This window comes from Pseudomonas sp. BN102 (genome assembly GCF_029871245.1).
Taxonomy (GTDB): domain Bacteria; phylum Pseudomonadota; class Gammaproteobacteria; order Pseudomonadales; family Pseudomonadaceae; genus Metapseudomonas.
The window spans coordinates 55747-110116 of sequence record NZ_SSON01000078.1 but is presented as its reverse complement, the minus strand read 5'-3'; the positions used below and the strand labels follow the sequence as shown (position 1 = coordinate 110116).

Sequence of the window (54370 nt, the reverse complement as noted above, 5' to 3'; positions counted from 1 at the left end):
CGGCGTGCTCATGGTCAACGCCCTGGCCGCCAGCCAGCAGCTGGTCATCCCGGTGCAGACCGAGTTCCTCGCGGTGAAGGGCCTGGAACGCATGGTCAGCACCCTGGCCATGGTCAACCGTTCGCGCAAGCAGGCGCTGCCCTACAGCATCGTGCCGACCCTCTTCGACCGGCGCACCCAGGCTTCGCTCAATACCCTCAAGGTGCTGCGCAATAACTACCCGGAGCATCTCTGGCAAGCCTATATCCCGGTGGATACCCGCCTGCGCGATGCCAGCCGTGCCGGCGTCACGCCGTCCCAGTACGATGCCAACAGCCGCGGCGTGATCGCCTACCGCGCCCTGCTCAAGCACCTGCTCGGCCAGCAGCTGGCTGCCCAGGTGGCTTGAGGTGAGTCGTCTCGCCGATCGCCGGGGCTCAAGTGAAGGGCGTCGGCTGCCGATAGGCTGTACAGATCAATCCCGTGGGTTCCCAACATGAGTCGTCCCCTCGCTACCGCCACCCGCCCGCAACTGGCCCTGCAGTCGTACCTGGATGCGTTGCTGCAGGAGGCTTCGGTCGAGCTGGCCGAAAGCATCAGCCGGGAAGAGTTCGAAGCCGCGGTGCTGGAGGAGCAGGTGCGCGACGCGCGCCTGACCCGCGTGCTCGCCGAGACGCCCCTGGCGGCGCCCGAGCTGACCGTTGCGCCGGTGATCGCGCCGGTCGACGTGGAGTTCGAGCCGGAGCCCGAGTGGGAACCGGAGTTCCTGGTGCCCGCCGTTTCGGTGGCCGAACCTGTGCAGGCTCGTGTCGAGCCGCTGGTGGAGCTCAGCGCGCCGGGTTCCCAGTCGCTGGATATCCCGGCGCTGGCAGGTGGCCGTCCGGCCTGGGGTGAGGAACCCTTCGAGTGCCTGCTGTTCGATGTCGCCGGCCTGACCCTGGCGGTGCCGCTGGTCTCGCTGGGCTCCATTTACCCGCTGGCAGGGCAGGAGCTGACCCCGCTGTTCGGCCAGCCGGACTGGTTCCTCGGCATCCTGCCGTGCCAGGCCGGCAACCTGAAGGTCCTGGATACTGCGCGCTGGGTGATGCCCGAACGCTATCGCGACGACTTCCGCGAAGGCCTGCAGTACGTGATTTCGGTGCAGGGCTACGAGTGGGGCCTGGCGGTGCATCAGGTCAGCCGCTCGATCCGCCTGGATCCGAGCGAAATCAAATGGCGCAGCCAGCGTAGCCAGAGGCCCTGGCTGGCCGGTACCGTGATCGAGCATATGTGTGCGCTGCTGGACGTCTCGGCCCTGGCCGAACTGATCGCCAGCGGCGCCATCAGGCGCATGTCGCTGAATTGAGGGGAGGCCCCGTGGTGCACGGGGCCCCATAGGAACACAACAGCGGGCCGAACCCGCGAACGCCGCCCAGCGGTGGCTCAAGAGAGGCTAGGGAACATGAAGAAATCGTCCGCTCAAGGTGCCGAAGATCCCATCCTGCAATGGGTGACTTTCCGCCTGGACAACGAAACCTACGGCATCAACGTGATGCAGGTGCAGGAAGTCCTGCGCTACACCGAGATCGCCCCGGTGCCGGGGGCGCCGAGCTATGTGCTGGGTATCATCAACCTGCGCGGCAACGTGGTGACCGTGATCGACACCCGCCAGCGCTTCGGCCTGGGCCCGGCGCCGGTGACCGACAACACCCGCATCGTCATCATCGAGGCGGACAAGCAGGTGGTGGGAATCCTGGTCGACAGCGTGGCCGAGGTGGTCTATCTGCGCCAGTCGGAGATCGAGACCGCACCCAACGTCGGCAACGACGAATCCGCCAAGTTCATCCAGGGCGTCTGCAACAAGAACGGCGAACTGCTGATCCTCGTCGAGCTGGACAAGATGATGAGCGAGGAAGAATGGTCGGAGCTGGAGAGTATCTGAGTTGATCTGGATCGCACTGCTCGCGGCGGCCCTGGCTCTGGCCTGCATGGGCCTGGGCTACGTCAGCCATCGGCTGGCCAGGCGTCTGCGCGAGGAAGTGGCGGCCCAGGCCGAGCGCGACGCCGTGCGCGACCAAAAGCTCAAGGAGCTGGTCAAGCGCCTGGACACTTTCGTGGACGGCAGCGTTCGCATGGGCGAGGAGCTGCACGAGCTGCGCCGCCTGGTGGCGCCGCTGCCGGACAAGCTCAACCAGATCGAACAGCGCGACCCCAGCAGCCTGTCCTTCAGCCAGGCCGCCCGCCTGGTCGGCCTCGGCGCCAGCGTCGAGGACCTCACCCAATCCTGCGGCCTGACCAAGGCCGAGGCCGAACTGGTAAGCAAGCTGCACCAGGCGCAGAAGGATCGGGACTGAACCGCAGGTCAGCCGGGCCCAGCCAGGCAGGGATTCCCTGCCGTACCTGACTAGCTCACCCGCACCTCCAGCGCCACACCGCCCACTATCTTCCCGTTCTCCCGCTGCACCAGATCGACGGTGAAGCGCGTACCCCGCTTGGCGTTCGGCGGCACCTTGACCCGCAGGCCCACGCGCAGGGACTCGGCTGGGCGCAGCAGCACCGGCAGTTGCGCGCGCTTGCCGGGGGCGAAGGCCAGTTCCAGGGCGCCGGGAAAGGCTTCGGCCAGGCGTTCCGGCGCATGGCTGGTCAGCAGCGCCGGTTCGGCGTCGGCCGGAGCCGCGTGGTCGCCACAGGCGCAGTCCAGGGGAGCAGGGCGTGTCGGGGCAGGTGCCCGGGGCAGCACGGCAGCGGCGCTCCTCAGTGGCGTTGGCAGCGCGCGTTTCTCCACCAGCAGGCTGGCCGCCAGGGTATCCAGGCCCGCTGGCCGGATCAGCTCCAGCTCCACGGTGCGCGACAGGCGCGGACGCAGGTTGATGGCCAGGAGTGGCAGCACAATCCAGGCGTTCGGCGCGAGGTCGACCACGCTCAGGTTCTTCTGCGCCAGGTTGTTCTGTTCCCAGACATGACGCCCGGCGAGCGGACGGTCGAAGCGCGTCAGCACGCTGGCCAGCAGGCAAGGGTGGCTACCCACCGGCGGTATCGAGTTGCGCGGCAGGCGTGCCTTGACGATGCGCGTCTCGCCGGGACCGAGGTCGAAGGCCGCCACGGCGGTGACGGCGGGCAGGAAATCGGCGGGGTAGACGAACTGGCTTCCGGCGTACTGCTTGATATTGAAACTGACCACCAGGTGGCGGGCGCTGGCCGAGGCGCTACGGTTGCGCACCCGCGCATGGATCCAGTTGTCCTGGCCGTACTCGAGGTTCTGGTGAACCAGGCCGCCGTCATCGCGATTGCGAATCCACAGGTCCGGCGAGTCCCAGAAGCGGCCCGCCCAGTCGTTGGCGCCGGGGTCCGTCGCGTCGTCGCGAATCCAGAGGTCAGGCAATGGCGACGGGTCGCCGAAGCCATAGACGAAGCGGTGGAAGGCATCCACGCAATCCGGATTGCCGGTGCGCGCGACCAGGTGGCACTCGATGTCCTCGGTACGCACCGGGCGCGGATAGTGCGCCAGGTAGAAGGCGCGCAACAGGTCGCGAAGACTGGCTGCTCCCACCAGGGCGGCCACGCCTTTCCAGACCCGTTCGCCGGCGCCATAGGCGTCGATATGGGTGATGCGTACCCACGGATTACGTGAACACAGCGCCACGGCGGGACTGGCGAAGTTGAACGGCAGCACGCCAGCCGCACCGTTGTCGTTGTAGACCGTCCAGGCCTCGTCGAACCAGGCGTCCGGCTGGCTCGCCGGCTTGAGGCCGCGCGCCCACCAGCTGTGGAAAGTCTCGTGGCGCAGTGGCCCGGTGCCGGTCGTGGTGCCGCCCTCGTACTCCATGCCGCCCTGGTGGATGAAGGCGGTGAAGCGCCCGCCGTGGATGTAGCGTCCCGAGCTGTTTTCGTTGGCGACGAGAAAGCCGGCGATGGCGTTGGCCTGGGCGACCAGGTCCACGGGGCTGCTGGCCAGCTTCCAGGCGGTTACCGCCACGTTGGTTCCCGAGACCGGCAGCGCCACATTGACCGTGGTGCTTTGCAGGCTGTCCGTCGCACGCAGCTCCAGCAGCGGCGACAGGGCCGTGTAGCGGGCAGGGAAGGCGATGCTCCAATGGTTGCTGCCGAGCGGGGTGATGGTGCCATTGCTGATCGGCGTGTGGGCGATGGGGGTGTTGACCAGTTGCAGCTCCAGCTCCAGCACGAACTGGTCGTAGATGAGGTTGGCCGGGACGAAGGCCTCCAGGTAGCGTCCGGCGCCCAGGTCGGTGAAGCCGAAGTTGAACACCAGCCGTGGGCCGGCGCTCCAGGTGATCTGTGGCAGGTAGGAGCCGGCCATCGAGGCTTGCGGCATGCCGAGCCCATAGGTCAGGCGCAGGCTGTGGCTGCTGCCGGCTTCCAGCACCCGGGCGAGCACCCGCAGATTGGCATTGGCGCCGCCGCCGAAGTCGTGGCCCGTCACTTCGGTGAGGGCGAGCGGCGCCCCATCGAGCCAGGCGCCGGTCGGGGTCTGGCGCAGGTCGAAGATGGGGCAGCCGGCATTGGCGCCGAGGCGGAACTCCAGGGTCGCATCGCCCGTCGCCTGCTGGGTCGCCGCATCGAAGCGCAGGCTGGCGTTGATCCGGGCGATATCGATGGGCACCGCCCACAGGCCATCCACGAGGCGTGGCGGTGGTGCCAGGTCGAGGTTGCCGCCCGCCAGGTCGGCCAGCGCCGGCAGCAGGCCGAGCAGCCCGGCCAGGCTGCCGACGCACTCGCCGTCGCCCGGCACGCAGGCACCGGCATTGCGCTTGAGGATCGCCCGCCAGCCGAAACCCCGTGCGGCCATTACGTCCGCCGGGGCTTCGCTGATGAAGATCGCCCTGCCGCTGGCCGCCGAGTGCTGCGCCTTGGCCAGCGCCAGGTCGAAGATCGGCTGCGCCGGCTTGCCGAGGTTACCCGGGATCTCGGTGGACAGGGTGACCAGCTCGGGCTCGATATAGCGCGCCAGGCGCAGCTGCTCGAGCAGTGCCTGGATGTCGGCGAGTGTCGTTCCTGCCGCCTGGTTGCTGATCAGGCCGAGGCGATAGCCGCGGGCCTTGAGGATCTGCAGGCAGTCCAGGGTGTCGGCGTAGCGCTGGCGCACGCCGCCAGTGGTGAAGATCAGGGTGTCGCCCAGGTCGAAGAAGACCGTGGCGGGGAAGGGGCCTGGCATATCGCCCTCCTGGCAATGGTTCAGGCCCGGGGTTCAGTCGTCACGGCGATAGGCGAACCGGCAACCCGAGGCGTCGATGAAGGTAAGGGTGCGGGCGTCGAGCACATAGTCGTAGGAGACCACCGCGTCATTGGCGGTCGACAGCGCGAGCTGGCCGGGAGCCTTGACCTCCCAGGTGCCGCCGTCCCACCAGGTGAAGGTGCCGGGAGGTTCGCTGCGGCCGAAGTAGAGCCCGTTGGGTTCGAAGCGCAGGTGCATGGCATAGCCGGCCGCACAGAGCTGCTCCGTGCTGCGGTGCCACTCGCCCACCAGTCCCATGTCCAGTGCCGCCATGCTGCAATCTCCTGATTCGACAAGGGCGGCGCGATGGCCTGAGCCACCGCGCCGCTCCGTTCCTCAACTGGCTACTTGGCACGTTCCAGGGGGGCGGACTTCGCCTTGCCCTTGAGCGCCTTGGCCAGGTCCTTGGACGCCGCACCGCCGGCATCCTCGATGAGCCGGGCCAGTTTGTCGCGCTCGGTGTCGCTCATCACGGTGTCCTGGTCGAGCAGTGCCGAGGCCGCCTTGGCGTCGGGCCGGCGCTTGATGAAGCGGCGCGCCAGCCGTTTCGCCGCGATGGCTGCGAAGTGCGGCTTGAGCACCGCCGAGTCGAGGGCCGCCTCCAGGGCCTCCAGGCCTTCGCTGAGGTGGTCGCCACCAAGTGCCAGCACCAGGTGCAGGTCGGGTGTCGCCAGCACCTTGTGCGCGGCCTCTGCATGCCGGGCGTCGACCGCGGCCGTCACCATGACGGTGGAGCTGCCGGCCAGATGGGCGACCATGCCGTCGATCTCCCAGTGCACCTCGACCCGCACTTCATGGATACCGGGAACGCCGAACAACGCCCCTTCGGCACCGCGCAACAGGGTCATGGAGCTCTCCAGCCGCTCGCCCGGCTGCAGCACCCGGAAGGGGCGGTCCTCGATACAGTGAACGACGGTGCGGAAGCTGCGTCGCGTGCCTGCGGGATCGACCACGAAACCGCTGACGAAGTCGCTCTTCAGGCTCAGGGTCGCCGGCACGCTCACCGGTTGGTCGCCCTGGTTTACCAGGGCCACGTCCACCCGCACCGGCGCACCCAGGGGCACTTCGCCCAGCAGCGGGCTGACCTCCACGGCCAGGCCATAGACTTCGGCTTCCAGGTCGGTCGGGGTGATGTTCGGCGTGCTGGTCGAAGCGCCGCCGAAGGCCACCGAGCCAGGGCGCACGAAGACGTCGGGGTAGTGGCGCAGCTGCTTGAGGTTATCGGGGTGGAAGGACCACTGGATGTTGCTGGGGAAGGGCGTGGCCGGGGTGCCGGCCGCGGCGATGACATCGCTGGTGCACATGAAGCCGTGGTCGGCGAAGTTGTGGTACAGCCCCATGGCGTGGCCCAGCTCATGCACCGCGGTACGGAAGTAGGGCGCCGCCGCCGTGCCGAAGCGCTGGCCGCTGACCGTGCCCCAGCCCGGGTCGATGATCCAGTGGGAGGCGATGCCGACACCTTCACGGGGCACTTTGTTGGAGTCCGTGCCGCCGGCGTCGTACATGATTCCGCGTGGCGTGGAATCGATGTTCTTCACCGCCAGGATGTGGTACCGCCATTCGCTGTCGAGGTTGACCGCCGCGCGCCGCGTCAGCATCGCCAGGTGCATCTCGCCGTCGGACCAGGAGTTGCCAGTGGGCTCGGCCACATTGGTGTCGCTGAGGTTCACCGTGGTCTGGAAGCCTATGGCGTCCATCACGGTCGCCCAGGTATGGCCGGCGCCGCTGTTGGTGGGGCGTTCGGAGCCGGATACCGTGTCGATCTCGATGGTGCAGCGGCGGAAGTAACTGGACAGCCAGCCCATGGTCAGGCGTCCGACCACGGTGTTGGCAGCGTTCTTCACATCGCCTTCGGCGTAGTCAGCCGGCGAGGGATAGCCCGCCGGCGCCGTCATGCGCACCATCTGCGCGGTGAGAGTGGACTCCAGGGCCCAGCTATTGGGCGCGGTGAAGCGGTAGAGCTGGAAGGTCAGGCCGAAGCTGTTGCCCAGGTAGAAGTACTCCGGCAGGGCGGTGACGCGGATGTAATAGCGATAGCGCGAGCGCGCGAGGATCGGGATGCCGGAAGCCGGGTTGGGGCCAGCGAGGAGGATCGGCTTGAGTGGCAGGTCCTGGCTGATGCGGGGCTGGCCCTGGAGGACCGGGAAGGGCGTGGGGATCGGGATGGGCAGGAAGATCACCGGTCGCTGGTAGAGGTCGCCGCTGGCGGTGCGTCCATCGCTGTGGCTCTCCACCCGCAGGGTCCCGTCGTAGGACACCAGGGACGCGCCGCTGGGTTTGTAGTTCAGCAGCCAGCACCCGGCACGCACGCTACGCAATGGTGGCAGGATTATTTTCCCCGGGAGGGGCTGGGGCAGGTTGGGATTGAGGGCGATCGGAGCGGGTGTTGGACCGTCTTCCTGGCTGGGAAGGAGCAGGTCGGGCATGGGAGGGATTTGCGAATTTTCAGGCAAGTTGGACACGTTGAACACTCCTATTCAACAAGGGGGCGCACCCTGCCCGTGTATCCAAAATCCGCGCGAGCTACTGCAGTGGTTTGGTACGTCGCCCTTGAACTTGTCTCCTTGTTTCGGTTGGGGTCATGTACGGCGAGCAACCCATGACGCCAGAGAGTATGGGTCGGCCAAAGCGCCTGTAAAACACCGCTCATCGCCTGCAGGCCGCGTGGTACGGGGGTTCCAGCCTGGTCGCGATGTGCGGTGGGCGGCTTAGAGCCGGGAGCTATTAGCCCCTTGTCGAGCGGCGCCAAGAGTTCCAATCCGCGCCGGCCGGGCTGGCCTAAGCTGAAATTCCGGGGCTTCTCTCCGGGGAGGTCCGGTCATGCGTCTGCTTCCACTGCTTCTGTTCTGCCTGGTACCCCTGCTCGAGGCCCAGGAGGCTCCCATGGAGGTGGAGGGCGCGATGACGGTCAATGTGCTGCAGGCGCGTTATCTGTACGAGCGAGGGGCGATCTTCATCGATGTCCGGCCCACCCGCGAATGGGCCTGGGGCCATGTCCACGGTGCCCTTCACCTGGACCTGCTGAGCCGCTTCGGCGACCTCGCCCAGCCGCAATGGCCGCGCCAGGTGCCGCTGGTGATCTACTGCGACAGCGAGGTCTGCCCCCATGGCGCCGAGGCGGTGAGGTTGGCGGTGAGCTGGGGGTACCGCCAGGTGTTCTATTTCCGCGAGGGGTATTTCGCCTGGCAGCTGCAGGACTTCCCGCAGGGAAAAGGCCTGGCGGGCGAGCGTCTGGTGTTCACCCAGCCGGATCCGTCAGGCGCTCCATCGGCGGACTGATGTCGCGTTGGGCGTTTGCAGCTTCCTGATCGAAACCGGCCGGGCACTTGCCCTTGAGGTACCAGGCGAAGGCGATGATCTCGGCGATGGTGCGGTAGAGCGCCTCGGGAATCGCGTCGCCCAGTTCCAGCCGCGCCAGCAGGCGCACCAGATCGGCATTCTCGTAGATGGGCACTTCGTACTCGCGAGCGATGGCGAGAATGGCTTCGGCCAGTTCGTCGTCGCCCTTGGCCGTCAGGTTGGGGGCGCTGACGCCGTCGTAGGAGAGAGCGATGGCCTGGCGCGGCTTCTTCTGGCTCATTCCGGGTTCCTTGCAAAAGCGCAGCGCGAACGCAGGTGAGCAGCGACGAGACAGTACGAATAGTACGGTGAGGAGCTGTGAGCGCAGCCGACAAAGCTGGACGCATGCAACGGAGTTGGAATCATGCGGTTTCATCCACCCAGCGTTGCTCGAGGGTCGTACGTTGTCCCTGGGGCGGCTTGCCCTGGCGGCAGGCCAGTTCGCCCACATCGAGGCCGGCGGCCAGCAGGCGCTCGCGCAGGTGCGGTAGTTCATGGTCGATCAGGCTGGCGGTGGCGGGGCGCTCGGCCCAGAGCTGGCTCGACAAGCTGCCCTGGACCAGTTGCGCCTGGACCTGCAGCGGGCCCAGGGGATCCAGATCGAAGGCCAGTTCGACGCGCCAGAGGCTTTCCTTGCGCTCGCCCTTTTCCTGCCGGGAGTCCTGCTCCTGCTGCAGCTTGATCTGCAGTGGGACCAGTTCCTGCTGATTGCGCATCGGCACTTCCAGCTGCCAGGTGGTCAGCAGGTTGCCTTCGGGTGTCACCTGGGTCTGGGCCAAGCTGGACAACTGGTGGGTCTGCAGCCGCGAGACGGCGGCGGCGGCCAGCTTGAGCAGGGTTTCCAGGTCGCCTTCGTCTTCGGCGGTCTGGGCCAGCCGCGACGGCAGGGGAAAACTCAGGGCCTGCTGGCGGGCATTGGCCTGGCCAAGGGCGCTGAGGGCATTGCGGATGAAGGCCGGCAGGGCCTGGGCCATCGCATTGCTGGTGCCGGTGGTCGGCAGGCTGGAGGGTGTCGGCAGGGCCGGCAGCAGTTGGCCGATCAGGCGCAGCAGGTTGGCCTTGAGGTCCTGGGGCAGAGCGCCGGCCTGGCCGGCGAGCAGGCGCGACTCCAGCAGCGCGCCGCTGTTCTCCAGGGCCTGGGCCAGCAGCTTTGGGTCGCCGAGCTGGCGGATGTCGGGCAGGGCGCCGAGCAGTCGGTCCACGGCGCCGTGCAGGTTGTCCGGAAGTTTGTCCCGGCCTATGGCCTGTAGGGCACGGTGCAGGCCCTCGAGGGAGCCCTGGCGGCTCTGCTGGCCGGCCAACTGCTGGGTGAGTTCGAGCTGGTTCAGCTGCGCGGCCAGGGGCAGGAACTGCAGCATCTGGCTGCCCTGGACCTGGGCGCTGAGGAGGCTGCCGACGGCCAGTGGCCGCGGGCTCTCGATGCTCAACTGGCGGCCGGCGAGCGGTGTGTTGAGCAGATTGACCAGTACCTTGTAGACCGCTGCCTGGGCCTTGCCCTGGGCAGCCAGTTCGCTGGATACCACCTTGCCCTGGACCAGGCTGCCCAGCGGCAGTAGCTCCAGGTCGAGGCTGCCGAGGGCCGCTTCAGCGACTTTGAGGACCATGGCCAGGCGGGTGTCCGAGAGCGCGGTGACGTTCAGCTGGCTGCCCTCGGCCAGAGGCCGCGGGCTGATGACCTCCAGGGTGGCCTGGCTGCCATTGCCCAGGGTCAGCTTCAGCAGCACCTGGAAGCTCTGGGCGGTTTCCTTGAGGGCGATGACTTCGGCCTCGGCGCTCTCCCCGGCGGCCAGCAGGCCGTCCAGCGGCTGCAAAAGCCGGAGCGCCAGATCCGCGGCGTTCTGCGCGGGGCGGGCGAGCGGCTGGCTGGGCGGGAGAGGGCGAGTACCGCTGATTTCGGTCATCAAGGGGTTACAACCTGTCGAAAAAGCTCGCTTCGGGGGCCAGGGTTGGCATGTATAATGCCGCCCCGTCCGGGCCGGCCACGAGCCTTGGCGCTCACCAGTATAGCGGCCGGCACCTCCCTGACTTGAATGCTTCCCGGGTATCCATGCCGTGACCAGTCCCTACCTAGAGACCGTGGCCCTCGCCTGCGAGCGGGACTGGCGCCTGCTGTTCGAACGGCTGGACCTGCAACTGGCCCGGGGCGAGATGCTCCAGGTCGCCGGCCCCAACGGCAGCGGCAAGACCAGCCTGCTGCGCCTGCTCTGCGGCCTGATGCAGCCCACCGCCGGAGAAGTGCGCCTGAATGGCAAGCCGCTGGCCAGCCAGCGCGGCGAGCTGGCGCGCAACCTCTTGTGGATCGGCCATGCCGCCGGCATCAAGGGCCTGCTGACCGCAGAGGAGAACCTGCGCTGGCTTTGCGCCTTGCACCAGCCAGCCGGCCGCGAGGCCATCTGGCAGGCCCTGGACGCGGTGGGCTTGCGTGGTTTCGAGGATGTACCCTGCCATACCCTGTCGGCCGGCCAGCAACGCCGCGTCGCCCTGGCACGCCTGTACCTGGACGCGCCGCCGCTGTGGATCCTCGACGAGCCCTTCACCGCCCTCGACAAGCAGGGCGTCACCCAGCTCGAGGCGCATCTGGCGCGGCATTGCGAGCAGGGCGGCCTGGTGGTCTTCACCACCCACCACAGCATGGGCCTGGTGCCCGCCGGCTACTGCGAACTTGACCTGGGGCAGCGCCGCGCATGAGCAATGTCTTTACCCTGCTGGTCGCCCGTGAAGCTCGCCTGCTGGTACGCCGTCCGGCGGAATTGGCCAATCCCCTGGTGTTCTTCGCCATAGTGATCGCATTGTTCCCGCTGGCCGTGGGACCCGAGACCCAATTGTTGCAAAGCCTTTCCCCCGGCCTGGTCTGGGTGGCGGCCCTGTTGGCCGTGCTGCTCTCGCTGGACGGGCTTTTCCGCAGTGATTTCGAGGACGGATCGCTCGAACAGTGGGTCGTTTCGCCGCACCCCCTGCCGCTTCTGGTACTGGCCAAGGTGCTGGCACACTGGCTGTTTTCCGGATTGGCCCTGGTGCTGCTGGCGCCGCTGCTGGCGCTGATGCTCGGCCTGCCGGCGCGCTGCCTGCCGGTGCTGCTGCTTTCGCTGCTGCTGGGCACCCCGGTGCTCAGCCTGCTGGGTGCGGTGGGCGCCGCGCTGACCGTGGGACTCAAGCGCGGCGGCCTGCTACTGGCGCTGCTGATCCTGCCGCTGTACATCCCCGTGCTGATCCTCGGCAGCGGGGCGTTGCAAGCGGCCCTGCAAGGAATGCCGGCGGTCGGCCACCTGTTGTGGCTGGCCAGCCTTACCGCCCTGGCGGTGACCCTGACACCCTTTGCCATAGCCGCCGGCCTGACCATCAGCGTCGGCGAATAAAAAATAGAGTTGCCTGATGAACTGGACTTGGTTTCACAAACTCGGCTCACCGAAGTGGTTCTACGAGATCAGCGGCCGCTGGTTGCCCTGGTTCGCCTGGGGCGCGGCGGCCCTGATCACCGTGGGCCTGGTCTGGGGCCTGGCCATCGCGCCGCCGGACTACCAGCAGGGCAACAGCTTCCGCATCATCTATATCCATGTGCCGGCCGCCTTTCTCGCCCAGTCCTGCTACATCATGCTGGCGGTCTGCGGCGTAGTCGGCCTGGTGTGGAAGATGAAGCTGGCCGACGTTGCCCTGCAGGCCGCCGCTCCCATCGGCGCCTGGATGACCTTCGTCGCGCTGCTTACCGGCGCCATCTGGGGCAAGCCAACCTGGGGCGCCTGGTGGGTCTGGGATGCACGCCTTACGTCGATGCTCATCCTCCTTTTCCTGTACTTCGGTGTCATTGCCCTCGGCCAGGCAATCAGCAATCGTGACAGCGCCGCCAAGGCCTGTGCAGTGCTGGCGATAGTCGGGGTGATCAACATCCCGATCATCAAGTACTCGGTGGAGTGGTGGAACACCCTGCACCAGCCGGCCACCTTCAAGATCACCGAGAAGCCGGCCATGCCGCCGGAAATGTGGCTGCCGCTGCTGATCATGGTGCTCGGCTTCTACTGCTTCTTCACCACCGTGGTACTGCTGCGCATGCGCCTCGATGTGCTCAAGCGTGAGGCACGCAGCAGCTGGGCCAAGGCCGAGATTCAGGCACAAGTGGGTAAGGTCTGATGAGTTTTTCTTCCTTCACCGAATTTCTCGCCATGGGTGACCATGGCCTTTATGTCTGGACCGCCTACGGCGTCAGCCTGGTGGTACTGGCCATCAACGTCGCCATGCCACTGATCGCTCGGCGGCGTTACCTGCACGACGAGGCGCGCCGTTTGCGCCGGGAGGAGTCGAAGTGAATCCGGTTCGCAAGAAGCGCCTGTTCATCATCATCGCCATCCTGGCGGGGGTGGGCATTGCCGTGGCGCTGGCGCTGTCTGCGCTGCAACAGAACATCAATCTGTTCTACACCCCCACCCAGATCGCCAATGGCGAGGCCCCGCAGGACACCCGCATCCGCGCCGGCGGCATGGTGGAGAAAGGCTCGGTACAGCGTTCCGGCGACTCGCTGGACGTGCAGTTCGTGGTCACCGACTTCGCCAAGAGCGTGACCATCCGCTACCACGGCATCCTCCCCGACCTGTTCCGCGAAGGGCAGGGCATTGTCGCCCTCGGCAAGCTGAATGCCGATGGCGTGCTGGTGGCCGACGAAGTGCTGGCCAAGCACGACGAGAACTACATGCCGCCGGAGGTGACCAAGGCCCTCAAGGAAAGCGGCCAGCTCCCGAAGAAAGAGGGTTGAACCGATGATTCCCGAACTTGGCCACCTGGCCCTGATTCTCGCCCTGTGCATGGCCCTGGTGCAGGCGACCCTGCCGCTGATCGGCGCCTGGCGCGGCGACCGCCAATGGATGAGCCTGGCCCAGCCGGCCGCCTGGGGGCAGTTCGCCTTCCTGGCGTTCGCCTTCGGTTGCCTGACCTACGCCTTCATGGTGGATGACTTCTCGGTGGCGTATGTCGCCAGCAACTCCAACAGCGCGCTGCCCTGGTACTACAAGTTCAGCGCCGTTTGGGGCGCCCACGAGGGTTCGCTGCTGCTCTGGGCGCTGATCCTCGGTGGCTGGACCTTCGCCGTGTCGGTGTTCTCCCGCCAGCTGCCGGAACAGATGCTGGCCCGCGTGCTGGCGGTGATGGGGATGATCAGCATCGGCTTTCTGCTGTTCCTCATCGTCACCTCCAACCCGTTCAACCGCCTGCTGCCGAACATGCCGGCCGATGGCAACGACCTCAACCCGCTGCTTCAGGACTTCGGCCTGATCGTCCACCCGCCGATGCTCTACATGGGTTACGTGGGCTTCTCGGTGGCCTTCGCCTTCGCCATCGCCGCCTTGCTCGGCGGTCGCCTGGACGCCGCCTGGGCGCGCTGGTCGCGGCCCTGGACCATCATCGCCTGGGCCTTCCTCGGCATCGGCATCGTGCTCGGCTCCTGGTGGGCCTACTACGAACTGGGCTGGGGCGGCTGGTGGTTCTGGGACCCGGTGGAAAACGCCTCCTTCATGCCCTGGCTGGTGGGCACCGCGCTGATCCACTCCCTCGCGGTCACCGAAAAGCGCGGCGTGTTCAAGAGCTGGACCGTGCTGCTGGCCATCGCCGCCTTCTCCCTGAGTCTGTTGGGCACCTTCCTGGTCCGTTCCGGCGTGCTGACCTCGGTCCACGCCTTTGCCTCGGACCCGGAGCGCGGCGTGTTCATCCTCGCCTTCCTGCTGCTGGTGGTGGGCGGTTCCCTGGCCCTGTTCGCAGTGCGCGCACCCGTGGTCAAGAGCCAGGTGGGCTTCGCCCTCTGGTCCCGCGAGACCCTGCTGCTGGTGAACAACCTGGTGCTGGTGGTGGTGGCCTCGATGATCCTCCTCGGCACCCTCTATCCGCTGGTGCTGGATGCCCTGACCGGCGCCAAGCTGTCGGTGGGCCCACCGTACTTCAACGCCCTGTTCCTGCCGCTGATGGGCATCCTCATGCTGGTGCTCGCCGTCGGCGTGGTGGTGCGCTGGAAGGACACCCCGCTCAAGTGGCTGCTGGGCATGCTCGGCCCGGTGTTGATCGGCGGCCTGCTGTTCGGCGTGCTGGCTGCCTTCATCTACGGCGACTTCCACTGGGCCGTGCTGGCCGTGGGCTTCCTCGCCGCCTGGGTGGTGCTGGCCGGGGTCCGCGACCTTATCGACAAGACCCGCCACAAGGGCCTGCTCAAGGGTGCCGCTGGCCTGACCCGCAGCTACTGGGGCATGCAGTTGGCCCATGCCGGCATCGCCCTCTGCGCCCTGGGTGTGGTGCTTTCCAGCCAGTACAGCGCCGAGCGTGACCTGCGCCTGGCGCCGGGCGAGTCGGTGGAGCTGGGCGGCTACCGCTTCCTCTTCGAAGGCGCGGCGCACCATGAAGGCCCGAACTTCACCTCCGACAAGGGCAGCGTGATCGTCTTCGACGGCGACAAGCAGATTTCCGTGCTGCACCCGGAGAAACGCCTCTACACCGTGCAGCAATCGGTGATGACCGAGGCCGGCATCGACGCCGGTTTCTCCCGCGACCTCTATGTCGCCCTCGGTGAGCCCCTGGACGCCGGCGCCTGGGCGGTGCGCGTACACGTCAAACCCTTCGTCCGCTGGATCTGGCTGGGCGGTCTGCTGATGGGCCTCGGCGGCCTGCTGGCGGCCTTCGACCGGCGCTACCGGGTGAAAGTGAAGACCCGCGTCCGCGAGGCGCTGGGCATGGCTGGAGCCCAAGCATGAAGCGTCTGATCCTGGTCCTGCCGCTGCTGGCCTTTCTCGCCATCGCGGTATTCCTCTATCGCGGCCTGTTCCTCAATCCGGCCGAGTTGCCTTCAGCCCTGATCGGCAAGCCGTTCCCGGCCTTCTCGCTGCCCAACGTCACCGGCGAGCGCACCCTCACCGAGGCCGACCTCAAGGGCAAGCCGGCGCTGGTCAACGTCTGGGGCACCTGGTGCGTGTCCTGCCGCGTCGAGCACCCGGTGCTGAACAAGCTGGCGCAGATGGGCGTGACCATCTACGGCGTCAACTACAAGGACGACAACGCCGCCGCGCTGAAATGGCTGAAGGAGTTCCACAACCCCTACCAGCTGGACATCCGCGACGAGCAGGGCAGCCTCGGCCTGGACCTGGGCGTCTACGGTGCCCCGGAAACCTTCCTGATCGACAAGGACGGCATCATCCGCCACAAGTTCGTCGGCGTGATCGACGAAGTCGTCTGGCGCGAGCAGCTGGCGCCGCTCTACCATTCCCTGGAAGACGAGGCGGGCAAATGAAGCGCCTGATCGCCGTCGCCCTGCTGGGCCTGGCCCTGGCAGGCGGCGCCCGTGCCGCCATCGACACCTACGAGTTCAAGGATGAGGCCGAGCGCGCGCGCTTCCGTACCCTCACCGAAGAGCTGCGCTGCCCCAAGTGTCAGAATCAGAACATCGCCGACTCCAACGCGCCCATTGCCACCGACCTGCGCCGGGAAATCCACCGGATGCTGGAAGAGGGCAAGAGCAACCAGGAGATAGTCGACTACCTGGTGGCGCGCTACGGCGACTTTGTGCGCTACAAGCCGCCGGTCAATGCCCGCACCCTGCTGCTCTGGTACGGCCCCGCCGGCCTGCTGGTGGGTGGTCTGGTGGTGCTGGGCATCATCGTCGTGCGTCGCCGCCGGGTCGAGAATAGCCCCGGCCAGGTAATGCTTTCCGCTGATGAGCAGGCGCGCCTCGATGCGCTGCTGAGCTCCGAGAACCAGGACAAGAAAGACCCATGATCGATTTCTGGCTCGCCGCCGGCCTGCTCCTGCTGGTCGCCCTGGCCTTCCTGCTGATTCCCGTGTTGCGCGGCCGCAAGGCCCAGACCGAGGAAGACCGTACTTCCCTCAACGTCGCCCTTTACCAGGAACGCCTGGACGAGCTGGAATCCCAGCGCGCCGCTGGCACCCTGACCGCCGAGCACTACGAGGACGGCCGCGCCGAGGCTGCCCGTGAACTGCTGGCCGACACCGAAGGTGCCGACATTGGCCGTGCATCCCGTCTGGGCAAGGCCCTGCCGCTGGCCGCTGCCGTGCTCGTGCCGCTGCTGGGCTTCGGCCTCTACCTGCACTGGGGCGCCAGCGACAAGGTTGAGCTGGCCCGTGAGCTGCGCGAGCAGCCCCGCAGCCTCGAGGAAATGACCTCGCGCCTGGAGCGTGTGGTGGAGGCCCAGCCGGAATCGGCCAAGGGCTGGTATTTCCTCGGCCGCACCTACATGGCCCAGGACCGCGCCGCCGATGCCGCGCGCGCCTACGAACAGGCGGTGAAGCGTGGCGGGCGTGAGCCCGAGCTGCTGGGCCAGTGGGCCCAGGCGCTTTATTTCGCCAGCCAGAAACGCCTGACTCCGGAGGTCAAGGCGCTGACCGAGGAGGCCCTGAAGGCCGACCCGAATGAAATCACCAGCCTTGGCCTGCTGGGCATCGCCGGCTTCGAAGAAGGACGTTTCCAGGACGCTATCAAATACTGGGAACGCCTGATTGCCCAGCTGCCGGCGGACGACCCGTCCCGTGGCGCCCTCCAGGGCGGTATCGACAAGGCCCGCGAGAAGCTCAAGGAAAGCGGTGTCGCCGTCGAAGAGCCGGCTGCCGCTCCGACCCCGACCGGTGCCCAGCTCAAGGTTCGCGTCGATCTGGCGGCGGCACTGAAGGACAAGGTGCAGCCTGGCGATAGCGTGTTCATCTTCGCCCGCGCCACCTCCGGCCCGCCCATGCCGCTGGCGGTCAAGCGCATGACGGTGGCCGACCTGCCGGTGGAAGTCAGCCTGAGCGACGCGGACGCGATGATGCCGCAGCTCAAGCTCTCCAACTTCCCGCAGGTGCAGCTGGTCGCCCGGATCTCCCGTAGTGGCAATGCGACTGTGGGTGAATGGATAGGAAGCAGTTCGCCGCTGTCTACCGGTACGTCGGATACCCAACGACTGACCATCGACAGCCCGGACAAGAAATGACCACCTACACCGCACTCCCGGCAGCGCCGAGCACCCGCTTCGGCCTGCCCCTGATCTGCCTCGTCCTGACCCTGGCCGGCTGCGCCGGCCAAGGTCCTTACCACGAGCCGACCGAGCCCGACTGGGAACCCCCCCACGAGCCCTCCCGCCAGCCTCCGGCCGTGCAGACCCCGCCGCAGCAGCGCCCCATGCCGCCGGCACAACCCCAGCCGCCCAAGCAGGCGCCACGGATGAAGGCGCACCCGCGATTCGCCCCGCCGCCCGGAGGCAACTGCTATTGGGATACCGGCCTCGGTGTCTATGTGCTCGAGGCTGAACACAATGTCTTCTACCGCGAGCGCGTCTACTACCGCTGGGACAATGGCTGGAGCTACTCCAACGGCCCCCATGGCCCCTGGCAACCCACCGATTCCAGCGGTGTGCCGGCCGGGCTGGGAAGGCACTTCCAGTAGTCCGTTCCTTGCGAGCGGGCCTGCGGCCCGCTTCGCGAATGAATTCGCGCCCAGAGGTGCTCCGGGAGGGGCGCCACCAGGGGAATGGTGAGGGGGCGTGCGCCTTTCACATTCCCGATTTCCCGCCATTGCCCCCGGGAAACAGCTTCTGTAGTGTGCTGGCATTCAGCCATCTCGGAGGTCCTGGATGTCCCCCCGTATCGCCCTTGCCACCCTTGCCTTGCTGCTGGTCCAACCCCTTGCCGCCCAGGTCTACCAGTGGCGCGATGCCGACGGAAAGCTGCATTTCACCGATACCCCGCCGCCGCAGAGCCGGGAGGTGGAATCCCCGGACCTTCAAGTGCATAGCCTTGACGCGGCGCCGAGAAGACCGAACGAGCCGTCCGCCGGGGCACAGGCCACAACCCTGGAGCATCGAGCCAGTCCCAACGAGCTGCAGGAGAAGGGCAGGATGCAGTGCTCCACCGCCATCGCCCGCATGCCGTCGCTGATCAACGAGACTCAGAAGCTCGGCCGCGATGGGGTGCGCAAGCAGAAGATCTCCCAGGACCAGCTCGACAAGGCCATGTACCGGATGGACGACTTCTACAAGGGCCTGAAGCGCAATGAGCGGGAGTGCCTCAACGAGTACCTCGCCAGCGAAAATTCCCGGACCGCGGTCGATTGCCTGGCCGATACCCCCGATGTGCTGAGCTTCGGCCAGTGCATGCAGTTCGCCGACTGGGCTGAGACCTTCAGGTAGGCAGCCTCGGCGCCGCGGTCATTGCTGGTCGGGCAGGGTGGTGGCGGAAGCGGCCGTCTTGCTGCGCTTGTGCGCCAGGCTTATCAGCAGCTGCATGGCCAGGTAGCCGCCGATGATCAGCAGCGGATAGGCGAGCATCAGTTCGGCGAGGCTGTACTTCCATGCCAATGGCCGTCCAACCCCCAGCAGGGCGGCATAGAACCAGGAAACGGCCGATACCGTGCCAGTGAATAGCGCCAGCGTGCGCAAGCCGGATTCGAGGCCGAGCAGGGTTCCGGCGCGAACCATCGCGGGCATGACCACCCGATGCAGCAGGACGCCATTGATGGTCAGCAGGGACACGATCAATACCTTGGCCTGCAGCTTGGGATTCTGCAGGTAGGTCCAGCCCTTGACGGAAAGGTCCAGCAGGATGATGGCTGCGCCAGTGATCCAGAGCACCAGCAGGGCCAGCGAGATGGTGCGTTGCAGGGACTCGAGATGGGGCTTTGCGCAATGGGCGGAATCGTTGCCCTGCAACAGCTGCCTGATCATGGCGAAGTCGCTGGTGAGCACCAGGCCAACCGCCACGCAGCAGGCGATCAGGTGCATGTACAGGACCCCCAGCCGCATCAGGTCGAATGTCGCTTCCTGCTTCAGCAGCGCGGTGATCAGGTGAAAGAATTCCATGGTCTGTCTCTTGTTCTATGAAATCGCTCATCCCTGGCCGGCACTGGTGCAGGCGGCCAGACTGACGACGGCGGGCGATCTTATTTGTAAATAATTATTAGTGTCAAAAGAAGAAATGGTGACTATCGTCCCATTCTGTGCTTGGCCGATGGACGGCTGCTACCGGCGGCGGATGCTGAAGTCTTGCAGGGGGACAGGGTGGAGGCGGAAAGTCCTGCCCGCCGAGGCGGGCAGGGAGGCGGGAGATCACTGGGCGGTATAGACCTGGTCGAAGACGCCGCCGTCGTTGAAGTGGGTCTTCTGCACGTCACGCCAGTCGCCGAAGGTCTTCTCCACGGAAAGGAATTCCACCTTGGGGAAGCGGTCGGCGAACTTGGCGAGGATGGCCGGGTTGCGCGGGCGCAGGTAGTTGTTGGCGGCGATGGTCTGGCCCTCGTCGCTCCACAGGTACTTGAGGTACGCCTCGGCGGCGGCGCGGGTGCCTTTCCTGTCCACCACCTTGTCGACCACCGCCACCGGCGGCTCGGCCTCGGCGGACACACTGGGGTAGACCACCTCGAAGCCGCCACGGCCGAACTCGCGGGCGATCATCTCGGCCTCGTTCTCGAAGGTCACCAGCACGTCGCCGATCTGGTTCTGGATAAAGGTGGTGGTGGCGGCGCGGCCGCCGGTATCCAGCACCGGCGCCTGCTTGAACAGCTTGCCGACGAAGTCCCTGGCCTTGTTCTCGTCACCGCCATTCTTCAGTACGTAGCCCCACGCGGAGAGATAGGTGTAGCGGCCGTTGCCGGACGTTTTGGGGTTGGGCACCACGACCTGCACGCCGTCCTTGAGCAGGTCCGGCCAGTCCTTCAGGCCCTTGGGGTTGCCCTTGCGCACGATGAATACGGTGGCCGAGGTGAAGGGTGCGCTGTTGTTTGGCAGACGGCTGGCCCAGTCCTGCGGTACCAGGCCGCCGTTGTCGGCCAGGGCGTTGATGTCGGTGGCCTGGTTCATGGTGATGACGTCGGCGGGCAGGCCATCGATCACCGCGCGGGCCTGCTTGCTGGAGCCGCCATGGGACATCTGCAGGGTGATGTTCTCGCCTTTTTCCGCCTGCCAGTGCTTCTGGAAGGCCGCGTTGTAATCCTTGTAGAAGTCGCGCATCACGTCGTAGGAGACATTCAGCAGGGTGGGCGCGGCCTGGGCGGCGCCGGCGAGGGCCAGGCCGGCGGCGAGGAGGGAGGCGGAGAACAGTCGTTTCACAGGGCGTTCCTTCTGGGCAGTGTGAGCGCCCGACTATAGCGGAATGACATATGTCTTTTTAATACTGAAAAGTCATTTGGTTATTCCCACCTGGTTCGCATGGCTGATGGGTTTCGCTCCGCTCGCGGAACGCCGCTCCACCCGTAGGATGGGTAGAGCTTGCGAAACCCATCGAACATGGTCGGGGTCTGCACATCGTCAGAACACCCGCCCGAGGTTCAGGTAGAGCGCCTTCTCTGCCTCGTCATTGAGGCCGAAGCTGAAGTCCAGCGGCCCCAGCGGCGTATCGAAGCTGATGAAGACGCTGGCGGCGTTGATGTAGCCGCTGTCGAAGCTGTTGTCGTTGTTCCAGGCCCGGCCGCGTTCCAGGCTGCCGCCGAGGTAGACCGGGAAATCCAGCGGCAGGAAGGAGCGACGGGTCATGCGCCGGTAGTAGACCATCCGCCCCAGGCTGATGTTCTGTCCGGAGATGGAGTCCTCGCGGAAGCCCGAGAGTTGGCGCGCGCCGCCCAGCAGGAAGCTGGAGGTGACCACCTCGGCATCGTCCAGGGTGCGCCCGTAGCGGCCGCCGAGTACGAAGGTATCCGGGCCCGAGCCCATGGCCTTGTCCAGGCTCAGCTGCCACTGCCGATAGCGCTCGTCCGAGCCCAGGTCGGGGTCGTACTGGCGCAGCGTCAGGCCGATGTCCTCGCCCTCGTGGGGGTAGTCCACGTTGTCCAGGGTGTCGAAGGAGTACTTCAGCTCGTAGTAGCCCTCGCTGAAGCTGAAGCTGGGCAGGTCGCGCTCGCCCACCCGCACATCGGCCTCGCCCCACGCCTGGCCCACGCCGAAGCGAATCTCGCCATTGTTGGCGATCTGCCGGCCGAGGTTGAGTCCGTAGCCATAGCGCTCCAGGCGGTACTCGGCGATGGGGTCGTTGTCGAGGATGGCCTCGACGTTCTGCGCTTCGCCGAACAGGTAAGGGGCGACGAAGTAGCGCGAGCCGGCGTCCAGGGGCTGGTAGAACTCGCTGTAGAGCTCCTGGTGGTCACCCAGCTGCAGGCGCGTCAGCCATTCGGCGCCCAGCTCGTTGATGCCGTTCTTGCGGTAGCTGGCGCCGAGGTTGAAGGCACTGTCGCCACGCATGTCGTCGGAGAGGTTCAGGCCCAGGCGCAGGTAGTCGGTGCCGGCGCGCTTGCCGCGGGCGTTGATCACCAGGGCGTTGCCGTCCTTGCGCTTGACCACCCGGTAACGCACGTGCTCGAAGTAGTCCAGGCCGTAGAGGGTGCTCATGTCGCGTTGCAGGCGTTCCAGGTCCAGCGGCTGGCCCAGGGGCTGGCGGATATAGCGGCGGATCACGGCGTCGCCGATCTTCGAGTCGTTCTCGATCAGGATGCTGCGGATCACCGGCGTGCGTTCGCTGGGCAGGCGCGCGCTGTCCAGGGCCTGGTCGCGGTTGGCGGCCAGCGGGCGCAGTTCGCCCAGGCGGCCTTCGAGGATACGGGTGGCGCGGTAGCCGGCTTCGATCATGTCGCGGGCGCGGCCAAAGTCGGTGGCGCCGAAGCCCGCCAGCGGTGGCTGGATCAGCACGTCGGTGGGTTCCAGGGTGGCCAACTGGACCTCGGAGTTGCTGCGGGTCATCAGGGTCACCGACTGGTTGAGCACGTCCACCACCGTGCCCAGTTCCTTGCGCGGGCGCAGCGGTGTGCCGATGTCCACCACTATCACGCGGTCGACGCCCATCTCGCGGGCCACGTCCACCGGGATGTTGTCCACCATGCCGCCGTCCACCAGCAACCGGCCGTTCACTTCCACCGGAGCGAACACTGCGGGTATCGACATGCTGGCGCGGATCGCCTGGGGCAGGTGGCCGCGGCGGAACACCACCTTCTCGCCGGTGGCGATATCGGTGGCCACGGCGCGAAAGGGAATGGCCAACTGGTCGAAGTCGCGGGTATCGCTGGTGTGCACCAGCAAGCTTTCCAGCAGCAGGGCGAGGTTCTGGCCCTGGATTACGCCCAGGGGCAGACCGAGGCTGCCATCGTCGCGAAAGCTCAGGCGCTGCTTGACCAGGAAGTCGCGGTCGTCCTGCTTGCGGCGGAAGGGCACGTCCTGCCGTGGCGGGTCGTCGGACAGGGCCTTCTGCCAATCCAGGTGGATGGCCAGTTTCTCCAACTCGTCGACCTGGTAGCCCGCAGCAAAGAGCCCGCCGATCACCGCGCCCATGCTGGTGCCGGCGATGGCGTCGACCTTGATGCCCTGTTCTTCCAGCGCCTTGAGCACACCGATATGCGCCAGGCCGCGGGCGGCGCCGCCGGACAGCACCAGGCCGATCCGGGGTTCGGGCTGGGCCAGGCAGAGGAGGGGGAGGAACAGCAGGCAAAGCAGAAGGCGGCGCATAACGCATCCCTGGTCAGGCGGAGGTCCGAAGCCGGCTATTATAGGGCGCCTATCTCCTCGCCGAGCCCAGCCATGTCGTCAGCCAAGCCCGAAATCGTCATCACCTACTGCACCCAGTGCCAATGGCTGCTGCGCGCCGCCTGGCTGGCCCAGGAACTGCTCAGCACTTTCAGCGACGACCTCGGCAAGGTGAGCCTGGAGCCGGGCACCGGCGGCGTGTTCCGCATCACCTGCGACGGCGTACAGATCTGGGAGCGCAAGGCCGATGGCGGTTTCCCCGAGGCCAAGGTGCTGAAGCAGCGGGTGCGCGACCAGATCGACCCGGCGCGGGACCTGGGCCACAACGACCGCTCCTGAGCTGCCCTCGATTGCCCCGGGGCAAAGGCCCGCCGCCCCTGTCTCCCGGCAGAACACTTGCTGAGCTGCCCCGGTAGGATGGGTCGGGCGGCGTTCCGCGAGCGGAGCGATACCCATCAGCCGTCAGGGGCCGCTGCGCGGCCCTTGGCGAATGAATTCGCCCCCACAAGGTGCCGGCTTGGCTTCGGGGGGTGCGCCTTTGCGAGCGGACAGGGCGATGGCGAAGATGATCAGCGCGCCGCCCGCCAGCATGCGCAGGCCGGGTTGCTCGTCGAACAGCCACCAGGCGAAGGCGATGCCGTAGACCGGTTCCAGGGCGAAGATTACCGCGGTGGTCCGCGCCTTCAGCACCTTGAGGCTGGCGACGAACAGGCTGTGGGCGAGGCCGGTGCAGAACACCCCGAGCAGGGCGATCCACAGCCAGTCCATGGCCTTGACCTCCGCCAGCAGCGGCCAGCTGAACGGCGTGAGGCAGAGCACTATGGTCAGGTTCTGGCAGAGCGCGGCCTTGACCGGGTCCAGGCCACGCACGCTGGCGCGGTTGAGCAGCGACAGCAAGGAGAACAGCAGGCCGGAAAGGACGGCCGAGAGCAGCCCCTGGGTGGCCTCGCTGGCCCATTCGAAGCTGGGCGTCACCAGCAGCAGGCCCAGGCTCACCAGTCCCACGATGAGGATTTCCTGGGCGCGGATGCGTTCGCGGAACAGCACGCCTTCCAGCAGCAGGGTGAAGGCCGGGAAACTGGCGAAGCCGAGGGTGGCGATGGCGACGCCGGCCACATTCACCGCATGGAAGAAGGTGATCCAGTGGGTGCCCAGCAGCAGGCCGCCGAGCCCGAGCAGGGCCAGTTGGCGCAGGTCGGGGTTGCGCGTCTTGCCGCGGGTGATCAGTTGGGCGAACAGCGCCAGGGCGATCACCGCAAACAGCCCGCGGCCGAAGGTGATGATCATGGGGGCGCTGTCGGCGAGCTTGCCGAAGATGCCCGAAAGCCCGAACAGCAGGGCTCCCAGGTGGATGGCCAGCAGCGCGTTGCGTTCCTTCATGCCAGGCGGGCCCCATTGGGCAGCGGTTTGTCGAAGCATGCCAGGACCACCTTGTTTTCATCGTCATGGATGCCGGTGACCAGCACTTCCGAACGTATCCCGGCAATGCGCTTGGGCGCGAAGTTGCAGACGCAGAGCACCTGCCGGCCCACCAGCTCTCCAGCCTCGTAGTGGGCGGTGATCTGGGCGCTGGATGTCTTCACCCCGAACTCGCCCAGGTCCACTTCCAGCACATAGGCCGGCTTGATCGCCTTGGCGTTGGGGGCGGCGGAAAGGATGGTGCCGACGCGCAGTTCGACGCGCTGGAAATCGTCCCATTCGATGGTGGACATGGAGTGCTCCCTGATTACGGTCGAACCAGTCTAGTGGCGGCTCGCCGCCTTGTCTGTCGCCAGGCTCGCAGGCTTTGTCGCGTTACTCGCGGGCGTTGCGCAGGGCGCGCGGGGTGACGCCGAATTCGCGAGAGAGGGCGGCGGTGAAGGCGCTCTGCGAGCTGTAGCCGACCATTGCCGCGATCTCGCCCACCGCCAGGCGGCTTTCCAGCAGCAACTGGCGGCCGAGGTGCAGGCGCCGGGAGCGCACATAGTCCATGGGCGTCTGCCCGGCCTCGGCGAGGAAGCGCGCGTGGAAGCGCGCCACCGACAGACCGCAGAGCCGCGCCAGGTCGGCCACTTGCAGGGGGCGGGCGGCGTGCTGGTCGATATGCGCGTCCAGCGCCGCCAGGGGCAGGGCGCTGCTTTCCGCGGTGCAGGCGCCGGGAGCGGCGAGGCTGGCCAGCAGCAGGCCGGCGGATTGCCCGGCGATCACCTCATCGGCCAGGGGGCTGGCGGCGATCCAGCTGACCAGCTGGCTCTGCGCAGGGTTCAGGGACAGCGCGCCTGGTTGCTCCAGCAGGCGCCGGCCCGAGTCGAAATGCCGGCCCAGGGTGTGGCGCAGCCAGTCCTCGTCGGGCACGTCCACCACCAGGCAGAGGCTGCCGCCGGGACTGCCGCAGGCGTGCTGCGCCTCGGGCGGCACCACTGCCAGGGTTTGCCGCTCGACCCGTGCGCCACGGCCGTCCACCTCGAACTCCAGGCAGCCGGAGAGGCCGAACACCAGTTGGGCGTGACTGTGGCTGTGGACCAGCAGGTCGTGGTTGTACTGGCGCAGGGACAGGATCGAACTCATGGCGGCACCCTCGACGGAGGCGGCCATTCTAAACCTTGTCGCGGGCCGCGCGCTGTCACAGGTCTGCAACTTCCCGGTCATCCCCACTTCACCGCCCTGGCCCACCATCGGCAAAACCCCTCCGGAGGTCGCCCATGAGCAGCGTCGAACGCCTGGAACCCGCCAGCAAAACCAAGCCCCGCAAGCAGCGCGTGCGTACCCTGTGGATCTCCGATGTCCACCTCGGCACCCGCGACTGCCAGGCCGAGCACCTCGCGCGCTTCCTCAAGCAGTATCACGCCGACCGCATCTACCTGGTGGGCGACATCATCGACGGATGGAAGCTGCGCGGCGGAATGTACTGGCCGCAGGCGCACACCAACGTGATCCGCCGCCTGCTGACCATGAGCAAGCGCGGCACCGAAGTGATCTACGTCACCGGCAACCACGACGAGTTCCTGCGCCGCTATTCCAGCCTGATGCTGGGCAATATCCAGTTGGTGGACGAGGCGGTGCACGAAACCGCCGACGGCCGCCGGATGCTGGTCATCCATGGCGACCAGTTCGACGTGATCACCCGCTACCACAAGTGGCTGGCCTTCCTCGGCGACTCGGCCTACGAGTTCACCCTGACCCTCAACCGCTGGCTCAACCACTGGCGCGAACGCTGGGGTTACGGCTACTGGTCGCTGTCGGCCTATCTCAAGCACAAGGTGAAGAGCGCGGTGAACTTCATCAGCGACTTCGAGGAAGCCATCGCCCACGAATGCGTCAAGCGCGGCCTGGACGGCGTGGTCTGCGGCCATATCCACCATGCGGAGATCCGCAAGGTGGGCGCGGTGGACTACCTAAACTGCGGCGATTGGGTGGAGTCCTGCACGGCGCTGATAGAGCACTGGGATGGCAGCATCGAACTCTTCCGTTTGGCCGACGCCCAGGCGCGGGAGCTTGAGGCCCGTGCCGTGGAGCTGGTCGAGCCGGCTGCATGAGGATACTGATCGTCACTGATGCCTGGCTGCCCCAGGTGAATGGCGTGGTCACCAGCCTGCAGGCGCTGGTGACCGAACTGCAAGCGCTGGGGCACCAGGTGCTGCTGCTGTCGCCCCAGGGCTTCCGTAGCCGTCCCTGCCCGAGCTACCCCGAGATTCCCCTGGCCTGGGACCTCTGGCGGGTGGGTGCGAAGATCGAGGCGTTCCAGCCAGATTGCGTGCACCTGGCCACCGAGGGTCCCCTCGGCTGGGCTGCGCGGCGCTGGCTGGTCAAGCGCGGGCTGGCCTTTTCCAGCGCCATCCACACGCGCTTTCCGGAGTACGTCCATGGTCGCTGGCCGAGGGTGCCTTTGAGCTGGGGCTATGCCTTCCTGCGCCTGTTCCACCGCCCCAGCCAGGCGGTGCTGGTGACCACCGAACGCATGCGCGAGACCTTCGCCAGCCACGGCCTGGATAGGCTCAGCCTGTGGCGCAAGGGCGTGGATACCGCGCTGTTCCGCCCGCTGGCGCTGCCACGGCCGGACCAGCCGATTTTCCTCTATGCCGGCCGCCTGGCCACGGAAAAGAATCTCGAGGCGTTCCTCGACCTGGAGCTGCCGGGGGAGAAATGGGTGGTGGGCGATGGCCCGTTGCGTGCCGCGCTGGCGGCGCGTTATCCCGCGGCGCGCTTCTTCGGCTATCGCCAGGGCGAGGAACTGGCGCGCTTTTATGCGCAGGCCAGCGTGCTGGTGTTCCCGTCGTTGACCGATACCTACGGGCTGGTGATGCTCGAAGCCCTGGCCTGTGGCACGCCGGTGGCGGCCTTCCCCGTGGCCGGGCCTCTGGACGTGCTGGAACCGGGACTGACCGGCTGCCTCGACGACGACTTGCGGCACGCCTGTCTGGCGGCCCTGGAATTGGATCGGGAGCGTTGCGCCGAACGGGCAGGGCGCCTGTCCTGGCGCGCTTCGGCCCTGGAGTTCCTGGCGCGCCAGCCGATGCTGGATGGGGGGCCGTGCCTTGAACCGTCCTTGAGCGCGATCCCCTACAGGTGATGTTCCAACCCCTGCAGATGGGATTCAGGGAATGATCTTATCCCGCAGCTTTTCCGCCGCCTGTTGCAGGGCCTGGATGACCTTGGCCTTGTCGTAGGTCTCGATGCTGTTGGTATCCAGGTACATGGAGAAGCCGGGCAGTTCGTGCTCGACGTAGCTGGAGGCGGCGCCCAGGTCGCGGCGGAAGTCCACCACCTGGTAGATCTGCACGGGGCGGGTGAAACCCTTGACGTTTATCTGGCCCTTGTCGCGGCACATGATCACGTCCTTCACCAGCGAGTAGGTTTCGTGGGAGATGAGAATTTCCCCGGTGTCGGAGGCGTTTTCCAGGCGGCTGGCCAGGTTCACCTCGCGGCCGATGATGGTGTAGTCCATGCGCGTGTCGGCGCCGAAGTTGCCCACGGTGCAATAGCCGGTGTTGATGCCCATGCGGATTTCCAGGGGCTTGGTGATGCCCTGGGCGCGCCACTGCTGGCGCAGGACCTTCATGTGCTTGCGCATGGCCACCGCCATGGATACGGCTGCCACGGCGTCCTTCTTGGCGCCCTGGGTGGCGGGGTCGCCGAAGAACACCATGACGCTGTCGCCGACGAACTTGTCGATGGTGCCGCCGTACTTGAGGGCGATCTTCGACATGTCGTTGAGGTAGTTGTTGAGCAAGTCGGTCAGCTGCTCGGCTTCCAGTTCCTCGGACAGCTCGGTGAAGCCCTTGATGTCGGAGAAGAACACGCTGAGCTTCTTGCGCTGGGTTTCCAGGCGCACGCTTTTCTTGCCGCTGAAGATCATTTCCCAGACCTGGGGCGACAAGTATTTGGCGAGGTTGCGTGCCAGGCGCGCGGCCTTTTCCTGTTCGCGCTTGATCTCGCTGCGGGCCTGGGCCAGGCGCAGGCCCTGCTGGTGCACGAAGAAGGCGGTGATGCAGATGTAGAGGGTGGTGAAGGACACGCTGACCAGTGCCGCCAGGGCCGGGGTGCCGCCCTTGAACGCGGGCTGCAGGGCCAGGCCGACCGCCAGCATGCTGGCCAGCGAGCCCACCAGTACCAGAGTCATCTGGCGCAGCCCGCCGAGTAGCATGGCACTGAAACAGAGGGTCAGTAGGATCATCAGCGCCGGCACCACGGAGAACCCCAGCAGGGCCACGGCAGCTCCGGCGTGGAAGGTGTCGAGGCCGAGCAGGATGCGGTCGGTGCGCTCCCCCGGGAACCGCAGGCTCAGGTGATGGGCCAGGTGCGGATAGAGCAGGGCGTAGGGGACGATCCAGAGGAGGTCGAAGCCGAAATGCTGGACGTAGGTGCCGGCGGCGATGGTGGCGGCAATGGCCATGTAGGCCAGTACCCGGGAGTAGTACTCGCGCAGCACGGGCGTCGCGGTGGTGGGGTCGAGCATGGCGGGCTTCATGGCTGGGGTCTGTCCCTGGTGCATTCTTGACGCCGGGTTGCGGCATTCGCGGAACGCTGCAAGTCCTGGGCCATGACGTTGGCTGGCAGCCGGATCATAACCAAGCCAGGGGCCGGCTGCCAGCGACGGCACCGGCCAGCCCCTGCTCACCCCTGAGGCCGCCCTATGGCGGCTTTGCGGTCAGAAGCGGATACGACCGGTCAATGCGTCCCGGAGCATCACCCAGTCGCCCATGAAGCTGTAAAGCGGGTACTTGAAGGTGGCCGGCTTGTTCTTCTCGAAGGCGAAGTGGCCGACCCAGGCGAAGCCGTACCCGGCCAGCGGCAGGGCCAACAGCCAGAGCCACTGCTGAGTGAGCAGGGCATAGCCGAGGATGTACAGCACCAGCAGGCTGCCGACATAGTGGAGGCGGCGGCAGGTGTCGTTGCTGTGCTCCTGCAGGTAGTAGGGATAGAACTCGGCGAAGCTTTGGAAGCGGTGGGTGGATTCGGCGGACATGGCGGCAGCTCCAGGTTCTTGTTTTCTGAAGCAGTGTAGGGCCTGTGTCTCCATGGGCCAGTGACAATGGGCGCCACTTTAGTATCCTTGCCGGCACGCCGCCCGGTTGGCGGCCGCCTTGAATTCCAGAACAAGAAGGCGCCATGAGCGAACGCACGACATCCTCGAACTGGGCCCTGGGAATAGTCCAGGCCCTGGAAATGGGCGGAGTGGACTGCCGCAAACTGTTTCCCGAACTCGGCCTCGACTACCAGGCCCTCAGCGATCCCGACGCCCGCTTCCCCCAGGACGGCATGACCCGTCTCTGGTTGCGTGCCGTGGAGTTGTCCGGCAACCCTGCGATCGGCCTGAACATGGCCAAGGTGGTGCGACCGGCATCCTTCCATGTGGTGGGTTATGCGCTGATGTCCAGCCGCACCCTGAAGGAGGGTTTCGCCCGGCTGGTGCGCTACCAGCGGATCATCGCCGAAGGTTCCGACATCAGTTTCTCCGCCACTCCCGGCGGCTACGAGTTGCGCCTGTCGATCCATGGCGACCGCCTGCCGCCCGCCCGGCAGAGCGCGGAAGCTTCCATGGCCTACTGCCTGGCCTTCTGCCGCTGGATGACCGGACGGCCGATCAACCCGTTGGAGATCCGCCTGCAGGGTCCGCAACCCGCTGATCTGGAGGCTTACCGCCAGGTGTTCCAGGCGCCGCTGCGGTTCAATGCCGAGCATTGCGCGCTGCTGTTCAGCCGTGCCGACATGGAGATCCCGCTGCCTACGGCCAACGAGTCCCTGGCCCAGCTGCACGACCGCTTCGCCGGCGACTACCTGGCGCGTTTTTCCGGCACCCGCGTCACCCACCAGGTGCGCCAGGTGCTCTGCCGTCTGCTACCCCAGGGCGAACCCAAGCGCGAAGTGGTGGCCAGTTCCATGCACCTGTCCCAGCGCACCTTGCAGCGGCGTTTGCAGGAGGAGGGGATGAGCTTCCAGCAACTGCTCGACGACACCCGCCGCGAACTGGCCGAACAGTACCTGGCGCAGCCGAACCTGACCCTGCTGGAGATCGCCTACCTGCTGGGCTTCGCCGATCCGAGCAACTTCTTCCGCGCCTTCCGCCGCTGGTTCGACAGCACTCCAGGGGAGTACCGCGCGCGGCGGGAAGAGGGCTGATTTCCTGCCTGCGTGGGAGCGAATTCATTCGCGATTGGGCTCGTCGCAGGGGGGAGAAGGTTGGCACCGAGGAACGAGGCCCAACGTTGCGCGGCCCGGGCTCGATTGAATGTCCCGGCGAGGCTTTGTGTCATTCGGCCCCGGCTGTCTCAATGCCGCCAGAAGTAGGGCGTCATCAGCACCAGTACGGTGAGGATTTCCAGGCGCCCCAGCAGCATTCCCAGGGTCAGCAGCCACTTGGCGCCATCCGGCAGGCTGGAGAAGTTGCCCGCCGGGCCGATGACCTCGCCAAGGCCCGGGCCGACGCCGGAAACCGTGGCCGCCGCGCCAGTGAGCGCGGTGATCCAGTCCAGCCCCAGCAGCGACAGGCCCAGGGCGATGGCGCAGATAATGATGGTGAAGAAAAAGGAAAAGGTCAGGATCGAACGGACGATGTCATCGTCCAGGCGGTGGCCGTTGTAGACCTGCTTGATCACCGCGCGCGGGTGCACCAGTTGCTGGAGGTTGGCCTTGAGCAGGATGTAGGCCACCTGGAAGCGGAAGATCTTGATGCCGCCGGCGGTGGAGCCGGAGCAGCCGCCGATGAAGCCCAGGTAGAAGAACAGCATCAGCGAGAAGTTGCCCCAGAGGCTGTAGTCGCCGAGGGCGAAGCCCGTGGTGGTGAGGATCGAGGTGGTGTTCACCGCCACGTGGCGCAGGGCGTCGAGCCAGTGCAGCTCGGTGGTCAGCCAGTACCAGGTGCCGAGCACCAGCCAGGTGGCGACCAGCAGGCCGAGGAAACCGCGTACCTGTTCGTCCTTGAGCAGCGCCTTGCGATGGCCGCGCAGGGTCGACACATAGAGCATGAAGGGCAGACTGCCGAGGATCATCACCACCACCGCGACCCAGTGCACCGCCGGCTGGTGCCACTTGGCCAGGGACGAATCGGAAGTGGAGAAGCCGCCGGTGGAGATCGCCGACATAGCGTGATTGACCGCGTCGAACAGGCCCATGCCGGCCGCCCAGAAAGCCAGGCTGCCGAGCAGGGTGAAGCCGACGTAGATGGCGACTATGTACTTGGCCACCATGTGCGAGCGCGGCAGGACCTTCTCCGAACGGTCGGAGGATTCGGTCTGGAACAGGCGCATGCCACCGATGCGCAGCAGGGGCAGGATCGCCACCGCCATGCCGATGAAGCCAATGCCACCCAGCCAGTGCAGCAGCGAGCGCCAGATGAGGATGCCCGGCGACATGCTGTCCAGCCCGCTGAGCACGGTGGCGCCGGTGGCGGTGATGCCGGACATGCTCTCGAACCAGGCATCGGTGTAGCTGATGTCCTGGGTGAAGAGGAACGGCAGGGCGGCGAAGATGCCGACGATTATCCAGCTCGATACCGTCAGCAGGTACATGTCGCGAGGGCGCAGGTGCACCTGCTCCGGGCGTCCGGGGATGACCAGGGCCAGGCCGGCGACGAAGGTGATCAGGCTCGACCAGACGAAGGCGTTGATGTCCCCGGTGCGCTCATAGAAGGCCAGGGTGAGCATGGGAATGGCCATGCTCACCGCCAGGGTGATCAGGAAGATGCCAATGAGAAAGCCGATGATGCGAAGTGTCGGCAGGGCCATGGGGTCCGTTTCTGGCTGAGGCGCGAAAGGCGCAATTCTAACCGCGCCAATCGCCCTGTAAACCCGGCACCTGGCCGGGCACAGTGGAAATCAACGGCCTGCTAATGCTTCCAGAAGGCCGGGGTGAACAGCACCAGCACCGTGAGGATCTCCAGGCGGCCGAGGAGCATACCGATGGTTAGCAGCCACTTGGCTGAATCCGGCAGGGTAGAGAAGTTGCCCACCGGACCGATGATGGGCCCCAGGCCCGGCCCCACGTTGCACACCGCGGTGGCCGCGCCGGTGAGGGCGGTGACCCAGTCCAGGCCGAGCAGGCAGAGGCCGAGGGCGATCACGGCGATGGTGGTGGTGAAGAAGAAGGAGAAAGTGATCATCGAGCGAACGATATCGTCGTCCAGGTTGTGCCCGTTGTATTGCTGCTTGATCACCGCGCGCGGGTGCACCAGTTGCTGCAGGTTGGCCTTGAGCAGCTGCCAGGCCACCTGAAAGCGGAAGATCTTCAGTCCGCCGGCGGTGGAGCCGGAACAGCCGCCGATGAAGGTGAGGTAGAAGAACAGCATCACCGAGAAGCTGCCCCAGAGGGTGTAGTCGCCCAGGGCCACGCCCGTGGTGGTGACCACCGAGGTGATGTTCACCGCGACTATGCGCACGGCGTCGAGCCAGACGTTGTCGGAATTGGCCCAGAGCCAGGTGCCGACCAGCAGCCAGGAGATCACCAGGAAACCGATGAAGCCGTGCACCTGATGGTCGCCCACGAGGGCGCTGCGATTGCCGCGGAAGGTGGCGACCAGGAGGGTGAAGGGCAGGCTGCCGAGAATCATCACCGCCACCGCCACCCAGTGCACCGCCGGCTGTTTCCAGTTGGCCAGGGACGCGTCCGAGGTGGAGAAGCCGCCGGTGGAGATCAGTGACATGGCGTGGTTGATCGACTCGAAGGGTGTCATGCCCGCCAGCCAGAACGCCAGGGTGCCGATCAGCGTCAGCCCGGTGTAAACCAGCACGATGAACTTGGCGACCATGTGCGAGCGCGGCATGACCTTCTCGCCCCAGTCGGATGACTCGGTCTGGAACAGGCGCATGCCGCCGACCCGCAGCAATGGCAGGATCGCCACCGCCATGCCGATGAAGCCGATGCCGCCCAGCCAGTGCAGCATCGAGCGCCAGATCAGCAGGCCCGGGGAAGCGTGGTCGAGGCCGGTGAGCACGGTGGAGCCGGTGGTGGTGATGCCGGACATGGTCTCGAAAAAGGAGTCGGTGTAGCTGATGTGCTGGATCAGCACCATCGGCAGCGCGGCGAAGCCGCAGACCACCACCCAACTGGCGGTGGTCAGCATGTACATGTCCCGCGGGCGCAGATGGGTGTGGGCCGGGCGACCGGGGCCGACCAGGGCCAGGCCGGCGATGAAGGTGATCAGGCTCGACCAGAGAAAGGCGAAGATGTCATCGGTGCGTTCGAAGGCCAGCAGGGTGAGCATGGGGATGACCATGCTCACGGCCAGGGTGATGAGGAAGATGCCGATGATGAAGCCGATGATGCGCAAGGTCGGCAGGGACATGGAGCACTCTGGGCTGGGGGAGGCGGGCGCACCATTCTACGGAAGCTTTGGGTGCCGCGAAACGCCCGCGGGGCGGGGGCTGGCAGGTTTTTTCGTTGAATAGGATAGACATCGAGGTGCCGGCTTGTGCCGATTTTCGAGTTCCTTTTCGGTCATCGACGAAGGAGTAATCTTCGACTTGGGGTGGCGTGTGTTGCCGCGCGTCTACCTTTGGGTACTGCGAGACTGAGTCGCGTTATCGGCTAGAATGCGCGCTCCCTGATTTTCTGGAGGTGGCCGATGGAGGCTCTCGACGCTCTGCTCAATCGCGTTTCCCTGGGTCGCCTGCAGGAGCCGGCGCCGGATGCCGCTCAGCGCGAACTGTTGTTCCGCGCCGCCCTGCGCGCGCCGGACCATGGTTATCTGCGCCCCTGGCGCTTCCTCACCATCGAAGGCGAAGCCCGCGCGAAACTGGGCGAGCTGTTCGTTTCCGCCCTGCAGGCCAAGGACCCGCAGGCGCCCGAGGCGGCCATCGCCAAGGCCCGCGCCATGCCGTTGCGGGCGCCGCTGATGGTGGTGGTGATCGCTACCCTGCAGGCCGGTCACAAGGTGCCGGAGGTGGAGCAACTGCTGTCCGCCGGATGCGCCGCCCATGGCATCCTCCTCGCCGCTCATGCCCAGGGGCTGGGCGCCATGTGGCGAACCGGCGACATGGCCTATGACCGTAACGTCGCGGCCGGGCTTGGCCTGGGCGAGCAGGAGCGCATCGTCGGCTTCCTCTACCTGGGCAGTGTCGAAGGTGAACGCCGCGCTGCGCCGGAGCTGACTCCGGCGGACTTCGTCAAGGCCTGGGGTTGATCAAGCGGTCGGTGCCAGGGGCAGTTCGAGGGTGGCGATGAAGCCGCCCTCGGGGTGATTGCCCAGGCGCAGGCCGCCGCCGTGGCGCTCGATCGCCCGGCGCGCGATGGCCAGGCCCAGGCCATGGCCGGCGCCCGCCTGGTTGGGCGCGCGGAAGAAGGGCTCGCCCAGTTGCGCCAGGTATTCCGGGGCAACCCCGGGGCCGTGGTCGCGCACGCGGATCAACAGGCGGTCTTCCTCTTCCCTGGCGCTCACTTCCACCGGCTGGCCCTGCGGGTTGAAGCGCAGGGCATTGCGCAACAGATTGTCCAGCGCCCGCTCCAGCATGTCCGGCCAACCTTCGAGCTGCAGGTCCCCGGTGCAGTCCAGGTGCACCTCCTGCTCCGGTGCCAGGAGCCGGGCATCCTCCCTCAGCTTGTCCAGCAGCGGCCGTAGCGCGATGGGGTGAAGCGCACCCGGTTCGGCATCCAGGCGGGCGAGGGCGAGGATCTCGCTGATCAGGGCTTCCAGGCGGTCGCATTCCTGGCCCAGCCTCGGCCAGAGGGCTTCCCGCTGCCCGGGCTCGGCGCGCTCGGCCAGGGCCAGGGCGATGCGCAGTCTGGCCAGCGGCGAGCGGAGTTCGTGGGACACGTCGCGCAGCAGCTGGCGCTGGCTGCCGATCAGGCCCTGCAGCCGTTGGCCCATGCGATTGAAGTCTCCGGCCAGCACCCCCAGCTCGTCGCGACGTCGCGCCAGCCGGGCCAGGCTGTCCTGCTGGTAGGCGGTCTGGCCGAGGTCGTGCACCGCCCGCCGTAGCCGGTCGAGTGGGCGGGTGATGGAGAAGGTCAGGGCCAGGCTGAACAGCGTCAGTACTACCAGGGCGATGCCCAGGGCGCTGAATGGCCAGAGCAGGCTGCCACGGTGCCAGGCTTCCAGCTCGGGGTAGGGAATGCGGTAGATCAACAGGTAGGAATCGCCGCTGGCCGGGCTGGTGTACTCCTCGGTGAGCCGTCGCCAGGGCAGGCGCCGCGAGTTTGACTGGCGTGCCTCGAAGGCGGCGGCGCGGCGTGGGAAGGTGCCTTTCACCACCGCTTGGCCGGTGTCGTTGAGTATCTGCACGTCGATCCGCGCACGGTGTCGGAAGTGTTCCAGGTAGCGCTGGGTGTCGTCCGGGCCCTGGTCCTCGTAGCGCTGCACCAGGCGTTCGGCCAGCCCCTGCAGGGATGGGTGGTGGCTGAGGATCCAGGCGTCCTGGTTGAGGGCACGTCCCAGCAGGATGGCCAGGCCGGCCACCAGGGCCAGGGCCAGCCAGAGCGTGGCCAGGATTCGCCAGAAGAGTGAACGCACGGGGTTGCTCCTGAACGGCAAAGCCCATCAGGCCGGGCAGCCTGATGGGCGTGGATTATGGGTTGCGGCCGGAACCGCGAGGCATTACTGGGCCTTTTTGTCCTTCTCGGCCTTCCAGGCTTCGAACTCGGCGCGCTCGGCGCGGCGTTGTTCCATCTTCTTCTGCATCTCGTCGAAGGTCTTCTGCTGCTCGGGCTTGAGCTGGGCGCGAATGGCCTCGCGGTTCTTGGTTTCAGCGGCCGTGAGCTCGTCCTGCATGGCCTTGCGTTCCGCCGCCGGCAGCTTGTCCAGGTAACGCTGGGTGATCTCGTGGCGGGACTTCATCTGCTCGCGCATCAGCTTGCCGATTTCGTGGCGCTGCTCCTGGGAGAGGTCCAGCTCCTTGAACATGTGGCCACCGAAACCGCGCTCATGGCGCGGGCCGCCTTCCGGCATGGCCATGGCCACGGTCGGCAGGGTAGCGGCGAGCAGCAGGGCGGTGAGGGTCTTGCGCATGGTGGTTCTCCTAGTCTCGATTCCGGCCGGTTGCCGGATGTGCCCAGTCTAGGGACGGCAAGGTCAAGGGCGGTCAGCCATGGGTAAAGGCTGGGTAAAGAACGTCGCAGAACTGTCGGATTGCTTCTTCGTAGGTTGGTGCGGGCCGCGTAGGCCTGAGCTAAGCGAAGCCCAACGAGGCGGCGCTTGCGTCGCCCAGACTGCCGGCCGGTCAGCGGCTGGTTCAGGCGCTGTAGTAGTAGCCGCGGCTGCGCAGGGCAAGGATGCGCGGGCGCCCGTCGGCATGGGCGCCGAGCTTCTTGCGCAGATTGCTGACGTGCATGTCGAGGCTGCGGTCATAGAGGGTCAACTTGCGGCCCAGGGCGAGTTGGGCCAGCTGCTGCTTGTCCAGCGGTTCGCCGGGCTGGCGCAGCAAGGCCTCCAGCAGGCGGCCTTCGGACAGGGTCAGGCTGATCTCGTGGTTGCCGATGCTGACGATGCCGCGCACCGGGCTGTAGCAGAGGTCGCCCACTTCCAGTTGGCTGGAGGGCTGTGGCGGCTGGCTGCGGCGCAGCACGGCGCGCAGGCGGGCCGTGAGTTCGCGGGGGTCGCAGGGTTTGGCTAGGTAGTCGTCCGCCCCCAGTTCCAGGCCGAGGATGCGGTCCAGCGGCTCACCGCGGGCCGAGAGCATCAGCACCGGCAGCTCCGGGTGGTCGCTGCGCAATTGCTTGAGCAGTTCCAGGCCGCTGCCGTCCGGCAGCATGACGTCCAGCACCACGGCTGCCGGCGCGTGCTCGGCCAGGGCGGCGCGCGCCGAATGGCCGTCATGGCAGGCGCGCACGCTGAAGCCTTCCTGGCTGAGCCAGCTGATCAGGAGCTCGCAGAGTTCCTGGTCGTCATCGATTAGCAGCAGTTCACTCATGGGGCAGTTCAGTTGATCCATTGGCGGCGTTGGCGGCGCCCACCACGGGCGGCCAGGCCGGTAACCAGGGACAGCAGGGCGACGCCGCCACCGATGGCGAACCAGGTCTGCTGCTCGCTGAGCAGGCGCGGGGGCTGCGATGCCTGGGCCGCCTTGAGCTGCAGCTTGAGGCGCTGGTTCTCCTGGCGCAGCCGGCTGAGCTGGGCGCTTTCCGGCTCGCCGCTGGCGGCCTCGAGCCTGGCGCTCAGCTCGCTGCGCTGGCGTTCGCTGTCGGCCAGTTGGCCCTGCAGCTGGTGGAGTTGGGCGATCAGTTCGTTGGGGGCGGCAGACGAAGCCACCGCAGGGGTGTTCTCCGCCGGGGCCGCCGGTTGCGGGGGTTCTTCAGCCAGGGCCAGGCGGCAGAGCAGCGCGGCGGTTAACAGCAGGGGCAATTGACCGGCGGGCATCGGAACTCCTTTTTCCTGGCGTGGTTAGGCTGGCGAACGTCGGCTTAGGGGTAGACCTGCTTGAACGGCTTGACCACTACCTCGGCGTAGACGCCGGCGGCACGATAGGGATCGGCGTCGGCCCAGGCCTTGGCGGCGTCGAGGGAGTCGAACTCGGCGACGATCAGGCTGCCGGAGAAGCCCGCGCTGCCCGGATCGATGCTGTCCACCGCCGGGTGCGGGCCGGCCAGGACCAGGCGGCCTTCGGCCTTCAGCTGCTCGAGGCGCGCGAGGTGCGCGGGGCGGCTGGCGAGGCGGTTTTCCAGGGAACCGGCAACGTCGGTGGCGATGATGGCATAGAGCATGGCAGTCCTTACTGTTGAGGCTTTTCGGATTCGCTGTCGTGGATGTGGCGGGCCAGGAATACGCCCTGGCCGACCAGGAAGAGTACGGTCATGCCGAGGCTGCCGAAGACTTTGAAGTCCACCCAGAACTCATGGAAGGTGAAGGCCACGAACAGGTTGGCGAAGCCGCAGACCAGGAAAAACGCTATCCAGGCAAGGTTCAGGCGCACCCAGATGGCATCCGGCATGTTCAGGGCGTGGCCCATGACGCGCTGGATCAGCGGCTTGTCGCCGATGAAGTGGCTACCGGCGAAGGCCAGGGCGAAGAGCCAGTTCACCACGGGCGCCTTCCACTTGAGGAAGGTCTCGCTGTGGAAGGCCAGGGTCATGCCGCCGAACACCAGACAAGCCGCCAGGGTCAGCCACTGGCCTTTTTCCAGGCGGCGCTGGAGCAGGAAGATGGCGCCGTAGACGATCACCGAGCTGATGATAAGAACGGCGGTGGCGCTGAAAATACCGCCTAGCATATAGGTATGCCCGGCCAGCTCGACGGCGCGCGGTTCCAGTTTGTAGACGATGAAGAAGAGAATGAGTGGGATGAAGTCGATGAATTGTTTCACGGCGGCAGCCAGAAGCGGGATGTGGCGGCATAATAACAAACCATTCCCCTAGCGAAAGCACAGCCCATGCAGATAGACCTGCATTGCCACAGTACGGCCTCCGACGGTGTCCTGGCCCCCGCAGCACTGGTCGCCCGCGCCTTTGATCGCGGCGTGCGCCTGCTCGCGCTCACCGACCACGACACGCTGGAAGGCCTGGAAGAGGCACGGGCAGCGGCCCAGGCGCTGGATATGCAACTGATCAACGGTATCGAGCTGTCCTGTACCTGGGGCGGCGCGACCATCCATGTCCTCGGTTACGCCTTTGCCGCCGATGCCCCGGCCTTGCTCGAGTCCATCGCCGCCTTGCACGACGGCCGTTGGGCGCGGGCCGAGGAAATCGCCCGCCGCCTGGCGGCCAAGGGCATGCCCGGCGCGCTGGAGGGCGCGCGGGCGGTGCAGCAGGAGCTGGGCGACAGCGGCAACGCACCGGCTCGACCGCACTTCGCGGAATTCCTGGTCCGCGGCGGCTTCGTCAGCGACCGTGCCGAGGCCTTCCGCAAGTGGCTGGGGGCCGGCAAGCTGGGCGACGTCAAGCAGCACTGGCCGACCCTGGCCGACGCGGTGGGTACTCTGCGCGCTGCCGGCGCCTGGATCAGCCTGGCGCACCCCTGGCAGTACAACTTCACCGGCGCCAAGCGACGCAAGCTGGTGGCGGATTTTATCCAGGCCGGCGGTCACGCCCTGGAAGTGTCCAACGGCCTGCAGCCGGCGGAACAGGTGGGAAGCCTGTCCACTCTGGCGCGAGAATTCGGCATGCTGGTCAGTGCCGGTAGCGATTTCCACGCACCCTGCGATTGGTCGGAGCTGGGCATGTACCGACCCTTGCCGGATGACTTGCCGCCGATCTGGGGGCGCTTCCGCGATGCACACAGCGCTATTGCTGCCCTCTGAACAGGGAGATGTCGTGAGTCAATTTTTCCAGGTACACCCGGAGAATCCACAGCCGCGCCTGATCAAGCAGGCCGTGGAGATCGTCAAGGCCGGCGGGGTGATCGTCTATCCGACCGATTCGTCTTATGCGCTGGGCTGCCTGATCGGCGACAAGAGCGCGGTCGAGCGCATCCGCCGTCTGCGCAGGCTGGACGAGAAGCACAATTTCACCCTGGTCTGCCGCGACCTGTCCGAGATCGGCGTCTTCGCCAAGGTGGACACCACCGCCTTCCGCCTGATCAAGGCGCACACGCCGGGGCCCTACACGTTCATTCTCAGCGCCACCCGCGAAGTACCGCGCATGCTGATGCACCCGAAACGGCGCACCATCGGCCTGCGGGTACCCGACCACCCCATCGCCCTGGCCCTGCTGGAGCAACTGGGCGCGCCCCTGATGAGCACCAGCCTGATCCTGCCCGGTGAAGAGCTGCCCATGAGTGATCCCTACGAGATGCGGCAGATCCTCGAGCACCAGGTGGACCTGATCATCGATGGCGGCCATGGCGGCATGGCCGCGTCCACCGTGATCAACCTCGCCGACGGCGAGCCCGAGGTGGTGCGCGTGGGCTGCGGTGACCCCGAGCCCTTTCTCGGCGAGGACTGAACCAGCCGGTCACAGCAGTATCGCCACCAGGATGATCAATAGCAGGATGATGATGAAGTCGGTGGTGCTGAGGTTCCCCCCTGCGGGCGCCGAGTCCATCTTCTGCACTATCTGCGCGGCTTCTTCATTGGTCAGGGCCTTGACCCTGGCCCGCGCCGTGGCAGCGTCCACGCCCATGGCGCGCATTTCGTCCTGAACCTTGGACTGGGTGAGAAATGCATCGAGCTTGGCGCGATCGTTCGACTGTTGCTGGGTCGAGACCGCTTCATCGGTGCCGATCATGCCGGCTTGGGCCGTGGTTAGCGGCGCCACGCTGAGGCAGAGGAACATCAGGACGGCACTGAACATCAGGGTGACGAATTTCATCGGAACCTCCGTGAGCTTTAAGCTCCAGACCTGACCAGGGGTGCTGCGTCGTACTTTTTTAGTCTGGCACATGGTGCTAACGTGCCCACTTTCCGCCGACCGGTGCATTGCCGGCGTGCCTTCCCACCCCAGGCAGCAGCCCGCACCGGCCGTGCAGCGAGAGGAACAGATGCAGAACACGCCGCCCTCCGAGGGTCAGGACAGCCAGGCGGGCGCCCAGCAGGAACTGCCCTTCGCCCTGGTCTACGGCCAGGCGGTCACCGAGCTGCCGCAGGATCTCTATATCCCGCCGGATGCCCTGGAAGTTTTCCTCGAGGCCTTCGAGGGGCCGCTCGACCTGCTGCTCTACCTGATTCGCAAGCAGAACATCGACATCCTCGACATCCCGGTCGCCGCGATCACCCATCAGTACATGTCCTACGTGGAGCTGATGAAGTCGGTGCGCCTGGAGCTGGCCGCCGAGTACCTGGTGATGGCGGCGATGCTCGCCGAGATCAAGTCGCGCATGCTGCTGCCGCGCTCCAGCGAGGCGGAAGAAGAGGAAGATGACCCGCGCGCCGAACTGATCCGCCGCCTCCAGGAGTACGAACGCTTCAAGCAGGCCGCCGAAGGCATCGACCAGCTGCCGCGGGTGGGCCGCGACCTCACGGTGCCGCGCCTGGATGCCCCGGAAGCGCGAGCGCGCAAGCTGCTGCCGGACGTCGCCCTGGAAGAACTGCTGCTGTCCATGGCCGAGGTATTGCGCCGCGCCGACATGTTCGAGAGCCACCAGGTCACCCGCGAGGCGCTGTCCACCCGCGAGCGCATGAGCGAAGTGCTGGAAAAGCTCAAGGGCGGCGCTTTCGTGCCCTTCGTCAGCCTGTTCACCCTGGAGGAGGGGCGCCTGGGGGTGGTGGTCACCTTCATGGCGGTACTGGAGCTGATCAAGGAACAGCTGGTGGAACTGGTGCAGAATGAGCCCTTCGCCGCCATCCACGTGCGCGCCAGAGCCGAGTAGATGAACCTCAACGACCCCAACGAACTCGCATCGTTGCTGGAAGCCTTTCTGCTGGCCTCCGGCAAGCCTTTGTCGCTGGAGCGCCTGGCCGAACTCTTCGAGGAGGCCGAGCGCCCCGAGCTGTCGATGATCCGCTCGGCCCTGGCAGTGCTGGCGCGAACCTGCGAAGGGCGGGCCTTCGAGCTGCGCGAGGTGGCTTCCGGCTACCGGCTGCAGGTGCGCGAGCGCTTCGCCCCCTGGGTCGGCCGACTCTGGGAGGAGCGTCCGCAACGCTACTCCCGCGCCATGCTGGAGACCCTCGCGCTGGTGGCCTATCGGCAACCCATCACCCGTGGCGAAATCGAGGATATCCGCGGCGTCGCGGTCAACAGCCAGATCGTCAAGACCCTGCTCGAGCGCGAATGGATACGGGTGGTCGGCTACCGCGACGTGCCCGGCAAGCCGGCGATGTTCGCCACCACCCGCGCCTTCCTCGATCACTTCAACCTGAAAAGCCTGGAAGAATTGCCGCCGCTGGCTGCCCTGCGCGAGCTGGAGCCCGAGCCGGTGCTGGGCCTGGATGATGGCGAGGCCCCGGTGCCCGAGGGTCTGCAGGCGCGCGCCGACGCCGAGGATGTGACCGAGCCGCGCGAGGAAACCAGCTTCCGCAGCCTGCTGGCGGAACTGGACAGCATGGAGGAGGGCCTGAAGACGGATTTCGACGATCTGCTCCAGACCCTTCCAGAAGAGTCGGAGGCCGTCGCCACTGAGAACGACGACGAGCCGCTGCCGGACGAAACCCTGCATTGACCGCCACCGGTCGGCAGCGAGGCTGACGCCGCAGCAAGGCTCAACTAGCCTCAGTCCCATTGGCCGCGTATGATGCGCGGCCTTTTTACTGCCACACCGGGAGGTGCCCAGTGAGTGAAGTCGAATACAGCCCCGCAGGGGAAAAACTGCAGAAGGTCCTGGCCCGCATGGGGCTGGCCTCGCGCCGTGATATCGAGGCCTGGATCACCGAAGGCCGGGTCAAGGTCAACGGCGAAGCCGCCACCCTTGGCCAGCGCGTCGATAGCCATGACGCCATCAGCGTCGACGGTCGCCTGCTCAAACGCGAGGAAGAAGCCGAAAGCGTCCGTCGCGTGCTGATCTACAACAAGCCGGAAGGCGAAGTCTGCACCCGCGACGATCCGGAAGGCCGCCCCACCGTGTTCGAGCGCCTACCACGGCTGAAAGCCGGCCGCTGGATCAACATCGGCCGCCTCGACATCAACACCACCGGCCTGTTGCTGTTCACCACCGATGGCGAACTGGCCAACCGCCTGATGCACCCTTCCTTCGAGATGGACCGCGAGTACGCGGTGCGCGTGCGTGGCGAAGTCACCGACGAGATGCTGGAAAACCTCAAGCGCGGCGTGATGCTGGACGACGGCCCGGCCAAGTTCACCGACATCAAGGAAGCCCCCGGCGGCGAAGGCCTGAACCACTGGTACCACTGCGTGGTGATGGAAGGCCGCAACCGTGAAGTACGCCGTCTCTGGGAGTCCCAGGGGCTGGTGGTCAGCCGCCTGAAGCGCGTGCGTTTCGGCCCGGTGTTCATCACCTCCGACCTGACCATGGGTCGCTGGCGCGAAATGAGCCAGAGCGAAGTGGACATCCTCAGCACCGAGGTTGGCCTGAAGCCCGTGGCCCTGCCGGCCATGAAGGGCAAGTTCCGCGAGAAGCTGGATCGCCTGCAGCGCAAGTCGGCCAAGCCGGTGGGCGCGCGTGCGCCGCGTCGCGAAGACGACCAGCGTCCCGCCCGTGGCCCGCGCCACGAGGGCGATGAGCGCCCGGCTCGTGCTCCACGCCGTGACGGCGACGAGCGTCCGGCCCGTGGTCCGCGCAGCGAAGGCGGCGAGCGCCCGGCTCGTGGTCCGCGCCGTGAGGGTGACGAGCGTCCAGCCCGTGGTCCGCGCCGTGACGGCGAAGAGCGTCCGGCTCGTGGCCCGCGCAGCGAGGGCGGCGAGCGTCCGACTCGTGGTCCGCGCCGTGAGGGTGACGAGCGTCCGGCTCGTGGTCCGCGCCGTGAGGGTGACGAGCGTCCGGCCCGTGGTCCGCGCAGTGAAGGTGGTGAGCGTCCGGCCCGTGGTCCGCGTCGCGAAGGTGACGAGCGTCCCGCTCGCGCGCCGCGCAGCACGCCGGTAGCCGACCGTCCGCGCGACGTGAACAAGAAGCGCCCGGCCAAGTCCCATGGCGAGCGTCCGGCCGTCGAGCTGGCGGATCGCCCGGCCCGCAAGCCGCAGCGTCCGCAGAACAAGCGCAGCGGTCCGCCCGGCGGCGAAGGCCAGCGTCCGGGTTTCGGTCGCAAGCGCTGATTCCAGGCGAAATGAAGAAGGGGCTCATCGAGCCCCTTCTTTTTTGTTCAGCTTCCGTCTTGCGGGAGCGAATTCATTCGCGATTGAAATCGCTCCCGCAATGGGGGGATCGGCAATCAGCCGGCCATGGACAGCCGGTTGCGACCTTCCCGTTTGGCCACATAAAGGGCGTTGTCCGCGCGGCGCAGCAGGCTGTCTACCGATTCGGCCGGGAGCAGGGTGGCGCAACCGAGGCTGATGGACAGGTCCAGCGGATGGCCCTGGACCAGGTACTGCAATTCGAGGATGCCCAGGCGCAGGCGTTCGCCCACCAGGGCAGCGGCTTCGCGGCAGGTTCCGGAGAGCAGCACGAGGAATTCCTCGCCGCCGAAGCGGAACACCATGTCGACATTGCGCAGGCGTGCCTTGAGCGTGGTGGCCACCGCCTTCAGCACTTCATCGCCTGTGCCATGGCCGTACTGGTCGTTGATCCGCTTGAAGTGATCGATGTCCAGCATCAGCACGGACAGTGGCTGCAGGTTGCGCCGCGCCAGGTCAACCTCGCGCTGCAGGGTCTGCTCCATGGCGATGCGGTTGCCGGTGTCGGTCAGTGGGTCGCGCAGTGCGCTCTGGATCGCGGCGCGGTAGAGCAAGGCGTTGCGCAGCGGGAAGAGCAGGCTGGAGAGCAGGGATTCCAGCTGATTCAGCTCCTGCTCGTCGAAGCGCTGGTTGCGGCGGAAGATCAGCTCGCCCAGGTACTCGCCTTCGTGGCTGAGGCGGTAGCCTGCGGAATGGCTGGAGCGGGTGCCGAGTTCCAGGCGCAGGTCGCTGCTCTGGTGGTGGTAGGCCAGGGCGTCCAGGGGAACCAGACGTTGCACTTCGTCGAAGAACAGGCTGACGATGCGCTCGACTTCCAGGCTGGTCTGCAGTTGCAGGGCCAGCTGCCGACGCAGCTCCGCCAGGCTGGTGGGGCGCAGCTTGGGTTGGCGATTGCCAGTGAAGCCGAGCCGCTGCAGCTTGGCGGCATCGAAATCGATGGTGTTGGTCCGGGTGGGAGGAACCATTGAATTGAACCTCTGACGCAAATAGCGACGACACCGGGCATAGAGCTAATTTCGTGCCAGGAGCTCGTAAGCAGTTGAAAACCTTGTTTTTCAATCAGTTAGCATTTTCTTTCGACGCCAGGCGGCAAGCCTTTGCCGGCTGGTGGCGAAATAGTGGCAATGTGATGCCGTTCACGGGGCGGAGTCGTCGGAAAACTGACGGAGGCTGCGGCGGTCCGATGACCGCCGCGGAGGGAGGTCATTGCGCGTCGAAAGCCTGGCCGTTCACACCAGCGCTGTCCGGCCCCATGAGATAGAGGTAGACAGGCATGATCGTGGCGGGTTCCGGATTGTTGTCAGGGTTTTCACCGGGGTAGGCCTGGGCGCGCATGTCGGTACGGGTGGCGCCGGGATTGACGCTGTTGGCACGGACGCTGGCGATGCCGTCGACCTCATCGGCCAGCACCTGCATCAGGCCTTCGCTGGCGAACTTGGAGACCGCGTAAGCGCCCCAGTAGGCGCGACCCTTGCGGCCGACGCTGCTGGAGGTGAAGACCACCGAGGCGTCCCTGGACAGCTTCAGCAGCGGCAGCAGTGTGCTGGTCAGCATGAACATGGCGTTGACGTTGACCTGCATGACGCGCATGAAGTTTTCGCCGGACAGCTGCTCGATGGGTGTGCGCGGGCCGAGGATGGAAGCATTGTGCAGCAGGCCATCGATGCGTCCGAACTCGGCCTCCAGGGTCGCTGCCAGTTCGTCGTACTGGTGCGGCTGGGCGGTTTCCAGGTTGAACGGGATCACCGCGGGCTGCGGGTGACCGGCAGCCTCGATCTCGTCATAGACGGCATTCAGGCTGGCCTCGGTCTTGCCCAGCAGCAGCACGGTGGCGCCATGGGCTGCAAAGGTCTTGGCGGCGGCCGCACCGATGCCGCGACCGGCGCCGGTGATCAGGATGACCCGATCCTTGAGCAGGTCGGGGCGGGCGGAGTACTGGAACATGTGGAGGGGCTCCTTCGGAGAGCTGCAAGTGGCAAGCTTCAAGCAGCAGGTAAAAGCATCTGGAAAGCACCGGTCAGCTTGAAGCTCGTCGCTTGAAGCTTACCGCGGCTGCCTCAGCAGCTGCACAGCGCGCGATCGAGTACGGCGCGCAATTCAAGCGGATGGTCGACCACCACGTCGGCGCCCCAGTGCGTGGGGTTGTCGCTGGGGTGGATGTAGCCGTAGCTGACTGCGGCGGTGCGGGTGCCGGCGGCGCGGCCGGACTCGATATCGCGCAGGTCGTCACCGACGAAGAGCACGCTGGCCGGGTCCAGGTTCAGCTTGCTGCAGGCGAGCAGCAGCATTTCCGGGTCGGGCTTGCTGTTCTTCACATGGTCGGGGCAGATCAGCACGGCGGAGCGATCGGCGAGGCCGAGCTGCTCCATGATGGGTTCGGCGAAACGCACCGGCTTGTTGGTCACCACGCCCCAGATCAGCTTGGCCTGCTCAATGTCCGCCAGCAGCTCGTCGATGCCGTCGAAGGGGCGGGTGAGTACGGCGCAGTGGCTCTGGTAGCGCTCGAGGAATTCCAGGCGCAGGGGCTCGAATTCCGCTGCGTCCGGGTCCATCTCGAAGGCGCAGGCGACCATGGCGCGGGCGCCGCCGGAGACCACGTCGCGGATCAGTCGCTCGTCCTGCGGCGGCAGGCCGCGTTCGGCGCGCATGGCCTGGCAGATGGCGATGAAGTCCGGCGCCGAGTCCAGCAGGGTGCCGTCCATATCGAAGAGAACCGCTCTGAGTCGCATGCCGGTCAATCCTCGCGCAGGGTCTGGATCATGTAGTTGACGTCGACGTCAGCTTCCAGCTTGTAGTGCTTGGTCAGCGGATTGTACGTCAGGCCGATGATGTCCTTGACCGTCAGGCTGGCCGCACGGCTCCAGGCGCCAAGCTCGGAGGGACGGATGAATTTCTTGAAGTCGTGGGTGCCGCGGGGCAGCAGGCCCATGATGTACTCGGCGCCGACAATGGCGAAGAGATAGGCCTTGGGGTTGCGGTTGATGGTGGAGAAGAACACCTGGCCGCCCGGCTTCACCAGGGTATGGCAGGCGCGGATCACCGAGGCCGGGTCCGGCACGTGTTCGAGCATTTCCATGCAGGTGACCACATCGAACTGGCCCGGCATCTCGGCGGCCAGGGCTTCGGCGGTGATGCGCCGGTACTCCACTGGTACGCCGGACTCCAGCTGGTGCAGCTGGGCCACCGCCAGGGGCGCTTCACCCATGTCGATGCCGGTGACCGTGGCGCCGCGCTGGGCCATGGATTCGCTGAGGATGCCGCCGCCGCAACCGACGTCCAGCACCTTCTTGCCGGCCAGCTTGACGCGTTCGTCAATCCAGTTGACCCGCAGCGGGTTGATGTCGTGCAGGGGTTTGAACTCGCTCTCGCGGTCCCACCAGCGGTGGGCGAGGGCCTCGAACTTGGCGATTTCGACGTGATCGACGTTGGTCATGGGATGTCCTCGAAACAGAATTCAGCGGCCGGCGATGCGATCGCCCCAGGCGCGGGCGGTGACGCCCAGGCGCTCTTCGTCCAGGCGGGTCAGGCGGCCGTCGTCCAGCAGTTGCTTGCCGTCGACCCAGAGGTGCCGCACCGAATCGCGCCCGGTGGCATAGATGAGTTGGGAAACCGGGTCGTAGACCGGTTGCTGGGCCAGCCCGGAAAGGTCGAAGGCGACCAGGTCGGCAGCCTTGCCGACTTCCAGGGAGCCGGTGTCCTGCTCGAGCCCCAGGGCACGTGCGCCATTCAGCGTGGCCATGCGCAGGGCGCGGTGGGCATCCAGGGCGCTGGCCGAGCCGGCGACCGCCTTGGCCAGGAGGGCGGCGGTGCGGGTTTCGCCGAGCAGGTCCAGGTCGTTGTTGCTGGCTGCGCCATCGGTGCCGATGGCGACATTGACGCCGGCCTGCCAGAGGCGTTCCACTGGGCAGAAGCCGCTGGCCAGCTTGAGGTTGGATTCGGGGCAGTGGATCACGCTGCTGTTGCTTTCCACCAGTTGGGCGAGGTCGGCGTCGTCCACCTGGGTCATGTGCACGGCCTGAAAGCGCGGTCCCAGCAGGCCGAGGCGGGCGAGCCGGGCCATGGGGCGCTCGCCGCGCAGCTCCAGGCTCTGCTGGACCTCGAAGGCGGTTTCCTGGACGTGCATATGAATGCCGGCGTCCAGTTCCTCGGCCAGCACGCGGATGTTCTCCAGCTTGTCGTCGCTGACGCTATAGGGCGCATGGGGGCCGAAGGCCACCTTGATCCGTGGGTGGTGCTTGAGGTCGCTGAACAGCTCGACGCCACGGCGAATGGCCTCGGCCGCGTCGACCGCGCCGGGGATCGGGAAGTCCAGCACCGGAATCGCCAGCTGGGCCTTGATGCCCGCGGCGTGGATGGCGGCGCTGGCCTGGGCCGGGAAGAAATACATGTCGGAGAAGCAGCTGATGCCGCCTTTGATCTGCTCGGCCACGGCCAGTTCGGTGCCGTCCCTGACGAATATCTCATTGACCCACTTGGCCTCGGCGGGCCAGATGTGTTCCTGTAGCCAGGTCATCAGCGGCAGGTCGTCGGCCAGTCCGCGGAACAGGGTCATGGCGGCGTGGCCGTGGGCATTGATCAGTCCGGGGGCCAGCAGCATGCCCGGCAGCTCGCGCCGTTCGCGGGCGTCGACGCGCAGCGCCAGGTCCCGCGGGGCCAGCAGGGCGATGCGGCCGTCGCGGATGCCCAGCGCATGATCCCGCAGGACTACGCCGGCAGGTTCTACCGGAACTATCCAGGACGGCAGCAGAAGCAGATCGAGCGGGGCGTTGGGGCTGGGCATGGAGGCGCATCCTGGGCGCAAAACGAAGTGGCGGCAGTATACCCGAGCCAGATGGCCTCCGGCTCGCTATAATCTGCGGTTTTTCCGCGAGTTACGGGTGGCGAGGTGGTCGATGCGTGAACAACTGTTAGCAGCCGAGAAGGTCAAGGCCATCGACTGGCGTGACGGCGTACTCCACCTGCTCGACCAGCGCCTGCTGCCGGCCGAGGAAGTCTGGCTGCCCTACGACTCCGCCGAAGGCGTGGCTCAGGCCATCCGCCAGATGGTGGTGCGGGGGGCGCCGGCCATCGGCATCAGCGCCGCTTATGGCGTGGTCCTGGGCGCCCGAGCCCGTATCGCCGCCGGTGGCGACTGGCGCGAGGCGCTGGAGATCGATTTCAAGGCGCTTGCCGATTCCCGGCCGACTGCAGTCAACCTGTTCTGGGCGCTGAACCGCATGCGCGAGCGCCTGCAGCGCCTGCGCGACGGTGAAACGCCGTTGCAGGCCCTGGAGGCCGAGGCTGTCGCCATCCACCTGAGCGACCGCGAGGCCAACCTGACCATGGCCCAGCTGGGCATGGAGCTGATTCGCAAGCACCAGGGCAGTCCGCAGGCCCTGTTGACCCACTGCAACACCGGCGCCCTGGCTACCGGCGGTTTCGGTACCGCCCTCGGGGTGATCCGCGCCGCCCACCTCGACGGGCTGGTGGAGCGGGTCTACGCCGACGAAACCCGTCCCTGGCTGCAGGGCGCCCGCCTGACCGCCTGGGAGCTGGCCAACGAAGGGGTGCCGGTGAGCCTGAATGCCGATGCCGCCGCCGCCCACCTGATGAAGACCGCGGGCATCACCTGGGTGATAGTCGGCGCCGACCGCATCACCGCCAATGGCGACGTGGCGAACAAGATCGGCACCTACCAGTTGGCGGTCAACGCCATGCACCACGGGGTGCGCTTCATGGTGGTGGCGCCCAGTTCCACCATCGACATGTCCCTGGAAAGCGGCGACGACATCCCGATCGAGGAGCGCGACGGCTCCGAGTTGCTGGATCTGGGTGGTCGCCGTGTCGCGGCCGAGGTTCATGCGGTGAACCCGGTATTCGATGTGACCCCGGCCGACCTGATCGACGCTATCGTGACCGAGAAGGGCGTGGTAGAACGCCCCGACGCCGCCAAGATGGCTCAGCTGATGTGCCGCAAGCGCCTGCATTGAGGCTTTGCTGCGGCATTTTTACCCGCCCGGCAGGCCGCCCGGCGGGGTAGGTGCAAGGCGGTGACTGTGGTAAGCTCCGGCAGTTATCGCGGCCCCTCCGATGAGGCGGCCGAATTGCACAGATCCTTGGCTTAACTCGTTGATTTGTCGTGAGTCGCTGCCGCATCTGGCCGCAGTGACGAGCTTCGCCCCGCTCAGGACGAGCGGGGCGGAGTTTCATCAGAAAAAGGAACCAGGCTTCTCATGGGCGAACTGGCCAAAGAAATCCTCCCGGTCAATATCGAAGACGAGCTGAAACAGTCCTACCTCGACTACGCGATGAGCGTGATCGTCGGGCGTGCCTTGCCGGACGCGCGCGACGGCCTCAAGCCGGTGCACCGTCGCGTCCTCTTCGCGATGAGCGAACTGGGCAACGACTGGAACAAACCGTACAAGAAGTCCGCCCGTGTGGTCGGTGACGTCATCGGTAAGTACCACCCCCACGGCGACACTGCCGTGTACGACACCATCGTCCGCATGGCCCAGCCCTTCTCGCTGCGCTACATGCTGGTCGACGGCCAGGGCAACTTCGGTTCGGTGGACGGCGACAACGCCGCGGCCATGCGATACACCGAAGTGCGCATGTCCAAGCTGGCCCATGAGCTGCTGGCCGACCTGGACAAGGAAACCGTGGACTGGGTGCCCAACTACGACGGCACCGAACAGATCCCGGCGGTCATGCCGACCAAGATCCCCAACCTGCTGGTCAACGGTTCCAGCGGTATCGCCGTCGGCATGGCCACCAACATTCCGCCGCACAACCTCGGCGAAGTCATCGACGGTTGCCTGGCGCTGATGGACAACCCGGAGCTCACCGTCGATGACCTGATGAAGTACATCCCGGGTCCCGACTTCCCCACTGCCGGTATCATCAATGGCCGCGCCGGCATCATCGAGGCCTATCGCACCGGCCGTGGCCGCATCTATATGCGTGCCCGTGCCGAGGTCGAGGACATCGACAAGGTCGGCGGCCGCCAGCAGATCGTCATCACCGAGCTGCCCTACCAGCTGAACAAGGCGCGTCTGATCGAGAAGATCGCCGAGCTGGTCAAGGAGAAGAAGCTCGAAGGCATCACCGAACTGCGCGACGAGTCCGACAAGGACGGCATGCGCGTGGTCATCGAGCTGCGCCGTGGCGAGGTACCCGAGGTCATCCTCAACAACCTCTACGCCCAGACCCAGCTGCAGAGCGTGTTCGGCATCAACGTGGTGGCCCTGGTCGATGGCCAGCCGCGCACGATGAACCTGAAGGACATGCTCGAAGTGTTTGTCCGTCACCGCCGCGAAGTGGTGACCCGCCGGACCGTCTACGAGCTGCGCAAGGCCCGCGAGCGCGGCCATATCCTCGAAGGCCAGGCGGTCGCCCTGTCGAACATCGACCCGGTGATCGAGCTGATCAAGAACTCGCCGACCCCGGCCGAGGCCAAGGAACGCCTGATCGCCACCCCCTGGGAATCCAGCGCGGTGGAAGCCATGGTCGAGCGCGCCGGCGCCGATGCCTGCCGTCCGGAAGACCTCGATCCGCAGTACGGCCTGCGTGATGGCAAGTACTTCCTGTCGCCGGACCAGGCCCAGGCCATCCTCGAGCTGCGCCTGCACCGCCTGACTGGCCTGGAACACGACAAGCTCCTCGCCGAATACCAGGAAATCCTCACCCTGATCGGCGAGCTGATCCGCATCCTCACCAACCCCGAGCGCCTGATGGAAGTCATCCGCGAGGAGCTGGAGAAGGTCAAGGCCGAGTTCGGCGACGCCCGCCGCACCGAGATTGTCGCGTCCCAGGTGGACCTGACCATCGCCGACCTGATCACCGAGGAAGAGCGCGTCGTCACCATCTCCCACGGCGGCTACGCCAAGTCCCAGCCGCTGCACGCCTACCAGGCCCAGCGCCGTGGCGGCAAGGGCAAGTCGGCCACCGGGGTGAAGGACGAGGACTACATCGAACACCTGCTGGTCGCCAACAGCCATGCCACCCTCCTGCTGTTCTCCAGCAAGGGCAAGGTCTACTGGCTGCGCACCTTCGAGATTCCAGAAGCCTCGCGCACCGCGCGCGGCCGCCCGCTGGTCAACCTGCTGCCGCTGGATGAGGGTGAGCGCATCACCGCCATGCTGCAGATCGACCTGGAAGCCCTGCAACAGAGCGCTGGCGCGGAAGAGGACCTGGACGAGAACGAAGGCCTGGTGATCGAAGGCGAAGTGGTCGAAGCCGAAGGCGGCGACGACAACGACGCCGAAGTCGCCGACGACGAGCAGGACGAGCCCACCGGCGCCTACATCTTCATGGCGACTGCCTATGGCACCGTGAAGAAGACCCCGCTGGTGCAGTTCAGCCGTCCGCGTTCGAGCGGCCTGATCGCCCTGAAGCTGGAGGAGGGCGACACCCTGATCGCCGCCGCCATTACCGACGGCGCCAAGGAAGTGATGCTGTTCTCCGACGGTGGCAAGGTCATCCGCTTCAAGGAGAAGCACGTGCGCACCATGAGCCGAATCGCCCGTGGCGTACGCGGCATGCGCCTGCCGGAAGGCCAGAGCCTGATCTCCATGCTGATCCCGGAAGCGGGCGCGCAGATCCTTTCCGCCTCCGAACGCGGCTACGGCAAGCGCACCCCCCTGGAAGACTACCCGCGCCGCGGTCGCGGCGGCCAGGGCGTGATCGCCATGGTCACCAACGAGCGCAACGGCAAGCTGGTGGGCGCGGTACAGGTGCAGGATGGCGAGGAGATCATGCTGATCTCCGACCAGGGCACCCTGGTCCGTACCCGTGTGGACGAAGTCTCCAGCTCCAGCCGCAACACCCAGGGCGTGACCCTGATCAAGCTGGCCAAAGACGAGACCCTGGTGGGCCTGGAGCGTGTGCAGGAGCCGTCCGACGACGGCGAGTCCGAGGCGCTGGAAGGCGAAGAACTGGCTGTTGAAGGCGCGGAAGATGCCGCGGTCGACGACACCCAGCTGGACGACGCACAACCGGCAGGTGAAGAGTAAGAGCAGCAGAAACGGGCAGGCCGTCGCCGGCCTGTCCATTCGGTAGATGACAATCGGCGGGGGTACTGGTGCCCCCGCGCTACCCAGTGAGAGTGGATGTGAGCAAGCGAGCCTTTAACTTCTGCGCCGGCCCGGCCGCGCTTCCGGAAGCTGTTCTGCAACGCGCCCAGGCGGAACTCCTCGATTGGCAGGGCAAAGGCCTGTCCGTCATGGAGATGAGCCACCGCAGCGATGAATACGTCGCCATTGCCGAAAAGGCCGAGCAGGATCTGCGCGACCTGCTGTCCATCCCCTCGAACTACAAGGTGCTGTTCCTCCAGGGCGGCGCCAGCCAGCAATTCGCCGAGATCCCGCTCAACCTGCTGCCCGAGAACGGCGTAGCCGACTACATCGACACCGGCATCTGGTCGAAGAAGAGCATCGACGAGGCCAGCCGCTTCGGCCGCGTGAACGTCGCCGCCAGCGCCAAGGGCTACGACTACTTCGCCATTCCCGGCCAGAACGAGTGGCAGTTGTCCAAGGACGCGGCCTACCTGCACTACGCCTCCAACGAAACCATCGGCGGCCTGCAGTTCGACTGGATCCCGGAAGTGGGCGACGTGCCCCTGGTGGTGGACACGTCCTCGGACATCCTCTCCCGCCCGCTGGACATTTCCCGCTTCGGCCTGATCTACGCTGGCGCGCAGAAGAACATCGGCCCCAGCGGCCTGGTGGTGGTCATCGTCCGCGAGGACCTGCTCGGCCGCGCCCGCACCACCTGCCCGACCATGCTCAACTACAAGGTCGCCGCCGATAACGGCTCCATGTACAACACCCCGGCCACCTTCTCCTGGTACCTCTCGGGCCTGGTCTTCGAGTGGCTCAAGGAGCAGGGCGGCGTCGAGGCCATGGAGCTGCGCAACAAGGCGAAGAAGGACCTGCTCTACGGCGTCATCGACAAGAGCGAGTTCTACGCCAACCCCATCGCCACAAACGCCCGCTCCTGGATGAACGTGCCGTTCCGCCTGGCCGACGAGCGCCTGGACAAACCCTTCCTGGCTGGCGCCGACGCCCGTGGCTTGCTGAATCTCAAGGGCCATCGCTCGGTGGGCGGCATGCGCGCCTCCATCTACAACGCGGTCGGTCTCGACGCGGTGGAAGCCCTGGTGGCCTATATGGCGGAGTTCGAGAAGGAGCACGGCTGATGTCCGAGCAAGAACTCAAGGCGCTGCGGGTACGCATCGACAACCTCGACGAGAAGATCCTCGAGCTGATCAGCGAGCGCGCTCGCTGCGCCCAGGACGTGGCGCGGGTGAAGATGCAGTCCCTGCCCGCGGGCGAGACGCCGGTCTTCTACC

The 54370-nt window shown here is 66.4% G+C and carries 57 protein-coding genes (2 of these 57 running past the window's edge); 30 read left to right on the top strand and 27 right to left on the bottom strand.

The annotated features are described in order from the left end of the window. From E8F12_RS26540 to E8F12_RS26525, 4 genes are all read left to right on the top strand, one after another. Positions 1-388: the final stretch of a ParA family protein gene (locus E8F12_RS26540; protein ID WP_280328200.1), read on the top strand. 401 nt of this gene lie to the left of the window's left edge; the window shows 388 of its 789 coding nt (coding positions 402-789); its start codon lies off the left edge, out of view; the stop codon is at positions 386-388. Positions 389-475: 87 nt separating this feature from the next. Continuing rightward, a complete protein-coding gene (locus E8F12_RS26535; protein ID WP_280328199.1) occupies positions 476-1324 on the top strand; it encodes a CheW domain-containing protein in 849 nt (282 codons plus the stop codon). Between the two features lie 96 nt (positions 1325-1420). Further along, entirely contained in the window at positions 1421-1900 is a 480-nt protein-coding gene (locus E8F12_RS26530; RefSeq protein ID WP_016493839.1) for a chemotaxis protein CheW, read from the top strand. A gap of 46 nt (positions 1901-1946) precedes the next feature. Beyond that, positions 1947-2312 (top strand): DUF2802 domain-containing protein, encoded by a 366-nt coding sequence (locus E8F12_RS26525; RefSeq protein WP_280328384.1) that lies wholly within the window; start codon positions 1947-1949, stop codon positions 2310-2312. Positions 2313-2362: 50 nt separating this feature from the next. Here E8F12_RS26525 and E8F12_RS26520 read toward each other — a convergent pair whose 3' ends face one another. The 3 genes from E8F12_RS26520 to E8F12_RS26510 form a co-directional block, all read right to left on the bottom strand. Further along, a complete protein-coding gene (locus tag E8F12_RS26520; protein WP_280328198.1) occupies positions 2363-5131 on the bottom strand; it encodes a hypothetical protein in 2769 nt (922 codons plus the stop codon). A 33-nt stretch (positions 5132-5164) separates the two neighbouring features. Then, positions 5165-5464 carry a hypothetical protein gene (locus tag E8F12_RS26515; protein ID WP_280328197.1) on the bottom strand — a complete coding sequence of 100 codons (300 nt, stop codon included), beginning with the start codon at positions 5462-5464 and terminating at the stop codon, positions 5165-5167. 71 nt (positions 5465-5535) lie between these two features. Then, positions 5536-7617 carry a hypothetical protein gene (locus E8F12_RS26510; protein ID WP_280328196.1) on the bottom strand — a complete coding sequence of 694 codons (2082 nt, stop codon included), beginning with the start codon at positions 7615-7617 and terminating at the stop codon, positions 5536-5538. Positions 7618-8011: 394 nt separating this feature from the next. On the opposite strand from E8F12_RS26510, the gene E8F12_RS26505 reads away from it, so the two are divergent. Further along, entirely contained in the window at positions 8012-8470 is a 459-nt protein-coding gene (locus E8F12_RS26505) for a rhodanese-like domain-containing protein (protein WP_280328195.1), read from the top strand. Here the strand turns inward: E8F12_RS26505 and E8F12_RS26500 are convergent. Next, on the bottom strand, positions 8430-8771 hold the full coding sequence (locus tag E8F12_RS26500) for an EscU/YscU/HrcU family type III secretion system export apparatus switch protein (protein WP_280328194.1): 342 nt from the start codon (positions 8769-8771) through the stop codon (positions 8430-8432). The genes E8F12_RS26505 and E8F12_RS26500 overlap by 41 nt on opposite strands. A gap of 121 nt (positions 8772-8892) precedes the next feature. Further along, positions 8893-10431 (bottom strand): flagellar hook-length control protein FliK, encoded by a 1539-nt coding sequence (locus E8F12_RS26495; RefSeq protein WP_280328193.1) that lies wholly within the window; start codon positions 10429-10431, stop codon positions 8893-8895. 151 nt (positions 10432-10582) lie between these two features. On the opposite strand from E8F12_RS26495, the gene ccmA reads away from it, so the two are divergent. From ccmA to E8F12_RS26440, 11 genes are all read left to right on the top strand, one after another. After that, complete coding sequence (gene ccmA, locus E8F12_RS26490) at positions 10583-11218, top strand: cytochrome c biogenesis heme-transporting ATPase CcmA (RefSeq protein WP_280328192.1); 636 nt, start codon at positions 10583-10585, stop codon at positions 11216-11218. Further along, a complete protein-coding gene (gene ccmB / locus E8F12_RS26485; RefSeq protein ID WP_280328191.1) occupies positions 11215-11886 on the top strand; it encodes a heme exporter protein CcmB in 672 nt (223 codons plus the stop codon). The genes ccmA and ccmB overlap by 4 nt, the downstream gene beginning before the upstream one ends. A 13-nt stretch (positions 11887-11899) precedes the next feature. Then, the gene (locus tag E8F12_RS26480) at positions 11900-12655 is read left to right on the top strand and encodes a heme ABC transporter permease (RefSeq protein WP_280328383.1); all 756 of its coding nucleotides are present in this window, start codon (positions 11900-11902) and stop codon (positions 12653-12655) included. Continuing rightward, the gene (gene ccmD / locus E8F12_RS26475; RefSeq protein ID WP_280328190.1) at positions 12655-12831 is read left to right on the top strand and encodes a heme exporter protein CcmD; all 177 of its coding nucleotides are present in this window, start codon (positions 12655-12657) and stop codon (positions 12829-12831) included. Before E8F12_RS26480 ends, ccmD begins: the two co-directional genes overlap by 1 nt. Further along, complete coding sequence (gene ccmE / locus E8F12_RS26470; protein WP_280291243.1) at positions 12828-13274, top strand: cytochrome c maturation protein CcmE; 447 nt, start codon at positions 12828-12830, stop codon at positions 13272-13274. Before ccmD ends, ccmE begins: the two co-directional genes overlap by 4 nt. 4 nt (positions 13275-13278) lie before the next feature. Then, positions 13279-15252, top strand: coding sequence for a heme lyase CcmF/NrfE family subunit (locus tag E8F12_RS26465; RefSeq protein WP_280328189.1), 1974 nt, complete (start codon positions 13279-13281; stop codon positions 15250-15252). Continuing rightward, positions 15249-15785: a DsbE family thiol:disulfide interchange protein gene (locus tag E8F12_RS26460; RefSeq protein WP_280328188.1), complete on the top strand. Its 537-nt coding sequence runs from the start codon at positions 15249-15251 to the stop codon at positions 15783-15785. The genes E8F12_RS26465 and E8F12_RS26460 overlap by 4 nt, the downstream gene beginning before the upstream one ends. After that, positions 15782-16270, top strand: coding sequence for a cytochrome c-type biogenesis protein CcmH (locus E8F12_RS26455; RefSeq protein WP_280328187.1), 489 nt, complete (start codon positions 15782-15784; stop codon positions 16268-16270). Before E8F12_RS26460 ends, E8F12_RS26455 begins: the two co-directional genes overlap by 4 nt. Beyond that, positions 16267-17478, top strand: a complete 1212-nt coding sequence (ccmI, locus tag E8F12_RS26450; RefSeq protein ID WP_280328186.1) for a c-type cytochrome biogenesis protein CcmI — start codon at positions 16267-16269, stop codon at positions 17476-17478. The genes E8F12_RS26455 and ccmI overlap by 4 nt, the downstream gene beginning before the upstream one ends. After that, on the top strand, positions 17475-17930 hold the full coding sequence (locus tag E8F12_RS26445; protein ID WP_280328185.1) for a hypothetical protein: 456 nt from the start codon (positions 17475-17477) through the stop codon (positions 17928-17930). The genes ccmI and E8F12_RS26445 overlap by 4 nt, the downstream gene beginning before the upstream one ends. 187 nt (positions 17931-18117) lie before the next feature. Beyond that, positions 18118-18672: a DUF4124 domain-containing protein gene (locus E8F12_RS26440; protein ID WP_280328184.1), complete on the top strand. Its 555-nt coding sequence runs from the start codon at positions 18118-18120 to the stop codon at positions 18670-18672. Between the two features lie 18 nt (positions 18673-18690). On the opposite strand, the gene E8F12_RS26435 is transcribed toward E8F12_RS26440, so the two are convergent. From E8F12_RS26435 to E8F12_RS26425, 3 genes are all read right to left on the bottom strand, one after another. After that, entirely contained in the window at positions 18691-19341 is a 651-nt protein-coding gene (locus E8F12_RS26435) for a hypothetical protein (protein ID WP_280328183.1), read from the bottom strand. 246 nt (positions 19342-19587) lie between these two features. After that, positions 19588-20586, bottom strand: a complete 999-nt coding sequence (locus E8F12_RS26430) for a sulfate ABC transporter substrate-binding protein (RefSeq protein ID WP_280328182.1) — start codon at positions 20584-20586, stop codon at positions 19588-19590. A gap of 198 nt (positions 20587-20784) precedes the next feature. Next, on the bottom strand, positions 20785-22965 hold the full coding sequence (locus tag E8F12_RS26425) for a patatin-like phospholipase family protein (protein ID WP_280328181.1): 2181 nt from the start codon (positions 22963-22965) through the stop codon (positions 20785-20787). Positions 22966-23037: 72 nt separating this feature from the next. Here E8F12_RS26425 and E8F12_RS26420 point away from each other — a divergent pair, with 72 nt between their 5' ends. Beyond that, complete coding sequence (locus E8F12_RS26420; protein ID WP_280328180.1) at positions 23038-23322, top strand: SelT/SelW/SelH family protein; 285 nt, start codon at positions 23038-23040, stop codon at positions 23320-23322. Between the two features lie 123 nt (positions 23323-23445). Here the strand turns inward: E8F12_RS26420 and E8F12_RS26415 are convergent, their stop codons facing one another. From E8F12_RS26415 to E8F12_RS26405, 3 genes are all read right to left on the bottom strand, one after another. Then, on the bottom strand, positions 23446-24363 hold the full coding sequence (locus E8F12_RS26415) for a DMT family transporter (RefSeq protein ID WP_280328179.1): 918 nt from the start codon (positions 24361-24363) through the stop codon (positions 23446-23448). Beyond that, positions 24360-24695, bottom strand: coding sequence for a tRNA-binding protein (locus E8F12_RS26410; protein ID WP_280328178.1), 336 nt, complete (start codon positions 24693-24695; stop codon positions 24360-24362). Before E8F12_RS26410 ends, E8F12_RS26415 begins: the two co-directional genes overlap by 4 nt. 82 nt (positions 24696-24777) lie before the next feature. After that, entirely contained in the window at positions 24778-25530 is a 753-nt protein-coding gene (locus E8F12_RS26405) for an AraC family transcriptional regulator (RefSeq protein WP_280328177.1), read from the bottom strand. 134 nt (positions 25531-25664) lie between these two features. Between E8F12_RS26405 and E8F12_RS26400 the strand changes: the two genes are divergently transcribed. Beyond that, a complete protein-coding gene (locus tag E8F12_RS26400; RefSeq protein WP_280328176.1) occupies positions 25665-26498 on the top strand; it encodes a UDP-2,3-diacylglucosamine diphosphatase in 834 nt (277 codons plus the stop codon). After that, complete coding sequence (locus E8F12_RS26395; RefSeq protein ID WP_280328175.1) at positions 26495-27532, top strand: glycosyltransferase family 1 protein; 1038 nt, start codon at positions 26495-26497, stop codon at positions 27530-27532. Before E8F12_RS26400 ends, E8F12_RS26395 begins: the two co-directional genes overlap by 4 nt. 24 nt (positions 27533-27556) lie before the next feature. Here E8F12_RS26395 and E8F12_RS26390 read toward each other — a convergent pair whose 3' ends face one another. Both E8F12_RS26390 and E8F12_RS26385 read right to left on the bottom strand, forming a co-directional pair. Beyond that, complete coding sequence (locus tag E8F12_RS26390) at positions 27557-28930, bottom strand: adenylate/guanylate cyclase domain-containing protein (protein ID WP_280328174.1); 1374 nt, start codon at positions 28928-28930, stop codon at positions 27557-27559. A gap of 180 nt (positions 28931-29110) precedes the next feature. Next, positions 29111-29428: an Mpo1-like protein gene (locus E8F12_RS26385; protein ID WP_280328173.1), complete on the bottom strand. Its 318-nt coding sequence runs from the start codon at positions 29426-29428 to the stop codon at positions 29111-29113. A 143-nt stretch (positions 29429-29571) separates the two neighbouring features. Between E8F12_RS26385 and E8F12_RS26380 the strand changes: the two genes are divergently transcribed. Further along, a complete protein-coding gene (locus E8F12_RS26380; protein WP_280328172.1) occupies positions 29572-30582 on the top strand; it encodes an AraC family transcriptional regulator in 1011 nt (336 codons plus the stop codon). 149 nt (positions 30583-30731) lie between these two features. Here E8F12_RS26380 and E8F12_RS26375 read toward each other — a convergent pair whose 3' ends face one another. Both E8F12_RS26375 and E8F12_RS26370 read right to left on the bottom strand, forming a co-directional pair. Then, complete coding sequence (locus E8F12_RS26375) at positions 30732-32186, bottom strand: TrkH family potassium uptake protein (RefSeq protein WP_280328171.1); 1455 nt, start codon at positions 32184-32186, stop codon at positions 30732-30734. A 101-nt stretch (positions 32187-32287) separates the two neighbouring features. Further along, positions 32288-33742 (bottom strand): TrkH family potassium uptake protein, encoded by a 1455-nt coding sequence (locus E8F12_RS26370; RefSeq protein ID WP_280328170.1) that lies wholly within the window; start codon positions 33740-33742, stop codon positions 32288-32290. Between the two features lie 279 nt (positions 33743-34021). Between E8F12_RS26370 and E8F12_RS26365 the strand changes: the two genes are divergently transcribed. Next, positions 34022-34579 carry a nitroreductase family protein gene (locus tag E8F12_RS26365; protein WP_280328169.1) on the top strand — a complete coding sequence of 186 codons (558 nt, stop codon included), beginning with the start codon at positions 34022-34024 and terminating at the stop codon, positions 34577-34579. Here E8F12_RS26365 and E8F12_RS26360 read toward each other — a convergent pair whose 3' ends face one another. The 6 genes from E8F12_RS26360 to E8F12_RS26335 all read right to left on the bottom strand — a co-directional run bounded on the left by E8F12_RS26360 (position 34580) and on the right by E8F12_RS26335 (position 38690). Beyond that, a complete protein-coding gene (locus E8F12_RS26360; protein WP_280328168.1) occupies positions 34580-35905 on the bottom strand; it encodes a HAMP domain-containing sensor histidine kinase in 1326 nt (441 codons plus the stop codon). An 84-nt stretch (positions 35906-35989) separates the two neighbouring features. Continuing rightward, on the bottom strand, positions 35990-36400 hold the full coding sequence (locus E8F12_RS26355) for a Spy/CpxP family protein refolding chaperone (protein WP_280328167.1): 411 nt from the start codon (positions 36398-36400) through the stop codon (positions 35990-35992). A gap of 223 nt (positions 36401-36623) precedes the next feature. Beyond that, positions 36624-37301: a response regulator transcription factor gene (locus E8F12_RS26350; protein ID WP_280291268.1), complete on the bottom strand. Its 678-nt coding sequence runs from the start codon at positions 37299-37301 to the stop codon at positions 36624-36626. An 8-nt stretch (positions 37302-37309) separates the two neighbouring features. Further along, positions 37310-37747, bottom strand: a complete 438-nt coding sequence (locus E8F12_RS26345; RefSeq protein WP_280328166.1) for a hypothetical protein — start codon at positions 37745-37747, stop codon at positions 37310-37312. Positions 37748-37791: 44 nt separating this feature from the next. Then, a complete protein-coding gene (locus tag E8F12_RS26340) occupies positions 37792-38091 on the bottom strand; it encodes a YciI family protein (RefSeq protein ID WP_280291270.1) in 300 nt (99 codons plus the stop codon). Positions 38092-38099: 8 nt separating this feature from the next. Further along, the gene (locus E8F12_RS26335) at positions 38100-38690 is read right to left on the bottom strand and encodes a septation protein A (RefSeq protein ID WP_280291272.1); all 591 of its coding nucleotides are present in this window, start codon (positions 38688-38690) and stop codon (positions 38100-38102) included. Positions 38691-38756: 66 nt separating this feature from the next. Here E8F12_RS26335 and E8F12_RS26330 point away from each other — a divergent pair, with 66 nt between their 5' ends. Together E8F12_RS26330 and E8F12_RS26325 are read left to right on the top strand one after the other, a co-directional pair. Continuing rightward, the gene (locus tag E8F12_RS26330) at positions 38757-39623 is read left to right on the top strand and encodes a PHP domain-containing protein (protein WP_280328165.1); all 867 of its coding nucleotides are present in this window, start codon (positions 38757-38759) and stop codon (positions 39621-39623) included. A gap of 13 nt (positions 39624-39636) precedes the next feature. Continuing rightward, positions 39637-40266, top strand: a complete 630-nt coding sequence (locus E8F12_RS26325) for an L-threonylcarbamoyladenylate synthase (RefSeq protein ID WP_280328164.1) — start codon at positions 39637-39639, stop codon at positions 40264-40266. Positions 40267-40275: 9 nt separating this feature from the next. Here E8F12_RS26325 and E8F12_RS26320 read toward each other — a convergent pair whose 3' ends face one another. Beyond that, positions 40276-40632 (bottom strand): PA2779 family protein, encoded by a 357-nt coding sequence (locus E8F12_RS26320; RefSeq protein WP_280328163.1) that lies wholly within the window; start codon positions 40630-40632, stop codon positions 40276-40278. A gap of 298 nt (positions 40633-40930) precedes the next feature. On the opposite strand from E8F12_RS26320, the gene E8F12_RS26315 reads away from it, so the two are divergent. The 3 genes from E8F12_RS26315 (at position 40931) to rluB (ending at position 43965) form a co-directional block, all read left to right on the top strand. Beyond that, complete coding sequence (locus E8F12_RS26315; RefSeq protein WP_280328382.1) at positions 40931-41629, top strand: ScpA family protein; 699 nt, start codon at positions 40931-40933, stop codon at positions 41627-41629. After that, positions 41630-42418 carry an SMC-Scp complex subunit ScpB gene (gene scpB / locus E8F12_RS26310; RefSeq protein ID WP_280328162.1) on the top strand — a complete coding sequence of 263 codons (789 nt, stop codon included), beginning with the start codon at positions 41630-41632 and terminating at the stop codon, positions 42416-42418. Between the two features lie 110 nt (positions 42419-42528). Continuing rightward, positions 42529-43965: a 23S rRNA pseudouridine(2605) synthase RluB gene (gene rluB / locus E8F12_RS26305; RefSeq protein ID WP_280328161.1), complete on the top strand. Its 1437-nt coding sequence runs from the start codon at positions 42529-42531 to the stop codon at positions 43963-43965. Positions 43966-44081: 116 nt separating this feature from the next. Here the strand turns inward: rluB and E8F12_RS26300 are convergent, their stop codons facing one another. The 5 genes from E8F12_RS26300 to E8F12_RS26280 all read right to left on the bottom strand — a co-directional run bounded on the left by E8F12_RS26300 (position 44082) and on the right by E8F12_RS26280 (position 48823). Beyond that, a complete protein-coding gene (locus tag E8F12_RS26300) occupies positions 44082-45008 on the bottom strand; it encodes a GGDEF domain-containing protein (protein ID WP_280328160.1) in 927 nt (308 codons plus the stop codon). A 238-nt stretch (positions 45009-45246) separates the two neighbouring features. After that, positions 45247-45987, bottom strand: a complete 741-nt coding sequence (locus E8F12_RS26295; RefSeq protein WP_280289074.1) for a YciK family oxidoreductase — start codon at positions 45985-45987, stop codon at positions 45247-45249. A gap of 113 nt (positions 45988-46100) precedes the next feature. Next, a complete protein-coding gene (mupP, locus tag E8F12_RS26290) occupies positions 46101-46781 on the bottom strand; it encodes an N-acetylmuramic acid 6-phosphate phosphatase MupP (RefSeq protein ID WP_280328159.1) in 681 nt (226 codons plus the stop codon). Next, entirely contained in the window at positions 46778-47476 is a 699-nt protein-coding gene (gene ubiG, locus E8F12_RS26285; protein WP_280328158.1) for a bifunctional 2-polyprenyl-6-hydroxyphenol methylase/3-demethylubiquinol 3-O-methyltransferase UbiG, read from the bottom strand. The genes mupP and ubiG overlap by 4 nt, the downstream gene beginning before the upstream one ends. Before the next feature lie 21 nt (positions 47477-47497). Further along, a complete protein-coding gene (locus E8F12_RS26280) occupies positions 47498-48823 on the bottom strand; it encodes a TRZ/ATZ family hydrolase (RefSeq protein ID WP_280328157.1) in 1326 nt (441 codons plus the stop codon). Positions 48824-48935: 112 nt separating this feature from the next. Here E8F12_RS26280 and mtnA point away from each other — a divergent pair, with 112 nt between their 5' ends. The 4 genes from mtnA to pheA all read left to right on the top strand — a co-directional run. Beyond that, the gene (gene mtnA / locus E8F12_RS26275; RefSeq protein WP_280328156.1) at positions 48936-50012 is read left to right on the top strand and encodes an S-methyl-5-thioribose-1-phosphate isomerase; all 1077 of its coding nucleotides are present in this window, start codon (positions 48936-48938) and stop codon (positions 50010-50012) included. Positions 50013-50255: 243 nt separating this feature from the next. After that, a complete protein-coding gene (gyrA, locus tag E8F12_RS26270) occupies positions 50256-53033 on the top strand; it encodes a DNA gyrase subunit A (RefSeq protein WP_280328155.1) in 2778 nt (925 codons plus the stop codon). A gap of 98 nt (positions 53034-53131) precedes the next feature. Beyond that, entirely contained in the window at positions 53132-54217 is a 1086-nt protein-coding gene (serC, locus tag E8F12_RS26265) for a 3-phosphoserine/phosphohydroxythreonine transaminase (RefSeq protein WP_280328154.1), read from the top strand. Next, a protein-coding gene (gene pheA, locus E8F12_RS26260; RefSeq protein ID WP_280328381.1) for a prephenate dehydratase crosses the window boundary here: on the top strand, positions 54214-54370 show its 5' portion. 941 nt of this gene lie beyond the right edge of the window; the window shows 157 of its 1098 coding nt (coding positions 1-157); it begins with the start codon at positions 54214-54216; its stop codon lies beyond the right edge, outside the window. Before serC ends, pheA begins: the two co-directional genes overlap by 4 nt.

Excerpts from the sequence above, each read along its gene's own strand:
- scpB (WP_280328162.1), top strand. The coding sequence starts at position 41,630 with ATGAACCTCAACGACCCCAACGAACTCGCATCGTTGCTGGAAGCCTTT.
- E8F12_RS26425 (WP_280328181.1), bottom strand. The coding sequence starts at position 22,965 with ATGCGCCGCCTTCTGCTTTGCCTGCTGTTCCTCCCCCTCCTCTGCCTG.
- E8F12_RS26380 (WP_280328172.1), top strand. The coding sequence starts at position 29,572 with ATGAGCGAACGCACGACATCCTCGAACTGGGCCCTGGGAATAGTCCAG.
- E8F12_RS26395 (WP_280328175.1), top strand. The coding sequence starts at position 26,495 with ATGAGGATACTGATCGTCACTGATGCCTGGCTGCCCCAGGTGAATGGC.
- E8F12_RS26525 (WP_280328384.1), top strand. The coding sequence starts at position 1,947 with ATGGGCCTGGGCTACGTCAGCCATCGGCTGGCCAGGCGTCTGCGCGAG.
- E8F12_RS26350 (WP_280291268.1), bottom strand. The coding sequence starts at position 37,301 with ATGAGTGAACTGCTGCTAATCGATGACGACCAGGAACTCTGCGAGCTC.
- E8F12_RS26505 (WP_280328195.1), top strand. The coding sequence starts at position 8,012 with ATGCGTCTGCTTCCACTGCTTCTGTTCTGCCTGGTACCCCTGCTCGAG.
- E8F12_RS26455 (WP_280328187.1), top strand. The coding sequence starts at position 15,782 with ATGAAGCGCCTGATCGCCGTCGCCCTGCTGGGCCTGGCCCTGGCAGGC.
- E8F12_RS26365 (WP_280328169.1), top strand. The coding sequence starts at position 34,022 with ATGGAGGCTCTCGACGCTCTGCTCAATCGCGTTTCCCTGGGTCGCCTG.
- E8F12_RS26420 (WP_280328180.1), top strand. The coding sequence starts at position 23,038 with ATGTCGTCAGCCAAGCCCGAAATCGTCATCACCTACTGCACCCAGTGC.
- ubiG (WP_280328158.1), bottom strand. The coding sequence starts at position 47,476 with ATGACCAACGTCGATCACGTCGAAATCGCCAAGTTCGAGGCCCTCGCC.
- E8F12_RS26460 (WP_280328188.1), top strand. The coding sequence starts at position 15,249 with ATGAAGCGTCTGATCCTGGTCCTGCCGCTGCTGGCCTTTCTCGCCATC.
- E8F12_RS26530 (WP_016493839.1), top strand. The coding sequence starts at position 1,421 with ATGAAGAAATCGTCCGCTCAAGGTGCCGAAGATCCCATCCTGCAATGG.
- E8F12_RS26390 (WP_280328174.1), bottom strand. The coding sequence starts at position 28,930 with ATGAAGCCCGCCATGCTCGACCCCACCACCGCGACGCCCGTGCTGCGC.
- E8F12_RS26445 (WP_280328185.1), top strand. The coding sequence starts at position 17,475 with ATGACCACCTACACCGCACTCCCGGCAGCGCCGAGCACCCGCTTCGGC.
- ccmB (WP_280328191.1), top strand. The coding sequence starts at position 11,215 with ATGAGCAATGTCTTTACCCTGCTGGTCGCCCGTGAAGCTCGCCTGCTG.
- E8F12_RS26415 (WP_280328179.1), bottom strand. The coding sequence starts at position 24,363 with ATGAAGGAACGCAACGCGCTGCTGGCCATCCACCTGGGAGCCCTGCTG.
- E8F12_RS26280 (WP_280328157.1), bottom strand. The coding sequence starts at position 48,823 with ATGCCCAGCCCCAACGCCCCGCTCGATCTGCTTCTGCTGCCGTCCTGG.
- E8F12_RS26520 (WP_280328198.1), bottom strand. The coding sequence starts at position 5,131 with ATGCCAGGCCCCTTCCCCGCCACGGTCTTCTTCGACCTGGGCGACACC.
- gyrA (WP_280328155.1), top strand. The coding sequence starts at position 50,256 with ATGGGCGAACTGGCCAAAGAAATCCTCCCGGTCAATATCGAAGACGAG.
- E8F12_RS26385 (WP_280328173.1), bottom strand. The coding sequence starts at position 29,428 with ATGTCCGCCGAATCCACCCACCGCTTCCAAAGCTTCGCCGAGTTCTAT.
- E8F12_RS26330 (WP_280328165.1), top strand. The coding sequence starts at position 38,757 with ATGCAGATAGACCTGCATTGCCACAGTACGGCCTCCGACGGTGTCCTG.
- E8F12_RS26440 (WP_280328184.1), top strand. The coding sequence starts at position 18,118 with ATGTCCCCCCGTATCGCCCTTGCCACCCTTGCCTTGCTGCTGGTCCAA.
- E8F12_RS26435 (WP_280328183.1), bottom strand. The coding sequence starts at position 19,341 with ATGGAATTCTTTCACCTGATCACCGCGCTGCTGAAGCAGGAAGCGACA.
- ccmD (WP_280328190.1), top strand. The coding sequence starts at position 12,655 with ATGAGTTTTTCTTCCTTCACCGAATTTCTCGCCATGGGTGACCATGGC.
- E8F12_RS26495 (WP_280328193.1), bottom strand. The coding sequence starts at position 10,431 with ATGACCGAAATCAGCGGTACTCGCCCTCTCCCGCCCAGCCAGCCGCTC.
- E8F12_RS26295 (WP_280289074.1), bottom strand. The coding sequence starts at position 45,987 with ATGTTCCAGTACTCCGCCCGCCCCGACCTGCTCAAGGATCGGGTCATC.
- E8F12_RS26355 (WP_280328167.1), bottom strand. The coding sequence starts at position 36,400 with ATGCGCAAGACCCTCACCGCCCTGCTGCTCGCCGCTACCCTGCCGACC.
- E8F12_RS26515 (WP_280328197.1), bottom strand. The coding sequence starts at position 5,464 with ATGGCGGCACTGGACATGGGACTGGTGGGCGAGTGGCACCGCAGCACG.
- E8F12_RS26370 (WP_280328170.1), bottom strand. The coding sequence starts at position 33,742 with ATGTCCCTGCCGACCTTGCGCATCATCGGCTTCATCATCGGCATCTTC.
- E8F12_RS26410 (WP_280328178.1), bottom strand. The coding sequence starts at position 24,695 with ATGTCCACCATCGAATGGGACGATTTCCAGCGCGTCGAACTGCGCGTC.
- E8F12_RS26510 (WP_280328196.1), bottom strand. The coding sequence starts at position 7,617 with ATGCCCGACCTGCTCCTTCCCAGCCAGGAAGACGGTCCAACACCCGCT.
- E8F12_RS26465 (WP_280328189.1), top strand. The coding sequence starts at position 13,279 with ATGATTCCCGAACTTGGCCACCTGGCCCTGATTCTCGCCCTGTGCATG.
- E8F12_RS26375 (WP_280328171.1), bottom strand. The coding sequence starts at position 32,186 with ATGGCCCTGCCGACACTTCGCATCATCGGCTTTCTCATTGGCATCTTC.
- E8F12_RS26320 (WP_280328163.1), bottom strand. The coding sequence starts at position 40,632 with ATGAAATTCGTCACCCTGATGTTCAGTGCCGTCCTGATGTTCCTCTGC.
- E8F12_RS26500 (WP_280328194.1), bottom strand. The coding sequence starts at position 8,771 with ATGAGCCAGAAGAAGCCGCGCCAGGCCATCGCTCTCTCCTACGACGGC.
- mtnA (WP_280328156.1), top strand. The coding sequence starts at position 48,936 with ATGCGTGAACAACTGTTAGCAGCCGAGAAGGTCAAGGCCATCGACTGG.
- E8F12_RS26405 (WP_280328177.1), bottom strand. The coding sequence starts at position 25,530 with ATGAGTTCGATCCTGTCCCTGCGCCAGTACAACCACGACCTGCTGGTC.
- E8F12_RS26400 (WP_280328176.1), top strand. The coding sequence starts at position 25,665 with ATGAGCAGCGTCGAACGCCTGGAACCCGCCAGCAAAACCAAGCCCCGC.
- E8F12_RS26535 (WP_280328199.1), top strand. The coding sequence starts at position 476 with ATGAGTCGTCCCCTCGCTACCGCCACCCGCCCGCAACTGGCCCTGCAG.
- ccmI (WP_280328186.1), top strand. The coding sequence starts at position 16,267 with ATGATCGATTTCTGGCTCGCCGCCGGCCTGCTCCTGCTGGTCGCCCTG.
- E8F12_RS26345 (WP_280328166.1), bottom strand. The coding sequence starts at position 37,747 with ATGCCCGCCGGTCAATTGCCCCTGCTGTTAACCGCCGCGCTGCTCTGC.
- E8F12_RS26300 (WP_280328160.1), bottom strand. The coding sequence starts at position 45,008 with ATGGTTCCTCCCACCCGGACCAACACCATCGATTTCGATGCCGCCAAG.
- E8F12_RS26340 (WP_280291270.1), bottom strand. The coding sequence starts at position 38,091 with ATGCTCTATGCCATCATCGCCACCGACGTTGCCGGTTCCCTGGAAAAC.